This window comes from Pseudomonas sp. P4795, assembly GCF_048822895.1.
In the GTDB taxonomy this organism is placed as follows: domain Bacteria; phylum Pseudomonadota; class Gammaproteobacteria; order Pseudomonadales; family Pseudomonadaceae; genus Aquipseudomonas.
Genome location: NZ_JBMFBT010000005.1, coordinates 403,701 through 459,916 on the forward strand (window position 1 = coordinate 403,701; position 56,216 = coordinate 459,916).

Below are 56,216 nucleotides of genomic sequence, written 5' to 3' on the forward strand. Positions count from 1 at the left end.
GGAAAAGCCTCACCAAATTCCCCCCAGACAAACAAAAACGCCCCCGGTCTCTCGACCGGGGGCGTTTTCGTTCAGCCTGAACTGATTACTCAGATCTTGGCTTTCTTCGCAGCGCGGGTACGCTCGCTTTCGTCCAGGATCTTCTTGCGAAGACGGATGGACTTAGGAGTGACTTCGCACAGCTCGTCTTCCTGGATGTATTCCAGAGCCTGTTCCAGAGTGAACTTCACTGGTGGAACCAGAGCGATGGTTTCGTCTTTACCCGAAGCACGCATGTTGTCGAGCTTCTTGCCTTTGGTTGGGTTGATACCCAGGTCGTTGTCGCGGCTGTTCTGGCCGACGATTTGACCGGTGTAGATCTCTTGACCGTGCTCAACGAACAGCTTGCCACGCGCCTGCAGAGTTTCCAGCGAGTAGGTCAGAGCCTTGCCGGTTTCAACCGAAACCAGAACGCCGTTCTGACGGCCGGACATGTGGCCCGACTTGACGGTGTCGTAGCGATCGAAGATCGAGGTCAGGATGCCAGCACCGTTGGTCAGGGTCAGGAACTGGTTACGGAAACCGATCAGACCACGAGCAGGGATGTTGTATTCCAGACGCACACGGCCTTTGCCATCCGGGACCATGTTGCTCAGGTCGCCTTTACGCAGACCCATCTCTTCCATGACCTTGCCCTGCGCTTCTTCAGGGATGTCGATGGTCACGTTTTCGAACGGTTCTTGTTTAACGCCGTTCACTTCACGAATGATCACTTCCGGACGGCCCAGGGCCAGCTCGAAGCCTTCGCGACGCATGGTTTCGATCAGTACCGAGAGGTGCAACTCACCACGGCCGGAAACCTTGAACTTGTCAGCGGTGTCGCCTTCTTCAACTTTCAGGGCAACGTTGTACAGCAGCTCTTTGTCCAGACGGTCCTTGATGTTACGGGACGTCACGAACTTGCCTTCTTTACCGCAGAATGGCGAGTCGTTGACCTGGAAGGTCATGGAAACGGTTGGCTCGTCAACGGTCAGAGGCTTCATCGCCTCGACAGTGTCCGGGTGGCACAGGGTGTCGGAGATGAACAGCGAGTCCATACCGCTGACGCAAACGATGTCGCCTGCGAAAGCTTCTTCAACGTCGATACGGTGCAGACCGTGGTGACCCATCAGCTTCAGGATACGACCGTTACGCTTCTTGCCATCAGCACCGATTGCGACAACCGGGGTGTTCGGCTTGACGCTACCACGAGCGATACGGCCAACGCCGATAACACCCAGGAAGCTGTTGTAGTCCAGTGCCGAGATTTGCATCTGGAACGGACCTTCACGGTCAACTTTTGGCGCTGGAACGTGATCGACAACCGCTTGGTACAGCGGGGTCATGTCTTCAGCCATGTCGGTGTGATCCAGACCGGCAATGCCGTTCAGGGCCGAGGCGTAAACAACCTGGAAGTCCAGTTGTTCTTCGGTAGCACCGAGGTTGTCGAACAGGTCGAAGATCTGATCCAGAACCCAGTCCGGACGCGCGCCTGGACGGTCAACCTTGTTGATGACCACGATTGGACGCAGGCCGGCTTCGAAAGCCTTTTTGGTCACGAAACGGGTTTGCGGCATAGGGCCGTCTTGAGCGTCAACCAGCAGCAGCACGGAGTCAACCATCGACATTACGCGCTCAACTTCGCCGCCGAAGTCGGCGTGGCCCGGGGTGTCCACGATGTTGATGTGGTAGCCGTTCCAGTTGATGGCGGTGTTTTTCGCCAGAATGGTAATACCGCGCTCTTTTTCCTGGTCGTTGGAGTCCATCACGCGCTCGTCGTTGAGCTCGTTGCGCTCCAGAGTGCCGGATTGACGCAAGAGTTTGTCTACCAGGGTGGTCTTACCATGGTCAACGTGAGCAATGATGGCGATGTTGCGTAGATTTTCGATCACTTGTGTATCTCGATCAGAGGATTCGGTTTGCTGACAAGTCTTGGCAGCGATTAGCAGTAGTGTCCGGCGTGGCCGTTACAGCTTGACGGCGGTGTCGGGGGGCCGGTGACGCAGGCCACAGGCAAACAGCCCCGGGCACTTAGCTCGGTCGATAAACGCGCACATTGGCATGCCCCTCACTGAGCAAATGGTGGGCATGCAGGCGACTCATCACGCCTTTGTCGCAATACAGCAGGTACTGGCGAGTAGGGTCCAGTTCCTTGAAACGTGCGTTCACTGCATAGAACGGCATCGTCTGTACCTCAATGCCGGCAAGCTCCAGCGGCTCGTCCTCAGCGGCATCCGGATGACGGATGTCGATGACGATCTGACCGGCCAGTGCTTCGCCGACTTCTTCGATTTGCAAATCCTGGCCCAATTCGTCGATCACCCGATCGATCGGCACCAGTCTGGCGTTCTCGAGCGCACGCTCAAGGACTGCCATGTCGAATTCTTTCTCTTCGTGCTCGACCCGATTGCGCTTGGCTGCGGTCTTCGGATTGACCGAAATGACGCCGCAGTACTCAGGCATGTGCCGGGCGAAATCGGCGGTGCCGATCTCGTTGGCCGTGTCGATGATGTCCTGCTTGTGCGCGACGATCAGCGGTCGCAAAACAAGCTTGTCAGTCACACAGTCGATCACCGACAGGTTCGGCAGCGTCTGACTGGAAACCTGAGAGATCGCCTCGCCGGTCACCAGCGCATCGATCTGCAACCGGTCGGCGATACTGGAAGCCGCGCGCAACATCATACGCTTCAAAACGACGCCCATATGACCGTTATCGACTTTGCCGAGAATTTCTCCCAGCACTTCTTCGAACGGCACACTGACAAATAACACGCGTTGCGAGCTGCCGTACTTCTTCCAGATGAAATGCGCGACTTCCATAACCCCCAATTCGTGGGCGCGACCGCCCAGATTGAAGAAGCAGAAGTGGCTCATCAGGCCGCGGCGCATGATCTGATACGCGGCAACCGTCGAGTCAAAGCCGCCGGACATCAATACCAGTGTCTGTTCCAGCGCACCGAGAGGGTAGCCGCCGATGCCATTGTGTTGGCTGTGGATCACAAACAACCGTTTGTCGCGAATTTCCATCCGGACTTCGATTTGCGGCGCTTTCAGGTCGATTCCGGCGGCGCCGCACTCACGGCGCAGCTTGCTGCCGACGTATTTTTCGACGTCCATCGAGCTGAAAGTGTGCTTGCCGGCACGTTTGCAACGCACCGAAAAAATCTTCCCGGCCAGCGCATCACCGTAGTGCTGTTTGCACTTCTCGGTGATGTCGTCGAAGTCACCCAGCGGGTACTCGTCGATCTGCAAAAAGTGCGCGATGCCCGGCATGCACGTCAGGCGCTCGCCCATCTCTTTCAGGGCCTTGGGGTCGCTGATGCGCGTTTCCAGCTCGAGATTGTCCCACACACCGTTCACCACCACGGCCGGGTCCAGGTCACGGAGCACGGTGCGGATATTCTTGGCCAACTGGCGGATGAATTTCGTCCGGACAGGTCGGCTTTTGATGGTGATCTCGGGGAAGACTTTTACGATTAATTTCATGAAAACAGCGCGCGCAGGGCCAGCCGAAAAAGGGGGGCGCGGATTATAGCGGAAATTGCTCAAGGTTTAACCAGTTAATGTGCAGAAGGTTTTGCGCGCACCAAAACGGGTCATTTCCGGCTAATGACGCTACATTAGAGGGCGGGTTTTTCTATATTTCGAAGCTTTGCACCTTTATAAGCGTGAATACGGGGCAAAAAACCCATGCTGGGGCACTGGCATGCAATTTGCTCCCTTGTGAGGCAGGTTGCCTTGGCAGAGTATTCGCGCCGGCATCACCACTATTAAGGGCATCCACTACCCGCCCTAATTCACCCGGAGGACACTATGTCGAAGTCGGTTCAACTCATCAAAGATCATGACGTCAAGTGGATTGATCTGCGCTTCACGGACACCAAAGGCACTCAGCACCACGTGACCATGCCGGCTCGCGATGCGCTGGAAGACGACTTCTTCGAAGTCGGCAAGATGTTCGACGGTTCCTCCATCGCGGGCTGGAAAGGCATCGAAGCCTCCGACATGATCCTGCTGCCGGACGACGATTCTGCCGTTCTCGACCCGTTCACCGAAGAGCCGACTCTGATCCTGGTCTGCGACATCATCGAACCTTCGACCATGCAAGGTTACGATCGCGACCCGCGCGCCATCGCGCACCGCGCCGAGGAATACCTGAAGACCACCGGTATCGGTGACACCGTTTTCTGCGGTCCTGAGCCAGAGTTCTTCATCTTCGACGAAGTGAAGTTCAAGTCCGACATCTCCGGTTCGATGTTCAAAATCTTCTCCGAGCAAGGCTCGTGGATGTCCGACCAGGACGTGGAAGGCGGCAACCGTGGCCACCGTCCAGGCGTGAAAGGCGGCTACTTCCCGGTTCCGCCGTTCGACCACGACCACGAAATCCGTACCTCGATGTGCAACGCACTGGAAGAGATGGGTCAGGTCGTTGAAGTTCACCACCACGAGGTGGCAACTGCCGGTCAGAACGAAATCGGTGTCAAGTTCAACACCCTGGTGAAGAAAGCTGACGAAGTTCAGACGCTGAAATACGTTGTGCACAACGTTGCCGACGCTTACGGCCGCACCGCGACCTTCATGCCGAAGCCGCTGTACGGCGACAATGGTTCGGGTATGCACGTACACATGTCCATCTCCAAAGATGGCAAGAACACCTTCGCTGGCGAAGGCTATGCCGGCCTGTCGGAAACCGCTCTGTACTTCATCGGCGGCATCATCAAGCACGGTAAAGCGCTGAACGGCTTCACCAACCCGGCTACCAACTCGTACAAGCGTCTGGTGCCAGGCTTCGAAGCTCCGGTAATGCTGGCCTACTCGGCGCGCAACCGTTCCGCTTCGATCCGTATTCCTTACGTCAACAGCCCTAAAGGCCGTCGTATCGAAGCACGTTTCCCGGATCCGGCTGCCAACCCGTACCTGGCTTTCGCAGCACTGCTGATGGCTGGCCTGGACGGCATCCAGAACAAGATCCACCCAGGCGATGCTGCCGACAAAAACCTGTACGACCTGCCGCCTGAAGAGGCGAAAGAGATCCCACAAGTTTGCGGCAGCCTGAAAGAAGCTCTGGAAGAGCTGGACAAGGGCCGTGCGTTCCTGACCAAGGGCGGCGTGTTCTCCGACGACTTCATCGATGCTTACATCGCGCTGAAAAGCGAAGAAGAAATCAAAGTCCGCACCTTCGTACACCCACTGGAATATGAGCTGTACTACAGCTGCTGATCCGGTAGCGCCGCGCTACGCGGCGTGACAAAAAAGAGGCCTCCTTCGGGAGGCCTTTTTTGTGCCTGCGCATCCATGGATAATCCGCCGCTCTCGCGCCCTGCCCGGCGCCTTGACGAAAGGATTCGTATGAAGTGGTTGTGGTTGTTCGCCCTGACGCTCGGCATTGGCTGCTCAACTGTCAGCGCCACCGAGTTTTATGCAAACAAGTCGCTGGCGCATCCGTTGATTCAGGGATTGCAGGAGAGTGCGGCGACGCTCGCGTTCATCAGGGAAGACGACAGGGTCAAAGGCTACTACTGCGTCTGCGACTCGCCGGTTGCAGAGCCGCATCTGCTCGATGATTTCGGCGCAGCGTCCATCGAGTCGGTGTTCCTGATGTCGCTCGACAGTGAGGATCCGACTCGCTTCGTGCTGTTCCGACAGAACGGGCTCTACAAGATTTACGCCTACAAGTACAACGACAACGACCGCCTCTACAGCCGCGTCGCGAACTTGCAGAGCGCTCTGGACCGGATCACCGCCGGGCAGAAACACCTCGACGCACTGACAGTCAAGAAGGCCCTGGGCCGGATCACCCCGCTCAACTACCGCTTCTATTACGAAGAAACCGGCGTGCCGGAGTTCGATCAGATCGACTTCAGCCAAGGAACGCTGGTGGGCTATTACGGCCAATATTACGACCCGCTGAGCGACCCGACGCCGGATGCTCAACCGTACTTCTTCAAGAAGACCTACCAGGAAAAAGACGGCCGGTTTCTCACCGTTACCTTCTGGCGCTGGCTCGACACCACCCGCGTCGAGGGCGACCGCACACTCTACAACTACACGGTCAGCCGCATCGCCTGGGAGACCGCGCCGGCGCAGTTCACAGGCAGTGAGGACGGCAAGTCGGTGTCGTTCTACGACGGCGAGATCGCTTCCCGTGGCACTTACCAGCACGGTGCGCGCATCGGAGAATGGTACTTTGCCAAAGAGAACAACTATTCGGAATCAGGCAGCTATGTAAATGGCGTGCGCGAGGGAAAATGGACCGAATTCCACGATGCGCAATACGCACAAGGTGACTACCGCAACGGTTTGCGCGAGGGTCGCTGGACGCTCGCCAACTACGATGAGATGGACTGGGTTGCTACCGGGTTCGAAACCTACAGCCATGGCAAGCTCAATGGACCGAGCGAGCGGACTGTTGGCGGCGTCACCGAACGCGGCAACTACCGCGACGGAGAGCGCGAAGGCCACTGGGTTACCGAGAAGGCAGCCAGCAGCGCCCAGTGATCAAGCCTAAATGGCACAGTAGCAATGCCTCGCACCCTTAAGACCGGCGACGAACCAGTGGAGCTGATTGTGTTCTATGCTGGCGGCCAGGACATTCCACTGTTCGAGTAGTCTTCGCGGCCCACAGGGAGAATGAATGCGGCTATTTCCATGCTTGTTGCTCCTGGCCGTCACATGCCCTGTGAGCGCGCAGATTTACAAGTACACCGACGCCAGCGGCAACACGGTCTACAGCGATCATGCGCCCGACGGCGTGCAGGCGCAGGCGGTGGAGTTGCCGCCGCTCAATCGCGTCGAGCCGCAGGCGCCGAGCACTTCGGCGCCAACGCCGGTATCGGATACCCGCGAACAGCCGCACAAAACCTACGAGATTCTGGAACTGGGAGGCTTGCCCACCGAGGAAGCCCTGCGCGCCAACAACGGCACCTTTACCGTCAACGTGCTGATCAAGCCGCGCCTGCAACCGCCGCATAAATTGCGCCTGCTTCTGGATGATCAGCCGTACGGCCAACCGAGCAACGTGCCGATCCTGCAACTGGTGAATGTCGACCGTGGCGAGCATCGGCTGGCGGTGCAGGTGATCGACGGTGAAGCGATCATCCAGCAAAGCCCCGCAGCGGTGTTTACCGTGCACAGAGTGCACAAGCCATGAAGCGCTGGGGCATCGGGGTTCTGTTGGGGCTGATCGCGCTGTCAGCGTCGGCCGAGGTGTTTACCTACATTGATGCGCAGGGTAACCGGGTGTTTACCGACCAGCCGACCCACGGCAAAGCCAAGCGTGTGCCGCTGCCAACCAGCAACCGCATGTCGGCCAACCCCACCGCCGCCCTGCCGATCACCAGCGCAAAACAAACGCCCGAATTACCGCTGTTCCGTTACGACATGCTGCGTCTGCTGATCCCGGAACCTGATGCAACCATCCGCAGCAGTGCCGGCGAGTTGATCGTCAGCGTCACCAGCGAACCCGGCCTGCAAGCCGGGCACCGCTACCGTTTGCTGCTCGACGGTCAGGCAATCGGCGAACCCGGCCTCAGCCCGGTTTTCCCACTGAGCAACATCGACCGGGGCAGCCACAACCTGTCGGTGGAAATCCTCGACGCCCAAGAGCGGACGGTCGAAAAAACCGCCAATCAGCCGTTCCACATGCTGCGCATCTCGCTGACGCAGAAACGCCAGGTCAAACCTTGCGTCGCTGACGACTACGGCGTGCGCCCGGAATGCCCGCTGAAAGACAAACCCGCAGAACCGAAAAACCCCTTCCTGCGTTTCTTCTAACGTTGTTCAGCTTTGCGCACTATATTGGTGCACAAGGCTGCACCGTACTCACATTGCAGCCCATTTTGGTTCGAAACTACCCGTTGGAGCTGGCCACCTGCCACGCAAACGAGCGTCAAACGCCCGTTTCAGTGGTCGAGCGCTTCTTTTCGGAGCCTTGGTTTGGTTTTTGCATTTTCCGTTTACCGACGCTTGTTTCCTGCGCACCCTCCGCTCCAAAAGAGGTCCTGATGACCATAAGCGACGCACTACACCGTTTGCTGCTCGACAACCTGACCACCGCCACCATCCTGCTCGATGCCGAACTGCGCCTCGAGTACATGAACCCGGCGGCGGAGATGCTGCTGGCCATCAGCGGTCAGCGCAGCCATGGCCAGTTCATCAGCGAGCTGTTCACTGAATCCACCGAGGCGCTCAACTCGCTCCGCCAGGCCGTGGAACAGGCGCACCCGTTCACCAAACGCGAAGCGATGCTCACCGCCCTGACCGGCCAGACCCTGACCGTGGATTACGCGGTGACGCCAATCCTCAGCAACGGCGCGACGCTGCTGCTGCTCGAAGTGCATCCGCGTGACCGCCTGCTGCGGATCACCAAGGAAGAGGCGCAGTTGTCGAAGCAGGAAACCAGCAAGATGCTGGTGCGCGGCCTCGCCCACGAAATCAAGAATCCACTCGGCGGCATCCGTGGCGCCGCGCAATTACTGGCCCGGCAACTACCGGAGGACAGCCTGCGTGATTACACCAACGTGATCATCGAGGAGGCTGACCGCCTGCGCAATCTGGTCGACCGCATGCTCGGTTCGAACAAGCTGCCCTCGCTGGCGCTGTGCAACGTACATGAAGTATTGGAGCGCGTTTGCCATCTGGTCGAGGCCGAGAGTCAGGGCTGCATCACCTTGGTGCGCGATTACGATCCGAGCATTCCCGACGTGTTGATCGACCGCGAGCAGATGATTCAGGCGGTGTTGAACATCGTGCGTAACGCGATGCAGGCCATCAGCAGCCAGAACGAGCTGCGCCTGGGTCGCATCAGCCTGCGCTCACGCGCCATGCGCCAGTTCACCATTGGCCATATCCGCCATCGTCTGGTGACCAAAATCGAGATCATCGACAACGGGCCGGGCATTCCGCCGGAACTGCAGGAAACCATTTTCTTTCCCATGGTCAGCGGCCGTCCGGACGGTACCGGGCTAGGCCTGGCCATTACCCAGAACATCATCAGTCAGCACCAGGGCCTGATCGAGTGTGAAAGCCATCCAGGCCACACCACCTTCTCGATCTTTCTGCCACTGGAACAAGGAGCCACATCGACATGAGCCGTAGTGAAACCGTGTGGATCGTCGATGACGACCGATCAATCCGTTGGGTGCTGGAAAAAGCCCTGCAACAAGAAGGCATGACCACCCAGAGCTTCGACAGCGCCGATGGCGTGATGAGCCGTCTCGCGCGCCAGCAACCGGACGTGATCATCTCCGACATCCGCATGCCGGGCGCCAGTGGCCTCGATCTGCTGGCGCGGATTCGCGAGCAGCACCCACGGTTGCCGGTCATCATCATGACCGCTCACTCGGATCTGGACAGCGCGGTCGCCTCCTATCAGGGCGGTGCGTTCGAGTACCTGCCAAAACCGTTCGACGTTGATGAAGCGGTATCGCTGGTCAAGCGCGCCAATCAACACGCGCAAGAACAGCAAGGCCTGGAAGTGGTGCCAGCCCTGACCCGTACCCCGGAAATCATCGGCGAAGCGCCGGCAATGCAGGAAGTGTTTCGCGCCATCGGTCGCTTGAGTCACTCCAACATCACCGTGCTGATCAACGGCGAATCCGGCACCGGTAAAGAACTGGTGGCTCACGCCCTGCACCGCCACAGCCCGCGTGCGGCCTCGCCTTTTATCGCGCTGAACATGGCGGCGATTCCGAAAGATCTGATGGAATCCGAGCTGTTCGGCCATGAGAAAGGCGCGTTTACCGGCGCGGCAAACCTGCGTCGCGGTCGCTTTGAACAGGCGGATGGCGGCACGCTGTTTCTCGATGAAATCGGCGACATGCCGGCGGATACTCAGACGCGCTTGCTACGGGTTTTGGCCGATGGCGAGTTTTATCGGGTGGGCGGGCATGTGCCGGTCAAGGTCGATGTGCGCATCATCGCCGCGACGCACCAGAATCTGGAAACCCTGGTACACGCCGGGAAATTCCGTGAGGACTTGTTCCATCGCCTCAACGTGATCCGTATCCACATCCCGCGCCTGTCGGATCGTCGTGAAGACATCCCGACCCTGGCCAGGCACTTCCTCAGCCGCGCCGCACAAGAACTCGCGGTGGAACCGAAGCTGCTGAAAAGCGAGACCGAGGAATACCTGAAAAACCTGCCCTGGCCGGGCAACGTGCGTCAGTTGGAGAACACCTGCCGCTGGATCACCGTGATGGCCTCCGGTCGCGAGGTACACGTCAGCGACCTGCCGCCGGAACTGCTGAACCTGCCGCAGGATTCGGCACCGGTGACCAACTGGGAGCAAGCATTGCGTCAGTGGGCTGATCAGGCTTTGGCGCGCGGGCAATCGAGCCTGCTCGACAGCGCGGTGCCGGCGTTTGAGCGGATCATGATCGAGACGGCGCTGAAGCATACAGCCGGGCGTCGGCGGGATGCGGCGGTGTTGCTGGGTTGGGGACGCAATACTCTGACGCGCAAGATCAAGGAATTGGGGATGAAGGTTGATGGTGGGGATGATGATGAGGGGGAAGAGGGTTAATCAGCCTTCAACCGACTCGCTCGCGATGTAGTAAGGGCCAGCGTGCACCATCGCAATGCGTTCTGACCCGCAATTGCGCACGGCACCCCTTGTTATTTCTGCAATTGGCCCGCAAAAAAACCGACGTAAAACACACGAAAGCCCCGAATCCCGGGGCTTTCGCATTTCAATCGAGCCATTTTGTTTCGCCATATTAAAACCTGGCACGCCCCCTGCAATAACTCAATCAGGTGATTCGATTCACCAACCGTTTCGGGGGCCTTGGTACAGGCAGGCCGGGGATTCCCCTCTTTACACCGGACTCAACGAGTCCACCCTTTTGGGGCCCTTGATACAGGCAGGTCAGGGGTTCCTTCTTTACACCGGCTCAGCCCGCATTGCGATGAGCCCGCCCGTTTTGGGAACCTTGGTACAGGCAGGCCGGGGATTCCCTCTTTTATTTATCGCGCAGACGGATCTCCAGCCGCCAGCGGTCGTCGAGCTGTTTGCCGACCCACTCGCCTTGCAGCGGCCGCGCGGCCACCAGCGTCAGCAACAAGCCCTTGTCACTCAATCGCGTCCGCCAGTTCACGTCCTTGCCGTCGAGCTTGAGCTGGCCTTTCTGCGCCTTGCCCTCCGCTTCGAACAACAACGCCACGCTGCCGTCGACGATCTCGCCGTGCAGCTTCGGTTCGTTGTTGAACCACACCAGCAAGCCACCATCGACCACTTCGACCTGTTGCAATACGCTCGGGTCAGGCGTGGTCAACCGGCCGATCATCAGCCCGACCATCACACCAACGATTGCCAGCGAAGCGATCACGCGCGGGAATAGTTTCGAACGCCGATCGGTTGGCGGCGTAGAATGCGCGTCATCTTTACCTGCGGAGCCGTGCATGTTTCACGTCATCCTTTTTCAACCAGAAATTCCGCCGAATACCGGCAACGTTATCAGGCTGTGCGCCAACAGCGGCTGCCACCTGCATTTGATCGAACCGCTGGGCTTCGACATGGACGACAAACGTCTGCGTCGCGCCGGCCTCGATTACCACGAGTATGCCACTCTCAAACGTCATGCCGATCTTGCCAGTTGCCTGGAAAGCCTCGGCCATCCACGGCTGTTCGCGTTCACCACCAAGGGCTCGCGGCCGTTTCATGATGCGGCGTTCGTGCCGGGCGATGCGTTTATCTTCGGCCCGGAAAGCCGTGGCTTGCCGCCGGAAGTGCTCGACGCCCTGCCGTCCGAACAGCGCCTGCGCCTGCCGATGCGTGAAGGCTGCCGCAGCTTGAATCTGTCGAACACCGTCGCCGTGGCCGTGTACGAAGCGTGGCGGCAGAACGACTTCAAATAATTTTCGCCTGACACAAACAATCGCGGGCAAGCCCGCTCCCACAGGTTTTGCACAATCCTGTGGGAGCGGGCTTGCCCGCGATTTTCAGCAGCGCCGTTTATTGAACGGTTGGCGTCTCGCCGCTTTCCTGCATGCGCTGCAGTTCTTGCGCGTACAGAGCGTCGAAGTTCACCGGAGCCAGCATCAGCGCCGGGAACGAGCCACGGGTGACCAGGCTGTCCAGCGTCTCGCGAGCATACGGGAACAGGATGTTCGGGCAGAACGCGCCCAGGGTGTGGCTCATCGAAGCCGCATCGAGGTTCTTGATCAGGAAGATACCGGCCTGTTGCACTTCAGCAATGAAGGCCACTTCTTCACCGTTTTTAACGGTAACCGACAGGGTCAGCACGACTTCGTAGAAATCGCCTTCCAGTTGCTTCTGGCGGGTATTCAGATCCAGACCGACCTGCGGGTCCCACTGCTGGCGGAAGATCGCCGGGCTTTTCGGGGCTTCGAAGGACAAGTCACGTACGTAGATGCGCTGCAAGGAGAATTGCGGTGCGGTTTCTTCTTCGCTGGCTGCAGTGTTCTGTTGGTCAGTCATCTCAGATCCTTTCTGATCTTGGGTCTTTTAGGGTTCTTGGTGTGCGGTCGAGTGTGCAGGTCAAGCCTTGAGCAGCGCGTCGAGCTTGCCTGCGCGCTCAAGGGCGAACAAGTCATCACAGCCGCCAACGTGCTTGTCGCCGATCCAGATCTGCGGCACAGAGGTGCGCCCGGCCTTCTGGGCCATGGCGGCACGCACCTGCGGCTTGCCATCGACCTTGATCTCTTCGAAGGCCACGCCTTTGTTCACGAGCAGATGCTTGGCTCGCGAGCAGTAAGGGCAGTAATCGCTGGAGTAGACGATGACTTGAGTCATTTCACTTCACCAGCGGCAGGTTGTCGCCTTTCCAGCTGGAGATCCCGCCGGACAGCTTGCCGGCGGTGAAGCCGGATTTCATCAGCTCGCGGGCGTGGGTGCCAGCGGTCTGGCCCAGGGCGTCGACCAGAATAATGGTCTTGGCCTTGTGCTTTTCCAGCTCAGCGACACGCGCGGCCAGTTTGTCTTGAGGAATATTGATCGCGCCAACGATGTGGCCAGCGGCGAAATCCTTGTTCGAACGGATGTCCACCACAATGCCTGCGTCCTTGTTGACCAGTGCGGTCAGTTCGCCGGTGCTCAGGCTTTTACCGCCGCCCTGCATCGTGTGCGCCAGCAGCAGTGCCAGCAGTACGACGAAGATACCGACAAGAATGTAGTGGTTAGTGGCAAATTCAATCAGGTGAGCAACCATCGAAGGAGGTTCCAGGGCGTTAAAATGTCGGCCAGTATACACAGCCACTATGGTCGGCCAAACCCCGTCCGGCGGTGACGCGGTCGGAACTTCGCTTTAAACTCCAACTCCCTTTTCCATCGCCCTCTTTTTAACTCAGCCACGAGTGGATTCCATGACTACCACGCCTAAACCTTTGGTCCTGATCATCCTCGACGGCTTCGGTCACAGCGACAGCCCTGAATCCAACGCCGTATTTGCAGCGAAGAAGCCTGTGCTGGATCGCCTGACGGCCAATCAGCCGAACGGCTTGATCTCAGGCAGTGGCATGGACGTCGGCCTGCCGGACGGCCAGATGGGCAACTCGGAAGTTGGCCACATGAACCTTGGCGCCGGGCGCGTGGTGTATCAGGACTTCACCCGCGTGACCAAATCGATCCGCGACGGCGAGTTCTTCGAGAACCCGACCATTTGCGCCGCTGTGGATAAAGCCGTGGCCGCCGGCAAAGCCGTGCACTTCATGGGCCTGCTGTCGGACGGCGGCGTGCACAGCCACCAGGATCATCTGGTCGCCATGGCTGAGCTGGCGTTCAAGCGCGGTGCTGAAAAAATCTACCTGCACGCCTTCCTCGACGGTCGCGACACCCCGCCGAAAAGCGCGCAGTCGTCGATCGAACTGCTCGACGCGACCTTCCAGGCACTCGGCAAGGGCCGCATCGCCAGCATCGTCGGGCGTTATTTCGCCATGGATCGCGATAACCGCTGGGATCGCGTCTCCCAGGCCTACAACCTGATCGTCGATGGCAACGGCGAATTCAACGCCGCCACCGCTCAGGAAGGTCTGGAAGCGGCTTACGCCCGTGGCGAGAGCGACGAGTTCGTCAAAGCCACCAGCATCGGTGAGCCAGTCAAGGTCGAAGACGGCGACGCCGTGGTGTTCATGAACTTCCGCGCCGACCGTGCCCGCGAGCTGACTCGCGTATTCGTCGAAGACGATTTCAACGAGTTCCAACGCGCGCGCCAGCCAAAACTGGCCGGTTTCGTCATGCTTACCCAATACGCCGCCAGCATTCCTGCGCCTTCGGCCTTCGCCGCCGGCAGCCTGGAAAACGTGCTCGGCGACTATCTGGCGAAAAACGGCAAAACCCAGCTGCGCATCGCCGAAACCGAAAAATATGCTCACGTGACCTTCTTCTTCTCCGGTGGCCGTGAAGAACCGTTCCCGGGTGAAGAACGCATTCTGATCCCGTCGCCAAAAGTCGCTACTTATGACTTGCAGCCGGAAATGAGCGCGCCTGAAGTCACCGACCGTATCGTCGATGCCATCGAGCATCAGCGTTACGACGTGATCGTGGTCAACTACGCCAACGGCGACATGGTCGGCCACAGCGGCGTGTTTGACGCTGCGGTGAAGGCTGTTGAATGCCTGGACCTGTGCGTTGGCCGTATCGTCGAGGCGCTGGAAAAGGTCGGCGGCGAAGCGCTGATCACCGCCGACCACGGCAACGTCGAGCAAATGGCCGATGAATCCACCGGTCAAGCGCACACCGCACACACCACCGAGCCGGTGCCGTTCATCTATGTCGGCAAGCGTGACTTGAAAGTACGTGAAGGCGGCGTGCTGGCAGACGTGGCGCCGACCATGCTCAAGCTGCTGGGCATGGAAAAGCCGGCGGAAATGACTGGCACCTCGATTCTGGTGTAATTGAACAGCCGCAACACCGCGAAACCCTGTGGGAGCTGGCTTGCCAGCGATAGCAATCTGACAGCCAACATCTATGTTGAATGTGCAGACACCATCGCTGGCAAGCCAGCTCCCACAGTGGTTTATAGAGTTTTCAAAATGGAATTTGACCTGTCACCTGCCCCAGTTATCACACAACCCCAATTGGGCGTTTTTTTTGCCGCGTCGGGCGGGCATACTAGGCCGTCTCTTACCCTGGTGCCGCCCGCCTCTATGCTTCGCCTCCTGATCGCCCTTGCTCTGACATGCCTGCTCCAACCGGCCTTCGCTGACGAGCGCGCGCAAACCCAACAACAGTTGGACGCCACGCGTCAGGACATCGCCGAGCTGAAAAAACTGCTGGGCAAGCTCCAGGAAGAAAAATCCGGGGTGCAGAAAGACCTCAAGGGCACCGAAACCGAGATGGGCAAGCTCGAGAAACAGGTCGATGCCCTGCAAAAAGAGCTGAAGAAAAGCGAATCCGAGCTGCAGCGACTCGATGCGGAGAAAAAAAAACTCCAGAGCGCGCGCACTGAACAGCAACGACTGATCGCCATCCAGGCCCGTGCGGCCTATCAGAACGGCCGGCAGGAATACCTCAAGCTGCTGCTCAACCAGCAGAACCCCGAGAAATTCGCCCGCACCCTGACCTATTACGACTACCTGAGCCAGGCTCGCCTGGAGCAGTTGAAAAACTTCAATGAAACCCTGCGCCAACTGGCCAATGTCGAAAAAGACATCGGCTTGCAGCAAGCGCAGTTGCTGTCACAGAAAAGCGACCTCGACACCCAGCGCGACGCACTCGACAAGGTGCGCAAAGAGCGCCAGCAAGTGCTGGCCAAGCTCAACGACGACGTGAAGGCCCGCGATCAGAAACTCGCCGCCCGCGAGCAGGATCAGGCAGACCTGTCTAAAGTCCTTAAAACCATTGAGGAAACCCTGGCTCGCCAGGCTCGTGAGGCAGAAGAAGCGCGGCAGAAAGCGCTCATTGCCCAGCAGGAAGCCGAAAAAAAGCGTTTACGTGAGGCCCAGGCTGAGGCGGACGCCAAATCCGACACCAGCGACGCCCCACGCAAACCCGCCAGACCGACACCCGGCGCACTGGTTTCCAGCAGCGGCGAGACCTTCGGTGGCGCATTTTCGGCAACTCGGGGAAAACTTCCCTGGCCGGTTGATGGTCGACTGCTGGCACGCTTCGGCGAAACCCGTGGCGACGATGTGCGCACCAAATGGGACGGCGTGATGATCAGCGCCTCCGCCGGCAGTCAGGTGCATGCCGTACACGGCGGGCGCGTGGTGTTTGCCGATTGGCTGCGTGGCGCCGGCTTGCTGGTGATCCTCGACCACGGCAACGGGTTTCTAAGTCTTTATGGTCACAACCAGACGCTGCTCAAGTCGGCCGGTGACGTAGTAAAAGCCGGTGAGTCCATCTCCACTGTCGGCAACAGCGGCGGACAGGACACACCAGCACTGTATTTCGCAATTCGTCAGCAGGGTCACCCGAGTGATCCGGCGCAATGGTGTCGTGCGCAAGGATAAGCGCACCATCTAATTCAGGAGTTCGTTCGACATGCTGCATTTGTCCCGCCTTACCTCGCTGGCCCTGACGATCGCTCTGGTGATCGGCGCGCCTCTGGCGTTTGCCGCTCAACCGGCTCCGGCCGTCGCTCCGGCAGGCACGGCCGCGACCTCCAAGGCGCCATTGCCGCTGGAAGAGTTGCGCACCTTTGCCGAGGTCATGGACCGGATCAAGGCTGCGTATGTCGAGCCGGTAGACGACAAGACCCTGCTGGAAAACGCCATCAAGGGCATGCTCAGCAACCTCGATCCGCATTCGGCCTACCTCGGCCCGGAAGACTTCGCTGAATTGCAGGAAAGCACCAGCGGCGAATTCGGCGGTCTGGGCATCGAAGTCGGCGCTGAAGACGGCTTTATCAAAGTCGTGTCGCCAATCGACGACACGCCGGCGTCGAAGGCCGGGATTCAGGCCGGCGACTTCATCGTCAAGATCAACGGCGCGCCAACCCGCGGCCAGACCATGACCGAAGCCGTGGACAAGATGCGCGGCAAGATCGGCCAGAAGATCACCCTGACCCTGGTTCGCGACGGCGGCACGCCATTCGACGTGACCCTGGCGCGCGCAGTGATTCAAGTGAAGAGCGTCAAGGCGCAACTCCTGGAGTCGGGCTACGGCCTGATCCGCATCACTCAGTTCCAGGTCAAGACCGGCGAAGAAGTTTCCAAGGCCCTGGCCAAGCTGCGCAAGGACAACGGCAAAAAGCTCAAAGGCGTGATCCTCGATCTGCGCAATAACCCGGGCGGCGTGCTGCAAGCAGCGGTGGAAGTGGTCGACCACTTCATCACCAAAGGCCTGATCGTCTACACCAAGGGCCGGATCGCCAACTCCGAACTGCGCTTCTCCGCCACCGGCAAAGACGAAAGCGAAGCGGTGCCGATGGTTGTGCTGATCAACGGTGGCAGCGCCTCGGCCTCGGAAATCGTCGCCGGTGCCTTGCAGGATCAGAAACGCGCCGTAGTGATGGGTACCACCAGTTTCGGCAAAGGCTCGGTACAAACCGTGCTGCCGCTGAACAACGACCGCGCGCTGAAGATCACCACCGCGTTGTACTTCACGCCGAACGGCCGCTCGATTCAGGCCCAGGGCATCGTGCCGGACATCGAAGTGCGCAAGGCCAAGATCACCAGCGAGCAGGACGGCGAATACTTCAAGGAAGCCGATCTGCAAGGTCACCTCGGCAATGGCAACGGCGGCGCGGACAAACCGACCGGTTCCGGCGCCAAGCCGAAGGCCATGCCGCAGGATGACGATTACCAGTTGGCTCAGGCCCTGAGCCTGCTCAAAGGCTTGAGCATCACCTCCGGCCGTTGAGGATGGGTCTGCGCTTCACGCTCGCCCTGTTGTGCCTGCTGACAGGTTTTGCTCACGCAGAACCTGTCGGCTCCAAGCCTCACAAGGTCTACCTGAGCCTGATCATTGATGATCTGGGGCAAAGCCTGCCCCGCGATCGTCGCGTGCTCGCCCTGCCCGGCCCGGTGACGGCGGCGATCATGCCTGACACCCCGCACGCCACTGAGTTTGCCCGCGAGGCCCATCGCGCCGGCAAGATCGTGATTCTGCACATGCCCATGGATCCGGCCACCGGCCCGTTCGCCTGGCACCCTGAATTGCCTATCGAAGAACTGCAAAAACGCCTCGACGCCGCATTCAAAATGGTCCCGTACACCGCTGGCATCAACAACCATATGGGCAGTCGCATGACTGCGCAGCCGGTGGCCATGGCCTGGTTGATGGCTGAGTTGCAGCGTCGCCACAAGTTTTTTGTCGACAGCCGCACCAGCGCCCAGACCGTTGCAGCGCAGCAGGCGCAGAAGATCGATCTGGCGAGCGTTTCGCGCGACGTGTTTCTCGATGACGAGCGCACCGAAGCGGCAATTTTCAATCAGTTGCAGACCGCGATCAGCCTCGCTCGCAAGCAGGGATCGGCGGTGATGATAGGTCATCCGTATCCGCAGACTCTGGCGGTGCTGGAGCGCGAACTGCCAAAGTTGAAAGCGCAAGGCATCGAGTGGATCGACATCAAACAGATGATCAGCGTGCGCAGCAATCGCGCCACGGCTGCGCATGGCAAAGACGGAACCTATCGGTAACAAACCGACACACGCCTATAAATAGTTACCGCCCCACGCCTCAGGTAATTCCAGATATTGAGACCTGCAACAGGTCGCGACCGTGAGTCGCTTTCACTATCAGGAATGACCATGAACAATGAGAACACGCAAACAACGGCCGACAGGCCAATGCAGTCGATCACGGTTGATAACCTGCTGATCAACTTCACGACCGAGTTCCAGCGGGTCTGGACCTGCAACAGTTCCACTGCAAAACCTTGCGCCTTCTGGCGCCCGACCCCCGCCCCTGATTTGCTGCCGGGGTACTTCCCGCTTGGCGACGTCGCCATCTCCGGCGACGGCAATATCAATGGCGGCAGGATCGTGGCGGTTGTCTGCGAGGGACCGGCGGCGAGCGCCGATGCACAGCGGGGCAAAGCACTCAGTCCGCCCGAGGACTTTGAGCAGGTCTGGAGCGATACAGGCTCGAATCCCGCCGGTGGTACGTTGTGGCTACCACTGGCTCAGGAAGGTTATGTAGCACTGGGTCTGGTGTGCTCCATCAACGACGAAAAGCCTTCATTGAATGCAGTCCGCTGCGTGCGTGAAGACCTCGTAACCGCGGCCAGCGTTGGCGCTTTGATCTGGGATGACCAAGGCAGTCGCGCTAATCAGGGTTTCAGCGTCTGGAGCGTAGATCCTCCGCTTGCCGAGGCAGGCGAGATCAACTTCGCGCCAGGAACTTTCGTCAGCTCCAATAACCACGACCGACCAGTCACCGATGTCGAAGTGTATTCACTGCGAATGCAGATCCCGGTAGAGATCAATCCGGGGCCGGAACTTCCGATACTGTCTGGCTTTGCAGCGCCCGAAGCGCATGAACCGACGCAGCCGACTCAAGTAGCCAAACTGCCCTGGTTCGCGGTCGAAGACCACGGTCAGCCGCCCGCACAACGCCTGCGAGAATCGCCGTATTACTATCTGCAAAGGACGGATCGTTATGTGCTCATCGGCTCGAGCCATAACCAGGGGGACAAAAACAGCCTGGTCACATGGACCTTGCGCCGAGTGAAGAGTCGCCGGGACATGCGGTTGTTCACGCGCATCAGCGCTGTGCAGATCCCGAATGCATGGCCACTCCCGGGGTCGGACGTTGAACGACCGATAAAATTCTCGGCCAAATTGAGCGAAGAATTCACCCACACCCAAACTTCAATCAGTGGATGGACAACTCCGGACATCGGGGCAGTTGCCGCCAACGTCGCAAAAAACACGATGATGGCGCTGTATCAGCTGCAAAGTAACTACGACTTGTGGCGGGAAAACCGTACAGAAACAGCTATCAACTTCATGTACTCCGATAGCAAGAGCCTGTGCTGGCTGCAATATCCACCTGAAGACGCGACTGAGGGCCTGGCGACGCCGACGCCTGTGGCAGAGCTGCCTCAGTTGCCCGAACTGCCAGAAGTGCCAGAAGTGCCCGAGCTATCGGAGGTGCCGGATATTACAAATACCGCGCCATGATGTCGTCGACCACGCCTTCCTTGCGCAGTTGATCAAGCGCAGCCTGTAGCTTGGCGACCACCTCGTCCGGCACGTCTTTATTCAGCGCCAGATAGAGTTCGGCGCTGTTGAAGCGCAGCACGGTTTTCAGCCCGGTGACTCCGTCCTGGCGCGCCAGATAGCGCCCGGCCGGGTCGCCGGTAGCCCACAGGTCAATCTGGCCATTGATGAGTTTTTTCGCGTTGTCCTGATCGCGCAAAACGACGACGGGCTTGAGACCCTGCTTGCTCAGGGTCTCGGCAATCGCGTCGCCCTTGTACGCGCCGATCTTGTACTTGCGCGCATCATTGAGGGTTTCGAGGGTGATTTTGCTGTCGGGTTTGGCCAGCAGGATCCAGTCATCCGGGCCGATCGGGCCAACCCATTTGAAGAGCTTTTCGCGATCCGGCAGCCGTGCCATGACGAATGCGCCGTAGCCGGGATTTTCCAGGGCGAGTTTGTAGACACGCTCCCATGGGAATCGCAGGGTCAGGCTGTAAGTGAGTTCGGCGCGCTTGAACATCTCGCGGACGATGTCCGTGGCGATGCCATTGATGTTCTCGTCCTGAGCGAAATTCTTGCCGTTCTTCGCCATGTTGTATGGCGGGAAGTTTTCGGTGAGGAGCACCAGATCGGTGTCGGGACTGTCCCCGGCATGGGCCGTGTTGAGCAACAACACAGAAGCACTGACGAGGGCGAGAAGCAGGCGTTTGATCATGTCGGGCTACCGAAATCCATGGCGTGCCCAAGAGTGCCTTGGGTACGCCATGCTGTCCACTGGCCTGTACGGAATGTTTAGCGCATCACGATGCCGCGATGGGCCATGTACGCCTTGGCTTCCTGCACGGTGTATTCGCCGAAGTGGAAGATACTTGCCGCCAACACTGCGCTGGCGTGGCCTTCAATGATGCCGTCGGCCAGATGCTGCAAGTTGCCGACACCGCCGGAGGCGATCACCGGGATGCCCAGCGCATCACTGATCGCGCGGGTTACGCCGAGGTCGAAACCGTTTTTCATGCCGTCCTGATCCATGCTGGTCAGCAGGATCTCACCGGCACCGAGGCCTTCCATTTTCTTCGCCCACTCGACCGCATCGAGCCCGGTCGGCTTGCGCCCGCCGTGGGTGAAGATTTCCCAGCGCGGGGTTTCGCCCGGCAGTGAAACCTTCTTCGCGTCGATGGCGACGACAATGCATTGCGAGCCGAAATGCTGCGCCGCTTCGCCGACGAATTCCGGGTTGAATACGGCGGCGGTGTTGATCGAAACCTTGTCCGCGCCGGCATTCAGCAGGTTGCGGATATCCTGCACGGTGCGTACGCCGCCGCCGACAGTCAGCGGAATGAACACCTGACTGGCCATGCGTTCGACGGTATGCAGCGTGGTATCGCGGCCATCGACGCTGGCGGTGATGTCGAGAAAGGTAATCTCGTCAGCACCCTGCTCGTCATAACGACGGGCGATTTCCACCGGGTCACCGGCATCGCGGATGTTCTCGAACTTCACACCCTTGACGACCCGGCCGTTGTCCACGTCCAGGCAAGGGATGATGCGTTTGGCCAGCGCCATGGTCAGTCCTCAGCCTTGGTATGAATCGCAGAAAGCTTGCGCTTCAGCGACGTCGAGGGTGCCTTCGTAGATCGCCCGGCCGGTAATTGCGCCGATGATGCCTGGCGCACGGGCGTCGAGCAGCGACTTGATGTCACCGAGGTTGTGAATACCGCCGGAAGCGATCACCGGGATCTTTGTTGCGGCAGCCAGCGCGGCGGTGAACGGTACGTTGCAGCCCTGCATCATGCCGTCTTTGGCGATGTCGGTATAAACGATCGAGGACACGCCGTCGGCTTCGAACTGCTTGGCCAGATCGATAACCTGCACGGTGCTGATTTCAGCCCAGCCATCGGTGGCGACAAAACCGTCCTTGGCGTCGAGGCCGACGATGATCTTGCCCGGGAATGCGCGGCAGGCTTCAGCGACGAACGCCGGATCTTTCACGGCTTTGGTGCCGATGATCACGTAGCTCACGCCAGCCTTGACGTAGTGCTCGATGGTTTCCAGCGAGCGGATGCCGCCACCGATCTGGATCGGCAGGTTCGGGTAGCGCTTGGCGATGGCAGTAACCACTTCACCGTTGACCGGCTGACCTTCGAAGGCGCCGTTCAGATCGACCAGATGCAGACGACGGCAACCGCCCTCCACCCACTTGGCAGCCATGCTCACCGGGTCATCGGAGAACACTGTGGAATCTTCCATGCGGCCCTGGCGCAGACGTACGCAGGCACCGTCTTTGAGATCGATAGCGGGAATAATCAGCATCTGGCAAACCTTCAAATTTGAATGTTCAGCTTGGCTCGGAAATCAGTTTTTCTCGAGCGCCCACAGGTCGCTTTCGATGCTCTCAAACCGCTCCTTGAGGTGGGTCTGCACATCGAAAATCGCCCTGTTGTAATAGTGCGGCGCAATTTCGCGGGTAAACAGCTCAAGAATTTCGGCCGCTTCGAACGAACCCAGATTCAGTTCGAAGCGATCCTCCATGAAGCGTTTGATCTTGTGATTGGCCTCGTTCTCCTGTTCGGGAGTGAGGGTCAGGATCGGCGGCTTCTTCTTGGCAGCCATTTACCAGCGACCGTCCCACGCGGCGAAGTTCTGCAGCAATTGCAGGCCATGGGTATGGCTCTTCTCCGGGTGAAACTGCACGGCGAAACGCGAGCCTTCAGCCAGCGCCGCAGCGAAATCGACGCCGTAATGACCGCCACCCACCACCTGCCGCGCGTTGCCGGCGGCGATGTAGTAGCTGTGTACGAAGTAGAAGCGCGCCAGATCCGGAATGTTGTGCCACAGCGGGTGACTCACCGTCTGCCGCACTTCGTTCCAGCCCATGTGCGGGACTTTCAGGTGTTCGCCATCTTCGTGCAGGTCTTTGCCAAAGAACTTCACTGCGCCCGGAAACAGGCCGATGCAGTCGACGCCGTCGTTCTCTTCGCTGCTGTCGAGCAAGGCTTGCATGCCGACGCAGATGCCGAGGAACGGACGATCCTGGCTGACTTCACGCACCAGCGAATCGAAGCCCAGGCGACGGATTTCCGCCATGCAGTCGCGAATCGCGCCAACGCCGGGAAACACCACCCGGTCGGCTTCGCGAATCACATTGGCATCGCTGGTGATCAAGACCTTGCCGGCACCGACGTGCTCGAGGGCCTTGGCCACCGAGTGCAGGTTACCCATGCCGTAATCGATAACCGCGACCGTCTGCATTACAGAACGCCCTTGGTCGAGGGCATCTGGCCGGCCATGCGGTCGTCCAGTTCGACGGCCATGCGCAACGCGCGGCCGAACGCCTTGAACACGGTTTCGATCTGGTGATGAGTGTTGGTGCCACGCAGGTTGTCGATGTGCAGGCTGACCAGCGCGTGGTTGACGAAGCCCTGGAAGAATTCCTGGAACAGGTCAACGTCGAAGCCGCCCACAGTGGCGCGGGTGTAAGGCACGTGCATCTGCAGACCTGGACGACCGGAGAAGTCGATCACCACACGCGACAGCGCTTCATCGAGCGGCACGTAGGCGTGGCCGTAGCGACGAATGCCTTTCTTGTCGCCGATGGCTTTGGCGAAAGCCTGGCCGAGGGTGATACCGACGTCTTCCACAGTGTGGTGGTCGTCGATATGCAGGTCGCCCTTGCTGACAATATCCAGGTCGATCAGCCCGTGGCGGGCGATCTGGTCCAGCATGTGCTCGAGAAAAGGAACACCGATATCGAATCGGGCCTTTCCGGTGCCATCAAGGTTGATCGAGGCTTTGATCTGGGTTTCCAGAGTGTCGCGCTCGACAGACGCCATACGTTCGGCCATCACCAGCTCCGCAAATCATTGGGCGAAAAAGGCAGCCATTATAGGGGCGCGGGGCCGAAACAGAAACACGAGACGTGATATGGCAGACGGATAGAAGCCCGGCTGTCGCGGGTAGACATGTGCATACAAGCAAAAAGATCGCAGCCTTCGGCAGCTCCTACAGTCAGTGTTCACACGCCGACAGGGTAGGAGCTGCCGAAGGCTGCGATCTTTTCGGCTTGAATCAAAAGTGCCTGACACAACTCATGTCAGGCACAGCATCACTTAGTGAAACAGTACCGCGGTCTTCTGCAGGGTTACCCACACACCCCACGCCAACGGAATCCCCACCGCCAGCCACGCAGCAATCGCCAACGGCTTGCTGCCCGGCGCGGCTTTCCACTCCAGCACGGTGCTGCTGTCAGCACCCTTGTCGTGGCCCAGCGCCTGTTCGGCAGCCAGTTCGGCGTCAGTCATGAAGTACTTGTCGGCCACCGGACGTACCAGCAGGTTGCACAGGAAGCCCAACACCAGCAAGCCGGCGAGGATGTACAAAGTGATGTCGTAAGCGGCAGCGCGTTCAACGCCGATGCTCAACTGATACTCACGCAGATAGTTGACCAGCACTGGACCGAGCACACCGGCCGCAGCCCACGCGGTCAGCAGTCGACCATGAATCGCGCCGACCATTTGCGTACCGAACAGGTCCGCCAGATACGCCGGAACCGTCGCGAAACCACCGCCGTACATCGACAGGATGATGCAGAACGCCGCCACGAACAGCGCAACGTTGCCCAGATGGCCCAGATTCGGGATCAGCGCATACAGCGCAAAACCGAGGGCGAAGAACACGAAGTAAGTATTCTTGCGACCGAGGTAGTCCGAGAACGACGCCCAGAAGAACCGGCCACCGATGTTGAACAGGCTCAGCAGACCGGTGAAACCGGCAGCAATCGCAGCGATCGAAGCCAACTGCCCTGCATCCAGCTGACCAAACGGCAGATCAACCCCGATTAATTTGCCGCCAAACACTTCCTGCAACAGTGGCGAAGCCATGCCGAGGATGCCGATACCGGCCGACACGTTCAGGCACAGCACCAGCCACACCAGACGGAATTGCGGGGTTTTCCACGCCACATTCACGTGCACATGGCGATGCGTGATCATCGCGTTCGCGGCTTTCTTCGCCGGAGCGGTCCAGCCTTCAGGCTTCCAGCCAGTCGGCGGAACGCGGTAGGCCAAAGCACCACCGATCATGAACACGAAGTAGATCGCAGCCATCGCCACGAAGCTCTGCCACACGCCAACACCAGCCGGCGAAGCAAAATGGCTCATCAGTGCGGTCGCCAGTGGAGCGCCAACCATCGCGCCACCACCGAAGCCCATGATCGCCATGCCGGTGGCCATGCCGCGCTTGTCCGGGAACCACTTGATCAGGGTCGAAACCGGCGAGATATAACCCAGACCGAGACCGATACCGCCGATCACGCCCGAGCCGATCCACATCAGCCAGATCTGGTGGGTATAAATACCCAGTGCCGAAATCAGCAGACCGCCGCACCAGCACAGTGCTGATACAACACCGGCCTTGCGTGGCCCGGCGTGCTCAAGCCAGCCGCCCCAGATCGCTGCCGAGCAGCCGAGGAAGATGAAGAACAGGGTGTAGATCCAGCCGAGCATGGAGATCGGCCAGTCGCATTGCGACGAAAACACTTGTGCGATGAAGCTCATGTCCGGTGCGCAAGCCTGCGGAGCGGTCACGCCCAGCGCCTTGGACAGCGGCAACCAGAACACCGAGAAGCCGTAGGCCATGCCGATGCACAAGTGGATGGCCAGAGCGGCCGGTGGTACCAGCCAGCGGTTGAAACCGGGCTTGGCGATGATGCGTTCCTTGGACAGGAAGCCTGGCTGATCGGCTTTGAGGCCGTCCGCCGTGATGCTCGTGCTCATTGTGTATCCCCCAATTATTAGTATGGTTCGCCAGCCACTGCTCACCCCCGGTCTTTATGCACGCAGGCATGACCGTGTTAGTGGGTGAAGCTCCTTGAGGCGCGACCAAAAGTCGCAGAAGGGCGGACGAACCGGCGCAGGTTACCATCTGCAGGTGACAGAAAAACCAAACTGATATCACCTTTTTTGAGTCAACTGATCTCCTGCCTGCGGGGAACCACCAAGGCATGCGCTGTCGAAGCGCTGCGTGCCGCGGCTCGGCAGGTTGTGACAGGACGCCTCAGCAGCCCGGGCAGATGCAGCGCTATACTCCCCGGCTAAATTATGAATTCGACTAATTACAAGGACTCGCCCATGAAAGCGTTCGGCAAAATCCTGGGTCTGGTACTTCTCGGGCTGTTGCTGATCATTGTGGCGCTGGGCTTTGCCCTGACCCACCTCTTCGATCCCAACGACTACAAAGACGAGATCCGCCAGATAGCCCGCGACAAGGCCCACATCGAGCTGACGCTCAATGGCGATATCGGCTGGAGCCTGTTCCCGTGGCTCGGCCTGGAACTGCACGAAGCCAGCGTCGCGACCCTGGCCAAGCCCGCCGAACCGTTTGCCGATCTGCAGATGCTCGGCCTGTCAGTGCGCGTGCTGCCACTGCTGCGCCGCGAAGTACAGATGAGCGACGTGCGCGTTGAAGGCCTGAACCTGCGCCTCAACCGTGACAAAAATGGCCACGGCAACTGGGAAGACATCGGCAAGGTGCCGGTGAAACCCGGAGCAACGCCGCCGGCCACTCCCGGCGAACCCGCGAGCGAGCCCACTGTAGCGGTGGAAAAACCGGCGCAACCGATTCGTCTCGACATCGACAGCCTGACCGTCAACAACGCCCGCGTTGAGTACAACGACGAGCTGACCGGCAAGCAATTCAGTGCTGAAAGCATTCAACTGAGCACCGGCCCGGTCCACGATTCGACTAACATCCCGATCAAAGCCACGGCGTTCCTCGGCACCAATCAGCCAGTTCTACGGGTGCGCACCGAACTCACTGGCGAGTTGCGCTTCGAGCGCGCCCTGCAACGCTACAAGCTGGAAGACCTGAAACTCAGCGGCGAAGTTGCCGGTGATCCGCTGCAAGGCAAAACCGTGACCTTTGCCGCGCAGGGCCAGATGCTGCTGGATAAAGCCGCGAACGTCGCCGAATGGACCGGTATCAAGCTGTCCGTTAATCAGCTGCGCGCCTTGGGTGAACTGAAAGCCAACGACCTCGACAAAAATCCGCAGATCAGTGGCGGCCTCTCCATCGCCCAGTTCGATCTGGCAAAATTCATCGACAGCATCGGCCAGAAACTGCCAGCCATGGCCGAGGGCAGCCTGAGTAAAGTCGAGCTGGTCAGCCGCGTCGCAGCCACACCGACCAGCGTGGCGTTCGACAACATCAACCTGAAACTCGACGACAGCAGCTTCGGCGGGCGCATCGCCGTCGAAGACTTCGCCAAGCAATCGCTGCGCGCGATTCTCAAGGCTGACACTTTCAACGTCGACCGCTACCTGCCGCCGAAATCCGCTCAGGCCAACAGCGCCACGCAAGTGCGTCAGGCCGAAGTCGCCAGCACCGAAGCCGACGCGCTGGCCGGAGCCGGCAGCACGCCACTGCCGGACAAACCGAGCAAAAGCGCCTGGAGCACCGAACGCCTGTTGCCGGTCGAGCGTCTGAGCAAACTCGACGTGAATGCCGACCTGAGCTTCGGCCAGTTGACCCTCGACAAACTGCCGATTCAGAACGCCGTGCTCAAGGCTAACGGCCAGGGCGGCTTGCTGACCCTGGAGAACCTGCGCGGCGAGTTGTACAACGGCGAGTTTGAATCCAAAGGCACGCTGGACGTGCGCCAGGCGGCGCCGATCCTCAACCTGCAAACGCGGATCAACCGGGTGCCGGTAGAAAAAATCCTCGAAAGCCAGGGCAAGAATCCACCGGTCAAAGGCCTGGTCAATCTCACCAGCAGCTTCACCGGTAGCGGCAACAGCCAGCAGGCGCTGATCGAGACCCTCAACGGCAACGCCAGTTTCGTGATCAACAACGGCGTGCTGCTCAACGCCAACCTTGAACAGCAACTGTGCAAAGGCATCGCCACGCTGAATCGCAAAACCCTCAGCGGCGAGCCGCGCGGTAAGGACACGCCGTTCCAGGAGCTCAAGGGCAACCTGACGTTCCGCAACGGCGTAGCGAGCAATCCGGATCTGAAAGTGCGCATTCCGGGCATGACCGTCAACGGTGACGGCGACATCGACCTGCGCGTGCTGGGCATGGATTACCGGGTCGGCATCGTCGTCGAAGGCGACAAGAGCGACATGCCGGATCCGGCCTGCCAGGTCGGCGAGAAGTACGTTGGCATCGAGTGGCCGTTGCGCTGCCGTGGCCCACTGGAACTGGGTGCCAAGGCCTGCCGTCTGGACAACGAACGCATGGGCCAGGTCGCGGCCAGACTGGCTGGCGACAAGCTCAGCGAGAAGATCGACGAGAAACTCGGCGACAAGGTCAGCCCTGAGCTGAAAAACGCATTGAAAGGGCTGTTCAAGCGATGAGAGCGGAGCAGTTTTCAACGGCGGTGCTGGAATGGTTCGACCGCCACGGCCGCCACGATTTGCCGTGGCAGCAAGGCATCAACCCGTATCGGGTGTGGGTCTCGGAAATCATGTTGCAGCAGACTCAGGTCAGCACCGTGCTGAATTACTTCGACCGCTTCATGGCCTCGCTGCCGACGGTCGAAGCGCTGGCCGAAGCGCCGGAAGATGAAGTGCTGCACCTGTGGACGGGCCTCGGTTACTACACCCGTGCGCGCAATTTGCAGAAGACCGCGAAGATTGTCGTCAGCCAGTACGGCGGCGAGTTTCCGCGTGACGTCGAAAAGCTCACCGAGCTGCCGGGCATCGGCCTGTCCACCGCTGGCGCGATTGCCAGCATCAGCATGGGCCTGCGCGCGCCGATCCTCGACGGCAACGTCAAACGCGTGCTGGCGCGCTTTACCGCGCAAGAGGGCTACCCCGGCGAGCCGAAGGTCGCCAAACAGCTATGGGCCACCGCAGAGCGCTTTACGCCGCAGGATCGAGTCAACGCCTACACCCAGGCGATGATGGATCTCGGCGCGACACTGTGCACGCGCAGCAAGCCGAGCTGCCTGCTGTGTCCGCTGGAAAAGGGCTGCGAAGCGCACATGCTTGGCCTGGAGACGCGCTACCCGATTCCCAAACCGCGCAAAGCCATCCCGCAGAAACGCACGCTGATGCCGATGCTGGCCAACGCGGACGGCGCGATTCTGCTTTATCGCCGGCCATCTACCGGACTTTGGGGCGGATTGTGGAGCCTGCCGGAACTGGATGATCTCGACGACCTGCAGCATCTGGCGGTGCAGCACTCGTTGCAAGTGCGCGAACAGCAGGCGCTGCCGACGCTGGTGCACACCTTCAGCCATTTCCAGCTGTCGATCGAACCCTGGCTGGTTCAGGTACAGGAGGCCGGCGATCACGTGGCCGAGGCCGACTGGCTCTGGTATAACCTCGCCACCCCGCCGCGCCTGGGCCTTGCTGCCCCGGTCAAAACCTTGCTCGAACGCGCGGCCACCGTTTTGAATGCAGGAGTATCGTCATGACCCGCACCGTAATGTGCCGCAAGTACAAAGAAGAGCTGCCAGGCCTAGAGCGCCCTCCATACCCGGGCGCCAAGGGTCAGGATGTTTTCGAACACGTCTCGGCCAAGGCCTGGGCCGACTGGCAGAAACACCAGACCCTGCTGATCAACGAAAAGCGTTTGAACATGATGAACGCCGAAGACCGCAAATTTCTCCAGGGTGAAATGGACAAGTACTTCTCCGGTGAGGAATACGCCCAAGCCGAAGGCTACGTGCCGCCAGCAGAATAACCCCCGGAAATCCGGGGGCGGATCGTAAGCGACGGAATTAATTTAAGAAATTTTAAAAAAGTGTTTGACGTAAATCCGAAAAACCCTTTTAATGCGCCCCGTTGCCCAGATAGCTCAGTCGGTAGAGCAGGGGATTGAAAATCCCCGTGTCGGCGGTTCGATTCCGTCTCTGGGCACCAAATACCGAAAACCCTGAATCGCAAGATTCAGGGTTTTTTTATGTCTGCGATTTAATCCCCCCTGCGCAACACCCTCCTCGTCATCCCCGCCGACCGTCTGCAATGCACTTCCCCGTCAGGTGTACTGGAAAATAGCGGAAATCTGTATCTCTCGCCGTGTAGGAAAAATCGCCAGTATTTGATCAGCCTTGGCGAGCCCGGGATGGGCTCTACTTTGTGCCGCAAAAATACTCTGCACGCTTCAACCAGGCAGAGCGCGATACCTGATTTTTTGAATAGATCGGCGTCCACCGAAAGGTCACTTCCCGTCCAGCTAAAAAATCTGAAAACAATCTGAACAGCGAACCGTGAACACTGTTTTTCAACACTCCAGGACTGATGCTGGCGAGCCATTGCGCCCGGCATAAAAGCGACGAAAGGGACGACGTATGATCAAACAGCTCATCAATGAAGATAGCTATGTGCAGATAGGGGATCTTTGCAGTGCCAAGATCCAGTTGAAAATCGAAGGATTGAATCCTGCCGGCTCCATCAAGCTCAAAACCGCACACGCGATCATCACAGACCTGGAAAGCCAGGGTTTGATTACCCAGAGAACCCGCTTGATCGAATCTTCGTCAGGCAATCTGGGGGTCGCACTGGCCATGGTCTGTGCGGCCAAGGGCTACAAGTTTGTCTGCGTGATCGATCCGAACATCTCTGCTCCGAACAAAAAGTTGATGCACGCCCTGGGCGCCGAGATGCTCATGGTCGAGCAGCGCGACGAAAACGGGGGCTATCTCAATTCGCGGATTCGTTTGATCGAGCAACTGGTCGCCGACAACTCCGACTACATCTGGCTCAATCAATACAAGAACCCGGTCAACCCCCTGGCGCACTATCAAGCCACGGCCAGATCGATTGCCCACAAGTTTGCGCATGTGGATTACCTGTTCGTCGGCGCCGGTACGACCGGCACGCTGATGGGCTGCAAGAACTACTTCGCCGAACATCATCCACACACCAAAGTCATTGCCGTCGATACCGTTGGCTCGGTCACGTTCGGCTTGCCGGGCGGGCCGCGCCATATCCCGGGACTGGGCACCAGCCGCCGCCCGGAAATATTCGAGCCTTCCGGCATTCACGACTTCTTGTCCATACCCGAAGAACAGACGATCAAAGTCTGCCGCTGGCTGGCGCAACGCTATGGGCTGCTCTTCGGCGGCTCCACCGGCACGGTCCTCGCGGGCATCCAGCAATGGGCGCCGCACATCCGTCCTGACGATGTGGTTGTGGCGATTTCACCCGACATGGGTGAGCGCTACCTCGAAACCATCTACTCCGACGAATGGGTCACCCAGCGCATCGGCGCAACGGCGTTGCAACCACTCTTCCCTGAAATCGCTCTGTTACTTTCGGCGTAATCCGCAATGACCAATCAGACTTTGATTCAACCGTTCCATGTGATTCCAGGCGCAGCCATCAAACACATTCTCGGCGGACTTCATCAAGAAGCCATCGAGATCGTTGCCCAGACTTACTTGACCCATGAACGCGGCGAAACCGTTAACCCGGACAGTTACTTCCTGCGTTTCCCGGAAGAGCCGGCGAACAGGATCATTGCGCTGCCGGCGGCAATCGTCGACAGCGAGGGCGATCAATCGGTGTCCGGGATCAAGTGGATAGCCAGTTACCCCGACAATATCAAGGCGGGTATTCCGCGTGCTTCCGCAGTCCTGATCCTCAACGATCCGCACACCGGTTATCCCTATGCGCTGCTCGAAGGCGCATTGATAAGTGCTGTCAGAACGGCGGCGTCTGCAGTGCTCGGTGCCTGGTGGATGAATGGCCAAAAGAAAAGCGCACAGACGTTGTCGATCATCGGCGGCGGGGTGATTTCCCGGAACATCCTGCAGACATTCATCGCCGACGATTGGTCGTTCGACAGTGTCGGCATTCATGACCTCAACGCCGAGTCAGCTCAGGCGCTGGCGGCATTCGGTGAACAGCTCGGGCTGCCGGATGTGCAGACAGTGTCCCTCGATGATGCGCTGTGCGCCGACATCGTGGTGTTTGCGACCAGTGCAGGCACGCCCTACGTCAACCAGCGCGGGACCTTCCACGCCGGGCAAATCGTTCTGAACATCTCACTGCGCGACATCGGCGCGGACATCATCGAACAAAGTTACAACTACTTCGATGACGTGACTCACTGTCTGAAAGCCAATACCTCGCCGCATCTGGCCGAGCAGAAGTTCGGTCATCGCGATTTCGTCACCGGCACCGTGGCTCAATTGATTCGCGGTGATGTGCGTATCGCCACGGACAAACCGTTGATCTACTCGCCATTCGGCATGGGCATCCTCGATCTGGCGCTTGGCCGGATGATTCACGACATCGCGGTCAAGGAAGGCTCGGCAGTGGAAATCCCATCGTTCTTCGGGGAGGAGCGCAGATGGTGAAGGCTGCCCTGCACATCGGCCTGGTGGGCTGCGGATCTCGCGGGCTGTCGATCTTCGAACGCCTGCTGAGCCTCAGCGAGCAACGGCCCGAGCAACCGGTCGTCATCGACATTTTTGATCCCAATGTGCTCGGCAGCGGCGCGCATTGGCCGGATCAACCCGACTACCTGTTGCTCAATACAGTCGCCGGGCAACTCGGGGTTTTTCCAGATGCCCCGGCGCTGGGAAATCTGCCGGATGCACGCGAAAGACCCGGTCCGGATTTTCTCGCGTGGTGCCACGACCAGCGCATCAAGGTCGATCCGGACAGCGGGCTGCTTGCGCTCGACGGGCGTGATGTCGAGCCGCAGGACTTCCTGCCTAGGCACTTGCTCGGTGCTTACCTGACCGATGCATTTTCACAAATCCTGGCAACGGCACCGGCCTGGGTCAGCGTGCGCCTGCACCATCAGGCCGTCACGGCTATCGAAGCCGGTGAAGGGCAGCAATATCTGCTGAAAGTGGCATCAGGTGCTGCGGTGAGCGTGGATCGGCTGATCCTGACTGTCGGCCATACCGGCCGCGTGCGTCCGTCCGATGAGACTCGCATCGACGACGTCTATCCGCTGCCCGGCAGCCTCGTCGCCATCGAGCCAGGCGAAACCATTCTGATCGAAGGACTTGGGCTGGGCGCCATGGATACCCTGGCCGCGCTGACCTCTGGCAGAGGCGGTCACTACAAGCGTATGGCCGACGCCAGCCACGTTTATCATCCTTCGGGCCATGAGCCGGTGATCCTCATTCAGTCGCGTGACGGCCTGCCATTTCGCACCCGCCCCAACGGGCTGACTGACTGTCCACGGCATCAAGCCGTGCTCCTGACAAGTTCGCGCATCCAGGCGTTGCGCGAGAATGCGCAGAATCGCCAGCTGGATTTCGAGAGCGACATTCTGCCGATCATGCTCCTTGAGATGCGCGCGGCGGCGGTTGCCGTGATGCTCGCTAAATCAGAGCCGCAGCAATACCAGAAAGTGTTGAACCGGCTCAGAAGTGTCGCCGCTGCAGGCCATGCCGGCGTCGTCGCTTGCGAGGACTTGCTGCGCGAATACGAACAGACATGCGGCGCGATAAATCCGCTGGCGCTGATCTGCCATGCGCTGCCCGAGACTGTCACCGCCCACAATTACCATTCGTGGATCTACGAAACCATCGAAGTCGATCTGCACGAGGCGCGGCTTGGGCGAGCGCAATCGGCAATCAAAGCGGCCATCGAAGTCTGGCGCGATCTGCGCGACCGCCTGCGTGAAGCGGTCGACTTTGACGGACTGACGGACGCCTCGCACCGTCAGTTCTATGGCCGCTGGCACAAGGCAATCAACCGGCTCGTCGCCGGGCCTCAAAAAGAGCGCCACGCTGATCTGCTGGCGCTGTGTGACGCCGGCCTGCTGACCTTCCTCAAGCCCGGCACCCAGCCCGCGACCGAGCATTACCGACGTGTCGCCGGATATGTCCAGGGCAGCGGCGTGACGAACAGCGACTGCGCGCCAGTGCGCGATCTCGCCCGCCTGGGCTTGATCCGCCCGAGAACCAACGACGCAGGCATCGACGGCATCGATGTGGACGCCGCGTGTCATCCCAAGTCGAGTCAGGGCGAGCCGGTAGAAAACATCTGGGTACTCGGGCCGCTCGCCGAGGGCTCTTGCTATTACAACCACTACGTCACCTCGGCGGGCGCACCCTCGCGTCTATTCATGGACGCGCACCGGGCGGCCACTGCAATCCTTCAGGCAGGGACATCGGCATGAAACTTTACTACCAGACGCATTCGCCATACGCCCGCAAAGTGCTGGTGCTGGCGCACGAACTCGGGATCGCCTCGAGCCTGGAAGTCATCCATCACGAGACCAGCCCGACGTCGCCCAACGCAACCATCTACAAGGCCAACCCGTTGGGCAAGGTGCCGGTGCTGATACTCGACGACGGCAGCGCGCTGTTTGATTCGATCGTGATTTGCGAATACCTCGACAACCTGAATGACGCGCCGAAGTTCATCCCGCCAAAAGGGCCGGCACGCTATGCAGCGCTGCAGCTTCAGGCCCTCGCGCAAGGCATGTGCGACGTTGGCATCAAATTGCGCTGGGAAGTCGAGCGCCGCCCGCAAGCCCTGCGCTATCCGGCTTACGCCGACGGCCAGGCCTACAAGCTTAAGGAGGCTTATCGCTTCATCGAGCAACACGTCGACCTCAATGGCCCGATTACCCTCGGGCACATCGCGCTGGCGACTGCACTCGACTGGATCGCCTTTCGCAAGCTTTCGGACTTTTCTGCTCAGCCACGCCTGAGCGAGTGGCATCAGACTTTTTGTGAGCGCGCTTCGATGCGGGCGACCGAATACTGCGGGCAGACTCACGATTAAGTTAAGGAAAACAGTGTATGAGTTCTCTCTTGTTGCAAATGTCACCGATCGGTCTGGTGATCGCGCTGATTCTGATCGTGCGCAGACCTCCGGTACAAGCGGCCCTGGCAGGCGTTGCGCTGGTGTTCCTGCTATGGGTGCTAGGAGCGGCGGGGCCGGTGTCCGAGGCGATCACCACGGCGATCTTTCAGGACACGACGATTCTGTTCCTCAGTACCGCTTGTGTGATCGTACCGGGGCTGGCGTTTGTCATTCTGGTCGAGCGCGGTGGTGCGCCACAGGCCATCGGCGCCTGGGTCAAGGAGCTCGGCTGGACGCCACCGGCGCAAGTCATTTTCATCGTGCTGGGCCTGGCGCCGCTGCTCGAAGCGATGACCGGATTCGGCGTCTCGCTGATCGCCACCGTGCCTTTGCTGATGGGGCTGTTCACGCGTCAGTCCGGGATGAAAATCGCCCTGGCCGGCATGGTCATCATGCCGTGGGGCACACTGGGTCTGGCCACCGTGATTGGCTCACTGCTGGCGCACATGCCGGCAGAAACACTCGGCAGCCATTCGGCAATCGTCAGCGCACCGGTATTTCTCTGCCTGGCCGCCATTGCCATGTGGCAGGCCGGCATCCGCACCATCACTCCGTGGCTCGGACTGATTGTCGTGACGGCGTTGTTCGTCGCGGTGCTGTTCTCCATCAACCTGTGGATCGGGCCTGAAGTTTCAGGTGTGCTCGCAGGCCTTGCGGTTGCATGCGTAGGCCTGGGTATCTCGTTCGCGCAGCGCAAAAAACTGGTGCGCTGGCCGAGCGCAGCATGGCCTTACCTGGCGTTGCTGGGGGTGATCGTTGCGTCGCGCGGGCTGTTCGTGCTGTCGGGTTGGGATGCGCTGTGGATCATCAAGGGTGAGCATGTTTCGTGGAAGCCACTGGCCTCCCCCGGACTCGCGCTGCTGATCGTCACGCTGCTGATGTCGATCCGACAAGCCGCGACTGCAGGCTTCCCATGGAAGTCGCTGTTCAACCGGGCCAAATTTCCGGTGACCACGATTTTCCTGTTCTTGCTGCTATCGCAGGTCATGGTCAACGCCGGATTTCTGGTCGAAGCACAGCGCACCCTGCAATCCCTGTCGGGTATTTCCCTGGCGCCGACGATCGCGTTGCTGGCGGGGATTGCCGGCTATGTCACCGGCTCCAACGTGGGCGGCAACACCCTGGTCATGCCGTCTATTGCAGCGCTGACAAGCGGGCACGGGCCTTGGCTGGCCGCAATGGTCAACAGCGCCGCCGGGCATGGAGCACTCGGATCGTTGTCAATTCTTTCGCTGATTACCGGCCTGGCAGCCGCCAACCGCAAGGAAGAGAATAATCTGATCCGGTTCGCCTTCGGACTGGTTGCCCTCAACATCGCCATAGTTGCTGCAATGGGGGTGGTTTTACTTTATTTTCTCTAAAGTATTTCCAGAAATAACAAGAGAACTTATGGACAGGTTTGATTTACCGGACAAACGTTGGCGGATAGTCAAGGACTGGGTTATCCGTCAAATCGACAGCGGTGAGTGGGCGGCGGAGTCGAAGCTGCCGTCGATCCGAACTCTGGCCCGACTGTTTGAAACCAGCATCACCACTGTTCAGCGCGCGCTGGCTGACCTGGAAGCTGATGCCTATGTTTCGACTATCCCGCGTGTCGGCTATTTCGTCTCGGCATCAGGCCAGGCCAAACCCGCCAGCGCTTTTGATTTCTCCGGTGTCACCGTCAACATCAATCACGCGGTGGTTGCGATGCTCTCTCAGGCGGCGTCACGCACCACGGCGTCATTGAGTTCCGCCGTTCTGCACAGTGACCTCACACCGCACGTGCTCTTGAACAAATGCCTTTCGGTGCTGGCTGCCAAGGCTGACAACTCGCTGACCGGGCTGGTGGCGCCTCCCGGCTTGCCGGCATTGCGACGACGAATTGCCGGGCTGATGCTGACGCGCGGCGTGGTGTGCGGGCCCGATGAAATACTGGTGACGTCAGGCGACACGATCGCACTGGAACTGGCGCTTGAAGCCGTCGCGCCGCGAGGTTCTACCGTCGCCATCGAAACACCGACCTACTACGGCATATTGCAGACCATCGAACGCCTGGGCATGCGCGCATTGCCGATTCGCACCCACGGCGAACTGGGCATGGACGTCGACCATCTCGAAGAAGCACTGAAGCTGAAAAAGGTCGCGGTGATCTTTCTCAATCCGACCCTGCAAAACCCGCGCGGCTTCATCATGCCGGAGGCAACCCGTGCACGACTTTCACGGGTTGCCCGGGAAGCTGATGTGCCGATCATCGAGGACGATATTTTCTTCGACCTGGTGCCTGAAGGAGAGCGTCCACGCGCCATCAAAAGCTACGACACCAGCGGTCAGACGATCTACTGCTCGTCATTCTCGAAAACGGTCGCACCGGGTTACCGCGTGGGCTGGTGTGTCGCCGGAAAATACCGGGATGCGATTCTTGCGCAGATGTTTTCACGCAACCTGGCGGTCTCAAGCCTTGCACAAAATGTGCTCAACGAATTCATCGGGCGCGGCTACATGGAAGAGCACTGCGCCAGACTTCGTGCGCAATTGGCCTCGCTCTCAAGTTTCGTGGAAACACTGGTGCGCACGGAATTTCCCGTCGGAACCGTTTACGTCCCTCCACGCGGTGGATTCATCCACTGGATCGAGTTGCCCATGCACACCGACATGGCCGCACTGACGCGTCTGGCGCACGAGCGCGGCTGTCATATCGCAGGAAGCGGCATCTTCTTCGCCGACGGGCACCCGACCACAGGCCTGCGCATCTGCCTGGGAACGACGTTGTCACCGGGCGTCATGCAGATCCTCGGCGTGATTGCCGAGTGCGCGCACCTCGCCGGGGGATATTCGCCCGTGCCGCGAAAACTTACTGAGCAAGCGCCAGAGTCTGCGGTCTCCTGACTGCAGCTGAGTGTTCGCGAAGGCACCTGATGAATCAGAAAAGAACCCGCATCCCCCTGCCCCACCCACCGCCGTATCGGCAGAGCCGGGCGTCATTCTGGCTGCTCGTCCTGGTCGGCGTGCTGATCGCCTTCGCCTTCAGCGCGTCGGTTTACCAGAACATCGACAGCCTGCTCAGCGGCTCGATCACCACCACCAACCGCGGGCCGCGCTCGACCTACACACTGGCCCTGCAACCGCGGATGTACTGGTTCGAGTTCTGGCGTCAGTGCGTGGGCAGCGTGATGCTGCTGGTAGTCGGAGTGGTCGGGTTGTGGGTCTGGCGCAAGGCGAGCGAACCGGCGGTCAAGCCCAAGGGTAAGGGCGCTCGCCGGTGAGCGTATCCTCTGTACGAAACGGACTACAGGCAAAACCCTGAAATACAGGTTTGCCCGGTAACTTCCTGCAAACCTCATCCCCCCTTCCCTCTGCTTTACCAGCGCCGCCCGACATCGCCACCGATTGGCTTTTGGCATCCTGTGTTTTCCGTTTCTCCTGACGTGGAAGACCTGATGAGCCAGCTAAAACCTGCTGACCCGCAAGACCCAAAAATCGATTCGCTGCTGGGCGAGCTTGGGCAACTGATACGCGAAGCGCGGCAGAAAGTGCTGCGTACGGTCGATGTGATTCAAGTTCAGACCAGTTGGCAGATCGGGCGACATATTGTCGAGTTCGAGCAACAAGGCGCCCAGCGGGCGGGATATGGCAAACAGTTGCTGGCCAGGCTGGCGAGGGAGCTGACAGCGGATTTTGGAAAGGGGTTCGATGAGACCAATTTGCGGAAAATGCGCCTGTTTTATCAGTTATTTCCAATTCGAGACGCACTGCGTCTCGAATTGAGCTGGACTCATTACCGCAGGCTACTGCGGGTCGATAGCGAAAAGGCCCGAAAGTGGTACATGGATGAATCCGCCACACTCAACTGGTCAAGCCGAGCCCTCGACCGGCAGATCAACACGTTCTACTACGAACGCTTGCTGATGAGCCGTGACAAGGCAGGTGTGACTGAGGAAGCCACCACCAACATCGAGGCGATGAATTGCAATCCGCGCGAGTTCATTCGCGATCCCGTCATTCTCGAGTTTCTTGGCCTGCCATCCCCGGGCAAGGTCAAGGAGAGCGAACTCGAACAAGCACTTATTGATCATCTGCAAAGCTTTCTGCTTGAACTGGGCAAAGGCTTCTCGTTTGTCGCGCGCCAGCAACGCATCAGCACCGACGGCTCGGATCTGTTCATTGATCTGGTGTTCTACAACTACCTGCTCAAATGCTTCGTGATCATTGATCTCAAACGCGGCCAGCTCAGCGCCCGGGATGTCGGGCAGATGGACATGTACGTGCGCATGTACGACGAACTCAAGCGCAGTGAAGGCGACAAGCCGACAGTCGGGATCATTCTGTGTACGGAGAACAACGAGTCGGTCGCACGCTATTCGATTTTGAAGGGCAACGAGCAACTGTTCGCCAGTAGCTACAAAACGGTGCTACCGAGTGAGGAAGAACTACGGGCAGAGCTGAATCGGGAACAGGCGCTGCTGGAAGAACGCTTGCTCAATCAATCCACAGAATAATCCTGCGAATTGTTCACCCGGCCGAGTGAGCCTATCGTTGACAGCTAACGTGCAAAGGTCGAGAGCCATGAGCGTTCAGGACGCCCAAGAGAACGGATGGCGGCCGGACTGGGCGCTTCCGGGCATTTGAGCCGACGACTGGTGACGGTCGGTGCGCACTTCGCTTACTGGCGCGACTACGCGCCGAGCATCGACCGAGCGGTCGCAAGATGATCGCGGAAAACGGCCGACTGCCGTTCGCCAACGTCCACGCACAGACGTTGGCGATCAGCATCAGCGACGATCCCTACGGCACGATTCCAGCCATCGAGCGCCTGCTCGACTACTTCAGCAATGCGCAAAAGACACACCTGCGAATCCACCCCGAGGACATCGGCGAACAACAAGTCGGACATTTCGCCTTTTTTCGCAGCGCATACCAAGCCACACTATGGCCCATCGCTCTGACCTGGCTGCAGACCGGTCAGCTGGCCCCCGACACACCCGGGCGGCAAGTTCCGCGCAGCCAAACCCTTTAACGCACCACGGAACAGCACTCATGGCCTCCGCCAACAAGCAGCAAAAACGCGCCGCCCGGGCCAAGACCAAGGCCAAGCAGAACCGCACCAAACGCACCGAGGCGCCGGTCGAGCTGGACCCGAACGATGATCGCATCGACTTCGAATCGGTGGATCTGACCGAGCTGTTCAAGAAGATGATCGACGCCGAGAAGATCAGCCAGCAGGCGCTGTGCAGCGCGTTCCTTGAAGACCCGCTGCTTGAACTGGTGTATGAGCAGGAAGGCGAAGAAGGCGCGATGGACTTCATCCTCGCCGCGCTGATCGAATATCGCCAGTGGTCCACCGAAACCGACGAGGCCGGCGCGCTGGCGTGGATCGAATCTCCGGCCTTCCAGGCTGACTATGTGGCGGCGTCCGACGCGATCGCCGCACAAACCCAACAGAAAGATTGAGCTCCCATGGCATCCCTGAACAAGCAACAGAAGCGCGCCAAACGCGCCAAGGCCAAAGCCAAACAAATCCGCATGGTCGGGCGTAAACCGCTGGATCAGGACGAAGATCTGGGCCACCTCGCCGAACCGATCCCGGAATACACCCTGGCGATGTTCAGCAAAATGCGCGACGCCGAAGCGGTCAGCCGCAACGAAATGCTGCTGACGCTGCTGCGCGAATTGGCGTTCATCATCATCGATCATCCTGATCTGCTGGACATGGAAAACGCCGACAACGAAGGCATGGCCGCCACCCACCTGGCCGCCGACATGCTGATCGACTACCGCATGTGGGCCGACGGCATGACTATCGAAGCCGCCCAAGCCTGGCTGAGTGAACCGCAGTTCATCACCGATTTCGGAATTGCGCTGGATGCTTATGGCAAGTCGGTCGAAACGCAGGAAGACAAGAGCGAGTAAACAGCGCTCGCAAACAAAAACGGCCGCTTGTCATCACTGACAGCGGCCGTTTTGCATTACGCGTTACCGATCAATTCAGCACCACAGCGCCACGCTTCTCGATCTTGCGCCGACGCGCCACCAGCAAACCGGTAGCCACCACCAGCAGGCTCAGCAAGCCGGTCGCGAGAATTTCCACGCGGTGCGCGTCCTGGAACAGCATGATGGTCAGGGCCGCGACGATGAACACGATCACCGCGTAGGTCAGGCCCGGGAACAGCCACATGCTGAAGACGATCTTCTCGCCGCGTGCCATGCGTTGTTTACGCATGCGCAGTTGCGAAATCGCGATCACCAGGTACACCAGCAGCGCGATGGCGCCGGAGCTGGCCAGCAGAAATTCGAACACCGCCGCCGGAGCCACGTAGTTGGCGAAAGTTGCCAGGAACGCCGCGCCGGTGGAGAGCATGACTGCCCAGTACGGCGTGCCGCTCTTGTTGGTGCGGGTGGCCACGGCCGGAGCATCACCGCGTTTACCCAGCGAGAACAGCATGCGCGAGGAGGTGTAGAGCGCCGAGTTCAGGCAACTGGTGACCGCGACCAGAACCACGATGTCGACGATCATCTTCGCGTTGGGAATGCCCATACGTTCAAGCACAGTCTGGTAGGAACCAAGGCTGGCCAATGCAGGATCATTCCATGGCACCAGAGCCACAACAATGAAGATCGACACGAGATAGAACAAGCCGATCCGCCAGATCACCGAGTTGGTGGCCTTGGAAATCTGCTTGCCCGGGTTCTTCGATTCGGCAGCCGCGATGGTCACGATCTCGGTACCCATGAACGAGAACATGGTGGTCAGAATTGCGCCCAACACCGCGCCCATGCCGTTCGGCAGGAAGCCCTGAGTGTCGAACAAATGCGAAACGCCGCTGACCTGGCTGTTCGGCAGATAACCGAAGATCGCCGCGAGACCCAGCCCGATGAAACCGATGATCGCCAACACTTTGATCAGGGCAAACCAGAATTCGAACTCACCGTAATTCTTCACGCTGAACAGGTTCGTCACCGTCAGCAGCATGGTAATCACCAGAGCAAAGGCCCAGATGCCCACATCCGGAAACCACGCGTGCAGGATGGTTGCGGCCGCGTTGGCCTCCAACGGGATGACCAGAACCCAGAACCACCAGTACAACCAGCCAATAGTGAAACCGGCCCAATGGCCGATGGCGCGGTCGGCGTAAGTCGAAAACGAGCCGGTGTCCGGCGAGGCGACGGCCATTTCACCGAGCATGCGCATCACAAGGACCACCAACATGCCGGCAGCGGCGTAGGCCAGCAACACGGCCGGGCCTGCAGCGGCGATGGCGTGGCCGGAGCCTACGAACAGACCTGCACCGATCACCCCGGCGATCGACAGCATGGTCACATGACGCGGTTTGAGCCCCTGTTCGAGGCCGTTGGAGCTTTGAGTACTGCTCATCGAAACTACCTTTGCGAGGAAAGCGATTCAGTCCGGCCCGCCCGGTTTTCCTTCTCGTAAAAAGAAACCAACGGGGCGTTCCTTATTCTGCACGCAATATTTGCGCCAAAATGTTTCATCCTCCCGCGTAACGGGGTGTTGCGCGCGACCGGACAGTCATCGCAAGTCATTGAGATTAATGGCTATTCGCCAGAGCGTTACCCTGCGACTCACTTTTTAAACGAATCACCGCACCAGAAACACACGCAAAAAGTGTGGGATGCACAATAAAAGGGCGAATCCGGAACGATCGGCCGGTTAGCGCTTCCAACACCCCGCCAAAGGTGGCAACATCGCGCCTTTTTTTACCCGGCACCCTAGGCTTTGCACGTTCAAACACCCGTTCGGTTGTTGATGGGGCGACAGTCTTCTGCGCCGATGCGACAACCTGCCACACGCCATCCGTTTACCGCGCCCAGCGCTGTTGGCTGCCACTGAAACGCTATGCTAGCTTGGCCGCCTCGCCAGGAAGGCCAACCAACAGCAGGAGCGCAACATATATGAGGAACGCACATGGCTGAGGCCACGCCCGCGCTTGAAATCCGCAACTTGCACAAACGCTACGGCAAGCTTGAGGTGCTCAAAGGCATCTCGCTGACCGCCCGCGACGGCGACGTGATCTCGATCCTGGGTTCCTCCGGTTCCGGCAAGTCCACGTTCCTGCGTTGCATCAATCTGTTGGAAAACCCGCATCAGGGCCAGATTCTGGTTGCCGGGGAAGAACTCAAGCTCAAGCCCGCCAAAAATGGAGAACTGGTTGCCGCCGACGGCAAACAGATCAATCGCCTGCGCTCCGAGATTGGTTTTGTGTTTCAAAACTTTAATCTGTGGCCGCACATGAGCGTGCTCGACAACATCATCGAAGCGCCGCGCCGCGTGCTCGGCCAGAGCAAGGCCGAGGCCATCGAAGTGGCTGAAGCGCTGCTGGCCAAGGTCGGCATCGCCGACAAGCGCCATGCTTACCCGGCGCAATTGTCCGGCGGCCAGCAACAGCGCGCGGCAATTGCCCGCACGTTGGCGATGCAACCGAAGGTGATTCTGTTCGACGAACCGACATCCGCCCTTGACCCGGAAATGGTCCAGGAAGTACTTAATGTCATCCGCGCATTGGCCGAAGAAGGCCGCACCATGCTGCTCGTGACCCATGAAATGGGCTTTGCCCGTCAGGTCTCCAGCGAAGTGGTGTTCCTTCACCAAGGCCTGGTAGAAGAGCAAGGATCGCCACAGCAGGTGTTCGATAACCCGCTTTCGGCGCGCTGCAAACAATTCATGTCCAGCAACCGCTAACGGAGCTACCCGCATGCAGAACTATAAAAAGGTCTTCCTGGCCGCCGCCGTCACCCTCGCGTTCAGCGCCGGTGCCATGGCCGAGACCCTGAAGATGGGCATCGAAGCGGCTTACCCGCCGTTCAACAACAAAGACGCCAGCGGCAACGTCGTCGGCTTCGACAAAGACATCGGCGACGCCCTCTGCGCGAAGATGAAAGTCGACTGCACCGTGGTCACTTCCGATTGGGACGGCATCATTCCGGCCCTGAACGCCAAGAAGTTCGACTTCCTGATCTCCTCGATGTCGATCACCGACGAGCGCAAAGGCGCAGTGGACTTCACCGACCCGTACTACTCGAACAAGCTGCAATTCATCGCACCGAAAGACAAAGACTTCAAAACCGACAAGGCTTCCCTGCAAGGCAAAGTGATCGGCGCACAACGTGCGACCCTCGCCGGCACCTGGATGGAAGACAACATGGAAGGCGTCGAAGTCAAACTCTACGACACTCAGGAAAACGCCTACCTTGACCTGACCTCCGGTCGTCTGGACGGCATCCTCGCTGACAAATACGTCAACTACGAGTGGCTGAAAAGCGAAGCGGGCAAGCCTTACGAATTCAAGGGCGACCCGGTTGAAGAAAGCGACAAGATCGGTATCGCTGTACGAAAAGGCGACACTCTTCGCGCGCGTCTGAACCTTGCGCTGAAAGAAATCGTTGAAGACGGCACCTACAAAAAGATCAACGACAAGTACTTCCCGTTCAGCATCTACTGATCCTGACCTGCCGGATCGACGCCGCACTTTCGCGGCGTCGATCCCCGGCCTTGCCTGCCGCGATTTGAAAAGAAATCCATGATTATCGACCTCTACGGATTCGGCCCGGCGCTTGCCGCTGGCGCGCTGATGACCGTCAAACTGGCACTCACGGCCCTGTGCCTGGGTCTGGTGCTCGGTCTGCTCGGCGCCTTGGCCAAAACTTCCCCGTACAAGCCACTGCAATGGCTTGGCGGAACCTATTCGACCCTGGTGCGCGGCATCCCGGAATTGCTCTGGGTGCTGTTGATCTACTTCGGTACGGTCAACCTGATGCGCGCCCTCGGTGAGTTCTTCGGCAACCCCGATCTGGAACTCAATGCCTTCGCCGCCGGCGTGATCGCGCTGGGCCTGTGCTTCGGCGCCTACGCCACAGAGGTGTTTCGTGGCGCGATTCTCGCGATTCCCAAGGGCCACCGTGAGGCTGGCGTCGCGTTGGGCATGTCGAAAGTGCGGATCTTCACGCGCCTGATCATGCCGCAGATGTGGCGCATCGCCCTGCCCGGCCTCGGCAACCTGTTCATGATCCTGATGAAAGACACCGCACTGGTATCGGTGATCGGCCTGGAAGAAATCATGCGTCACGCGCAAATCGGCGTGACCGTGTCCAAGCAGCCGTTCACCTTCTATATGGTCGCCGCATTCATGTACCTCGGCCTTACAGTACTGGCGATGACTGGCATGCACTTCCTGGAAAAACGCGCCGCCCGTGGCTTCGCGAGGAGCGCTTAATGAATTGGGCTGACTTTAAATGGGAAGTAATCATCAAATGGCTGCCGAAGCTGGCGCAGGGCGCGACCCTGACCCTGGAGCTGGTGGCCATCGCCGTGATCGCCGGGCTGCTGCTGGCGATTCCACTGGGCATCGCCCGCTCTTCGAAACTTTGGTACGTGCGCGCTTTTCCCTACGCCTACATCTTCTTTTTCCGTGGCACACCGCTGCTGGTGCAATTGTTCCTGGTCTACTACGGACTGGCGCAGTTCGACGCGGTGCGTAACAGCTCGATGTGGCCGTACCTGCGCGATCCGTTCTGGTGCGCCACCGCGACCATGACTCTGCACACGGCCGCGTACATCGCCGAGATCCTGCGCGGCGCGATTCAGGCGATTCCGCCGGGCGAGATCGAAGCGGCACGGGCGCTGGGCATGTCCCGGCCCAAGGCGCTGTTCTACATCATCCTGCCGCGCGCGGCGCGCATCGGCCTGCCGGCCTACAGCAATGAAGTGATCCTGATGCTCAAGGCCAGCGCCCTGGCCAGCACCGTAACGTTGCTGGAACTGACCGGCATGGCCCGCACGATCATTGCCCGCACTTACCTGCCGGTGGAGATTTTCTTCGCTGCCGGCGTGTTCTATCTGCTGATGTCCTACGTGCTGGTTCGCGGATTCAAACTGCTGGAACGCTGGCTGCGCGTTGATGCCTGCCAAGGGCGTTGATTCTTCCCACGTGCTGACGGGCGAGGAACTACTCGCCCGCTTCACCGCGCTGGATGCGTTTCTCGCAATGCATCAAGCATTGTGGAAACCTCGACCGTTCACTCATCTTGCGCTTCCGTGGGAAACCTCCTACCCCGAACTGTCTGCGTGGCTACGTGGGCGATCGCTGGAGGACGCGGAAAGTGCGCATAACCAGCCTGCCGATCTTGTTGATGCGCCGGAGCCATTCGCAACGTTAGCCGCGCTGTCACTTGAGCTGAGCGCAGTTGGGGAATTGCCGACCCATGCGCTCGAGGCGGCAGGTCATCGCTTGAACGTCGATGTGCCGGGGCGCAAGTTGCAGCAGATCGAAGCGTTCGCAGGTTGCCTGTCGTTTAGCTCAACGCCACAGCACTGGCTGGATTGGTGCTCGGGCAAAGGTCACTTGGGCCGACGCCTGTTGAGCCGCGGACAACAACTCACCTGTGTGGAATACGACCCGGCGCTGATCGCCAGCGGTCAGGCATTGAGCCAACGTCATCATCTGCACGCATTGCACGTCGAGCAGGATGTTCTGGCTGCTGACGCCGCTGTGCTGCTAAGCGCCAATCACACGCCCGTCGCCCTGCACGCCTGTGGCGATCTGCATGTGCGGCTGATGCAACTGGCCAGCGCCGCCGGTTGCCGACAACTGGCGCTTGCACCGTGCTGTTACAACCGGATCAGTCTCACTCAATATCAGGCGCTTTCCTCGGCCGGTGCAGAATCCGCCCTACAGCTGTCGCGGGAAGATCTGGCGCTGCCGATGAGCGAAACGGTCACCGCAGGTGCCCGCATCCGACGTCAGCGCGACACCTCCATGGCCCGGCGCCTTGCCTTCGATTCGTTGCAACGCAAAGTACGTGGCGTCGATGAATACTTGCCAACGCCTTCCCTGCCCAGCGCCTGGCTGGAAAAACCTTTTGCCGATTACTGTCGCGACTTGGGCGCGCTGAAAGAGTTATCCACAATCGGCGAGCAAAATTGGCTGGCTCTCGAAACCGCCGGTTGGCAGCGATTAGCCGAAGTTCGCAACCTGGAACTGCTGCGCGGATTATTCCGACGGCCGTTAGAGCTTTGGCTGAACCTGGATCGGGCGCTTTTCCTCGCCGAACAGGGATATGACGTACGGCTTGGGACCTTCTGCGACGCACATCTCACTCCGCGCAATTTTTTGCTAGTGGCCGAACGCATTTAAATCTTTACAGCCTGTGGATAACTCTGTTGATGAAATTATCCTGGATCCAATATCCACGCCTGTTTCACGCCATTAACAGTACTGGTCATTTTTTGTTCACATGAATAAAAAACCAGTAAAACAGGGATTTGCGAGACAAATGAGAATGCGTTCACAAAATTCGCCTTGAGTGCGCTTATAGGCCAGCCCGTTGTGCATAAGCCTCCAAGCAAAAGGACATAACCGCCGAATTGCGGACCTGTGCAATGCACAATTGCGCCCCCTATCTACCCTTGCTATACAGGTTTACGCCGTGCAGGTAGCGCACACTCGAAAAAGAAAAATCTGACCGACAGGAAGCCACCGTGACGTTCATTTCTTACGCACAGAATTTCGAAGACATCCGCTTGTGGCGGGCACTCAAATTCTTCGAAAACGGCTTCTATATCGATGTCGGCGCCAACGATCCGCTTCACGATTCCGTTACCAAAGCCTTTTACGATCGCGGCTGGAGCGGCATCAACGTCGAGCCGATGCAAAACTTTCACGACGCCCTCCGCCAACAGCGCCCCCGCGACACCACGCTGCAATGCATCGCCAGCGATCAGCCCGGCGAAGTCACGTTCTACGGCATTCCCGGCACCGGCCTGTCCACTGCCGACCCGGTCGTGGCTCAGGAGCGCCGCGATCTCGGCTTCGACGTCCGCAGCCTGACCGTCAAGGCCCGTACCCTGACCTCGATCTGCGAAGAACACGCCAGCGAGCGCCCAATCCACTTTCTGAAAATCGACGTCGAAGGCCACGAAGAAACCGTGCTGCGCGGCATGGATTTCAGCCGCTTCCGCCCGTGGATCATCCTCATCGAAACCCCGTTCGAGCGCGACCACACCTGGGAACACCTGGTCACCGACGCCGGCTACCAAAACGTCTGCTTCGACGGCCTCAACAGCTACTTCCTGGCCAATGAACACATCAACCTGAAACCGGCATTCGAGATGCCACCCTGCCAGCTCGACAACTTCCAGCTCTGCCTCGGCCACCCCTTCGCCCACCCCGTCGGCCCCAACGAAGCCGCCGCCCTGGAGCAGATCAGCGCCGCCACACAACGCGCCGAACACGCCGAAGCCCAACTGCGCGCCATCCAGAACAACCGCGCCTGGCGCGCCATCCAGAAACTGCGCAAAGTCCTGCGCCGGGCCTGAATTTGAGCCTGTGCAAAAATAGTCTGAATTCAGGGGTTTACAGAATTTTCCCAATGGCTATAATCGTCGCCCACACGCCGGTATAGCTCAGTTGGTAGAGCAACTGACTTGTAATCAGTAGGTCCCGGGTTCGACTCCTGGTGCCGGCACCATACAAAACAAAGCCCCTGCAGAAATGCAGGGGCTTTGTTGTTTCTGGGTCAATGCAACCCCGTCGCTCGCCTGTAAATCCTTCCCCTTCCCCTTCTCCAAACCGACAAATTGCTATTGACCGACCACCAGCCGAAGCATAACGTTTGCATACCGTGTACACAGCGTATACAGAAAATGTATGGAGCAACGTTATGGCAGCCTCTCCCGTTCTGTCTTTCCGAGTAAAGCCCGAACTTGCCAGCGAGTTGGATCAACTGGCGCAGGCGACCGAGCGAGATCGTCAATACCACCTGCAGCGGGCTTTGAGCCGCTACGTGGCCGATGAATCCTGGCATTTCAAAGCCGTGCAGGAAGGCATTGCAGATGCTGATGCAGGCAACGTCACTGATTTGGATGCCGTAAAGGCTAAATGGGTAAAACGTGCCGAAGATCGCATTAAGCAGCAAAGCGGAAAGTGACCTAGATGGAATATACGAACATTACGAAAGTTTAGTCGGCGTGGAGTTGGGGGAGGCAGCCGTCTTCCACATTCTCAACTGCCTGGAAATGCTGGAGCGTTTTCCGAATGCAGGAAAAGCATCTCCAGTGCCCGACTGCCGAGAGCTGATTATCACCACGTATCCGTATCGAGCTACCTATCGCTTGCAAGGTGACCGCGTGATGGTATTCCGTATTCTTCACCAGCATTCGGAGCGTCGTGAGGAATGGTGATCGTTGATACGCAGAGGCGCCCAGGTAATTGACCAACTGATTACAAGTCAGTAAGTCCAGACTCATCATCACAGCACAAAGCCCCGTAACTCGGGGCTTTATGGTATCTGGCGTTTGAATGAATATGGCCAATTGGAAGAAAATAAATCCGTCCCCTTTTTCCACGCGAAAGATCACTTCGCGCTACACGATCTGAAACGGCGCGGCATCACTGACACGACCGGCACCAGGGCAGACAAACAGGAAGCGAGTGGCCACCGTGACGCGAAGATGATGGACGTGTACGACCACAGTGTCCCTATCGTTTCACCCTCTGCTGACTGACTCCACGATCCGAGAGGGACGGCTGCCTTCAAAAAATAACGAAGGCAGCCGCGTAAAAGCTAAGCTGACAAGCCACGGCCCGCCAACGTAGGGAAGCAAGGCATGAGAACTGACGAACCAAGCAAAGGACGCAGCGCTAAATCTGAGCGAGATGAGTTCAGCCCTTCTACAAAAAGCATTCTTGCACTGCGCGTTGCCTACCGTTGTTCATATACAAACTGCGACAAGACAACCATTGGCCCCAGCGATTCAGCTATCAACAAAACCATAAGCATTGGCGAGGCTGCCCATATCACCGCTGCTGCGCCTGGAGGCGCGCGGTACGACCCCACTCTGACCCCAGAGCAGCGGAGTAGCATCAACAACGGGATATGGATGTGCAAAATTCACGCTCGTCTCATCGATGTTAATCCCTCTGTCTATCCCCCTCACGTTCTCCACGCGATGAAAGCAGAACACGAGGCGCGTATTAACCTCGAAATTTCCGGTTTGAACCCTGGCCGAAACGCTTTCGACTTCATAGCAATCGGCCCGTCGATAGTCTTCGTTGGTGATTTGGTAGCTGCAGAACGGAGCAAGTGGAGCTATCGCGTAGAACATTTCGTTATAGGAGATCTTTCTGAACTGTTGAGATACATCGACCAGTTCGAAAGCGCGGATCCTTATGACAAATACGTGCTCGTCAATGAACTTGGAGACGGCCGCGAACTGTTGGCCGCGCCATCATGGTCGAAAACCGGCAACGACTGCGTCATCACAACCCTGGTTAAGCCCGGTTTTCCGAAGGTCGATGTTCATCAGCTTCCAATGACGATGGCGCTGGGTGAGGACCATGATTTTCAAATCCTCAACGGAAGTCTTGCTCGAATAAGAGGCTTGGAAGCACTACCTCAACAAGTCAAAACGTGCCTTTCGATGAGTCGTGGAGAGTCTTATTTCGCTCCCAGCTACGGCACGCGAATCCGTGAATACTCCGTCGGCTTCTTTGGCTCGCCCTGGCTTCCACGTCTAATTAAGCTGGAGGCTATAAGGATGGCCGCCATTCCATACGTAGACAGCCACGGAATAACGCCGCCGACGACACCGCTCCGCTGCGTTCGAAAGGTTATTTCGATTGAGCAACTCGACGCTGTCGGGGATGGTGGCTGGTATCGATTCCGTGTCGATCTGGATATTGAAGGGTTAGGCGAATGGTCACGCGAAATGCCAATCCTAATATCCGAGAACCTTTGAGTGCTAATCGCCACGTAACAGATGAACTACAACCCCCGAAACATGCGGTTTTTGGCGTATCTGCACGCAACAATGAATCTCTTAAGTCATTGTTTTTATTGCTTAAAGAACCTTCCTTGTAATCAGTAGGTCCCGGGGTCGATTCCTGGTGCCGGCACCATACAAAACGAAGCCCCTGCAGAAATGCAGGGGCTTTGTTGCTTCTGGAATCTGACATTCCCGCCGATATGAAAAAAACCCTCAAATAGCTATTGCTCAAGGGGGCCGTTATTCAATGTGAGGTTGCTGCTAAGCAGCTTCCACCAAGATCGAAATCCGCCGTCCAAGCTGCTGCAATGCACGCTCAACATTCTCGATCTTTGAGTGATGCAGAAAATCGACCAAGCGATCAACCTGCGGTCGTTGTACACCCAAACGGCGCGCAAGCTCGGCTTTGCTCACGCCAGACTCAAGTAGCGTATTCCACAACGCAACCTTCGCAGCGGTCAGCGCAGGCAGACGCAAAACAGCGTCACTTTCCTGCTCTCTCGCATCACCTGTCGGAATCAACCGGCGATCATCAACGTAAATCGACAAGGCTGTTTCCATCGCATCAATAGCGCCGTCGAGTGCTTCCCCGAGAGTATCGCCAGCGGCGTACATCTCTGGAATTTCTGCGCAGGACAACCAGACACTGCTCGGCTCCTCGTGTACTTCCAACGCATATTCGAACATTACGCTTCCTCTCATGGGTACAGCTGGGTCTCAATCCTTGAGGCCCAGCTGCTTGATTATCGATTTTCTCAACCCTTCACCCATCTCCTTGGCTCCGTGGTCGGGAAACACAGTTGATTTGCCGTTCAAGGAAACCTTGAAGTGACTGCCCTTGCCGGTTTGGAACTCCGCACCTTGGGCTTTCAACCATCGCCGAAACTCGCTGTACTTCATGTGCGTCACTCGCCGTTTCGGTAGAGCGACTCTGCAACATATTTGTTGCCTATGCAACATAACTGTTGCACGCAAATAACTTGTTACACCCGCCACCACCGGGCCACGATTGCGCCCCACCCTGCCGGAAGCTACCTTCAGAGCCGTCGCTGCCAATTCAGCGACCGGGCCTGATAACCCGAGTAATATGTAGGCGCTTCAGCGTCCTAATCACGTTTGCCGGCGTTTTTTATGCCTGCGCATTCGTGCAATGGCGGCTGTGCGTGGGAGACCTTCGGGTCTGCCGGGTTCCTACATTTCCGGTTTATCAGCCTGCGTACAGCTGCCACCCATTCGCCTGATAACGAATGCGGCAGCTTCAATGCAATGTAGGAGTCTGAACATGAAAGCTTTCGAACGAACCACAATTTCTTCTTCCGCTACACAGGGCATCCCCTTCCACCTCCCAGCAAACGGAAGGTGAAGCCATGACTAATCCCCACGATCTGAAAACCCTCGGCCTCACCCATTTCTCTTACCAATCCAACCACGCACTGTTTCGCACCAGCGCCGGCGTTCCGGTGACGACCGCCCTCTCCCACGCCTCGCATTTGCTGCACATTTCCAGACTGCTGACCTCAGATACCGACGTCGCACGCGATCCAGATCTCTACGCCTGTGCTTCGCAATACTTGCAGGAGTTGAGCAAGGCGTTGATTGATGACGCGGTCAAAGTGCTCGGAGCATCAGGTTCGAAACCATAATCCGTCGCGCAAAAAAAACCCCTCGCATCTCTGCGAGGGCTTTGCAAAACAGCATCAATCAGTGCCCAGCGCTCTGCCCGCCATCCACGTGCAGAATCTCACCAGTCACAAACGCCGCGTTACCCAGATACACCACGGCCTGCGCGATATCGTCGATCTCGCCCATATTCATTGGTGATGCGGTGTAATAAATGGAATGCTGTAGTCGTATGTCACGCCGCCAGCCCCCACAGAAAAGAGTCTGGCTCAGAGGGTCATTTCCCGGCTGGTTGGGTGGGGTGATATCGGCCGATCACACTACTATCTATCGGGCCTTCCTCTCTCATGGCGTTCGCTACCGCCTCGATAATCGAGGTCCAGATCTCCGGTTTTGTGAGTACCGGCATTTCCTTCGCCAGAACGTTGCTCAACTGACCTTTATTCTGCTCTATCGAACGTAGCAGTCGGTCTGCCTGATGATCAGGCATTTCTACGATCTCTTTAATGGCCAGCCGCGCCTGAGAATGGCTTCGCAAGTATTTGGATTCCTCGCGCATTTGCTCAGTGATCGTGCGTCGGACAATGTTGGATATAAAGACGACGTGAGGACCTAAATCAGGATAGCGCCATAGCGGTCGCGCCTTATCGTAATCAGAGAACTCTATATTCGAGACCACACCATCAGGATATTGCGTGCGAGTGCTGGCAAACCTCACTTGATCACGAATGTTCTGCATCAGTGGTTTTGAGACCTGGTCCAGAACACTGTCATAAGCCCGCCGCTCGCCAGAGTCATCTGTGATAACTGCGGAAATCGGAAGAATGACCGGATCGGGTATCGCGCCATCGCGGCGAAGGATGTCGTTAATCAGGAAGCGGTGAACTCGACCATTTCCGTCAGCCAAAGGATGGATATAGACAAAGGCGAACGCAGCTACCGCACTACGCATGACCGGGGATTGTCCCTGAGTGCGACTCAGGAACACACGAATGCCCTCCAGCATCTGCTCAAGGTCCGCTTCAGGAGGAGCAACGTAATGGACAAGTTCTTGATAACGGACAGTCTCACCGACAAACACTGGTGACTGGCGAATTCCCAGCCGTGTAAGGGTCGTTACTGTGCCCAGTATTTCTTCTTGCATCTCTGCCAATGCAGTATCGGTCAAAGGCAGTTCGCCCTGCCCCGTGCGTCTTGCCAGGACATCTGCGAAGCGCTGGATTCGTGTGGAGCGATCAGCCTCGCCCTCGATGGCAAAACTGGCCTTGCTCTCTCTGAGCGTCATCCAGGCGGCAGCTCGCAAAAGAAGGGCCTCGCCAAACTCTTGGGTCAATTGTCCGAAGAGCAGAGGAACATCGAGATCTGATGCCGATTTCACTGCTTCTGTTTTCACGACCGTTGGGCAAAAGTGACGAGTTCCTGCGAGATTGTCGTTCACCCGCCAGCGAGGCACTTTCACTATTTGGTCTGAAGAGGCCGCGACCATCAACGCAGCGTTGATAGCATCGACATAATTGCCACCGATGCGTTCCGGTACCCTCAATGTCTCGCCAGTCAGCCATTCATATAAAAATGCTGCTCTGCGCGCATATTGTCCGGTCGGTTCTGCTGATACCCATAGCTGGATCATTTCGCAGCCAACCTTTGCAAATAGCCGACTCAAAAATTCAAGATTGATGACTTCGTGACGCAAATGAAAATGAAGATTCGATAAAAAATCGGGATCTGGACGCATATTTTCCGGGTAGGTTTCGAGCCGATATCCGTCCTCGAGCTGCGTTGATCGTCTTCCCCCTACCTGACTCACAACCGCAAACCGCGCCATAGGCATTACCCCAGAGTCTCTCGCCAACCATGCAGCACCGACTGGCTTTTCAGGTAATTCAGTCATGAGAGACGCCTTGAATAATAATTTGATCAAAAACTGTTGCAGATCATCATCCATGAGTAAAAACAGTTCGTCTTGCACAAAAACGATTATTTCTATAAACAAATGAATAATTTCGATTATGTAGCAGGCCTATCACAGGCGACGATCGTGTTTATCCAATTCCTACCAAAGGATCAGAATGTCTCAAAATGATTTTGAGTGGTCAAAAATGATTACAAAATAGATATCTTGCTCAAAATCAGTTTCAGCCATAGCTCGAAATATTGAGTCTTCAAACCTCGCTCACCTCAAAAACAAACGAAATCTTGCGCTGACTCGCACTCCAAACATAACGCAGATGTTTGCCCTGCTTCGGAATCGAAACGGCCGGCGGGCGGAACGCGGCGACGCATTCATGGCCGGGCAAACGTACGCTGTCGTAGAGCAAGCCCCATGACAGTGTTTCTCGAAGCTGTCGGGCAAACGCCTGAGACGGGCCATAAGCATCGGGATCAGGCTGATGCAAATGCGGAAAATCGTGGCGGATGTCGTGCAGCGGCTTGATCACGCGATTGATGTAGGTGCGCATGGTCAATTCCAGATCGGCCTCGTTGGTTGCGGCGAGGAAGCGTTCTTGGTGGAAACAGGTTTCGGCGATGGCCGCGGCTTGGCTGCTGGCGGCGTAATACACGCCGAACGTGCCGTCGGTGAAGCGACTGCTTTTGCCGATGTGGGTGAACGCCGCCATTACCGGAGTTGAACCGGGGCCAGAGAGCCGGTCTTCAGGCCGCACGCGGTCGAGGACGCCGGCCTGTGCGATCAAACGATCATTGGTCAGCGCTTCGAGTGCATAGGCGATTTCCAGATCCTCCGGGTCGAGCACATCTTCGAACAACGCAATCGGCGGGAAGCTGCTGTTGACGATTCGATACGCTCGCGGCCATTGCGGATCGACCAGCGCCGGCGCCTTCAACCGCGCACTCCGTCGAGATAACGACGTACGTCGGCGATGTCCACCACCCGCCCGACGAGCATGTAATCCAGTGCGGTTTGACCGTTGAACGGCGCGGCAGTATTCGGGCTGCTGACCCACGTATAAGCGCGCTCGCGACTATTGCTGAAGATGATGCTCAGCGCCTTGTGAATGCCCATCAGGTAGGAAATTCGCTCAAGCGTGTCGTGCGGCAAGCGCACGTTCGGCGGCAGGTGTTTGTATTTGTAAAACGTCGTATTGCCGACCCCGCCCAGCAGCGTCCTTTGTTGCTCGGCGTTACAGCCCCAGCGCTCCATGAGGTTGAAAAAAAACTTCAGCGCGACGCGACCGGCTTCGGGGACGTCGAGTTGTTCGCGTGGGGTCAGGGCTGGGGATGAGGTGGGCATAGGGTCGTCCAAAATTACTGCGCATACGTCAATGCTAGTACACATACGAATAAATATTGAAAACCTATCCACAAATGTATCAAAGCCATTCTTCTCTTCACATATCAGGACACTTGAACATTTCCTCTATCAAATCGAAACGCTGGCAAATATTTCTGGCTTCTCTCATTGCACTTGCCGTCTTCTTTGAAGGTACTCGTACGTCAAAAGGCATTCGCTGGTTCGAAACAACCTGTTGGAGGAACAGTCGCATGGCATCTTCGATAGTGAGTCCGCAGGCATTAAAAACCTGAGTGGCACGCACTATTAACTTCTCGTCAATGCGGCAACACACGTCTGTAGTTTTCGATAGCGCAGCCATTTCTCACCTCTGCCAATTGATGTGCGATTTCCTGAGTTCCTGGTTCGCACGTCTTGGCCTTATTCCAGCCGCTTTGTCGTCGCCTCGCTATCAGCCCAATCCCAACTTCCCATACGACCCGTCCACAGTTCTCGCAGGTAAGACCCGCCAACCGTGTCAGCCGTTTCCCTCAGCAAAACAGCCGAACGCCCCAAAACCAGGCACTTTTTTTGACCCCCATCACCCCCATGTCGCCTAAAACCCCGATCCTGTGTCAGCCTCCAGCCATCGGCGGAGACATCAATTGGCTACTAATTACGCGACAACTATGCTCAGGTACAGGAATATAGCCAGCATATGGCGCCATACCGGCACTGACGTACTCAACAATACCCAGCCCACTTCAGAGGG

At 58.4% G+C, this 56,216-nt stretch carries 55 protein-coding genes, 2 tRNA genes and 3 pseudogenes; 39 read left to right on the plus strand and 21 right to left on the minus strand.

The annotated features are described in order from the left end of the window. Window positions 1–89: 89 nt before the first annotated feature. Window positions 90–1,910: a translational GTPase TypA gene (typA, locus tag ACOI8A_RS16880; RefSeq protein WP_420646847.1), complete on the minus strand. Its 1,821-nt coding sequence runs from the start codon at window positions 1,908–1,910 to the stop codon at window positions 90–92. A gap of 139 nt (window positions 1,911–2,049) precedes the next feature. Further along, entirely contained in the window at window positions 2,050–3,504 is a 1,455-nt protein-coding gene (gene thiI, locus ACOI8A_RS16885; RefSeq protein ID WP_420646846.1) for a tRNA uracil 4-sulfurtransferase ThiI, read from the minus strand. Window positions 3,505–3,831: 327 nt separating this feature from the next. Between thiI and glnA the strand changes: the two genes are divergently transcribed. The 6 genes from glnA to ntrC all read left to right on the plus strand — a co-directional run bounded on the left by glnA (window position 3,832) and on the right by ntrC (window position 10,540). Next, window positions 3,832–5,238: a glutamate--ammonia ligase gene (gene glnA / locus ACOI8A_RS16890; protein WP_420646845.1), complete on the plus strand. Its 1,407-nt coding sequence runs from the start codon at window positions 3,832–3,834 to the stop codon at window positions 5,236–5,238. 129 nt (window positions 5,239–5,367) lie between these two features. Next, on the plus strand, window positions 5,368–6,516 hold the full coding sequence (locus tag ACOI8A_RS16895) for a toxin-antitoxin system YwqK family antitoxin (RefSeq protein WP_420646844.1): 1,149 nt from the start codon (window positions 5,368–5,370) through the stop codon (window positions 6,514–6,516). Between the two features lie 136 nt (window positions 6,517–6,652). Next, window positions 6,653–7,168, plus strand: coding sequence for a DUF4124 domain-containing protein (locus ACOI8A_RS16900; protein ID WP_420651275.1), 516 nt, complete (start codon window positions 6,653–6,655; stop codon window positions 7,166–7,168). Next, complete coding sequence (locus ACOI8A_RS16905) at window positions 7,165–7,791, plus strand: DUF4124 domain-containing protein (RefSeq protein ID WP_420657781.1); 627 nt, start codon at window positions 7,165–7,167, stop codon at window positions 7,789–7,791. The genes ACOI8A_RS16900 and ACOI8A_RS16905 overlap by 4 nt, the downstream gene beginning before the upstream one ends. Before the next feature lie 230 nt (window positions 7,792–8,021). Next, window positions 8,022–9,107 carry a nitrogen regulation protein NR(II) gene (glnL, locus tag ACOI8A_RS16910; RefSeq protein WP_420646841.1) on the plus strand — a complete coding sequence of 362 codons (1,086 nt, stop codon included), beginning with the start codon at window positions 8,022–8,024 and terminating at the stop codon, window positions 9,105–9,107. Next, on the plus strand, window positions 9,104–10,540 hold the full coding sequence (gene ntrC, locus ACOI8A_RS16915; protein ID WP_420651274.1) for a nitrogen regulation protein NR(I): 1,437 nt from the start codon (window positions 9,104–9,106) through the stop codon (window positions 10,538–10,540). The genes glnL and ntrC overlap by 4 nt, the downstream gene beginning before the upstream one ends. 436 nt (window positions 10,541–10,976) lie before the next feature. On the opposite strand, the gene ACOI8A_RS16920 is transcribed toward ntrC, so the two are convergent. Beyond that, the gene (locus ACOI8A_RS16920; RefSeq protein ID WP_420646839.1) at window positions 10,977–11,417 is read right to left on the minus strand and encodes a hypothetical protein; all 441 of its coding nucleotides are present in this window, start codon (window positions 11,415–11,417) and stop codon (window positions 10,977–10,979) included. Here ACOI8A_RS16920 and ACOI8A_RS16925 point away from each other — a divergent pair. Next, a complete protein-coding gene (locus ACOI8A_RS16925) occupies window positions 11,416–11,871 on the plus strand; it encodes a tRNA (cytidine(34)-2'-O)-methyltransferase (protein WP_420646838.1) in 456 nt (151 codons plus the stop codon). The genes ACOI8A_RS16920 and ACOI8A_RS16925 overlap by 2 nt on opposite strands. Window positions 11,872–11,968: 97 nt before the next feature. Here the strand turns inward: ACOI8A_RS16925 and secB are convergent, their stop codons facing one another. Genes secB through ACOI8A_RS16940 form a run of 3 tightly spaced genes read right to left on the minus strand, consistent with a single transcriptional unit; the run spans window position 11,969 to window position 13,184 of the window. Next, complete coding sequence (gene secB, locus ACOI8A_RS16930) at window positions 11,969–12,454, minus strand: protein-export chaperone SecB (protein WP_420646837.1); 486 nt, start codon at window positions 12,452–12,454, stop codon at window positions 11,969–11,971. A 60-nt stretch (window positions 12,455–12,514) separates the two neighbouring features. After that, complete coding sequence (gene grxC / locus ACOI8A_RS16935; RefSeq protein WP_420646836.1) at window positions 12,515–12,769, minus strand: glutaredoxin 3; 255 nt, start codon at window positions 12,767–12,769, stop codon at window positions 12,515–12,517. 1 nt (window position 12,770) lies between these two features. Beyond that, entirely contained in the window at window positions 12,771–13,184 is a 414-nt protein-coding gene (locus ACOI8A_RS16940) for a rhodanese-like domain-containing protein (protein WP_420646835.1), read from the minus strand. A gap of 154 nt (window positions 13,185–13,338) precedes the next feature. Here ACOI8A_RS16940 and gpmI point away from each other — a divergent pair, with 154 nt between their 5' ends. From gpmI to ACOI8A_RS16965, 5 genes are all read left to right on the plus strand, one after another. Further along, window positions 13,339–14,868 (plus strand): 2,3-bisphosphoglycerate-independent phosphoglycerate mutase, encoded by a 1,530-nt coding sequence (gene gpmI, locus ACOI8A_RS16945; RefSeq protein WP_420646834.1) that lies wholly within the window; start codon window positions 13,339–13,341, stop codon window positions 14,866–14,868. A 252-nt stretch (window positions 14,869–15,120) separates the two neighbouring features. Next, window positions 15,121–16,425 (plus strand): murein hydrolase activator EnvC family protein, encoded by a 1,305-nt coding sequence (locus ACOI8A_RS16950; protein WP_420646833.1) that lies wholly within the window; start codon window positions 15,121–15,123, stop codon window positions 16,423–16,425. Between the two features lie 31 nt (window positions 16,426–16,456). After that, on the plus strand, window positions 16,457–17,776 hold the full coding sequence (locus ACOI8A_RS16955) for a S41 family peptidase (RefSeq protein ID WP_420646832.1): 1,320 nt from the start codon (window positions 16,457–16,459) through the stop codon (window positions 17,774–17,776). A gap of 2 nt (window positions 17,777–17,778) precedes the next feature. After that, entirely contained in the window at window positions 17,779–18,555 is a 777-nt protein-coding gene (locus ACOI8A_RS16960) for a divergent polysaccharide deacetylase family protein (protein WP_420651273.1), read from the plus strand. A gap of 111 nt (window positions 18,556–18,666) precedes the next feature. Then, complete coding sequence (locus ACOI8A_RS16965) at window positions 18,667–20,040, plus strand: Vps62-related protein (protein WP_420651272.1); 1,374 nt, start codon at window positions 18,667–18,669, stop codon at window positions 20,038–20,040. Here the strand turns inward: ACOI8A_RS16965 and ACOI8A_RS16970 are convergent. The 7 genes from ACOI8A_RS16970 to ACOI8A_RS17000 all read right to left on the minus strand — a co-directional run bounded on the left by ACOI8A_RS16970 (window position 20,021) and on the right by ACOI8A_RS17000 (window position 25,832). Next, window positions 20,021–20,776, minus strand: coding sequence for a substrate-binding periplasmic protein (locus tag ACOI8A_RS16970; protein WP_420646829.1), 756 nt, complete (start codon window positions 20,774–20,776; stop codon window positions 20,021–20,023). The genes ACOI8A_RS16965 and ACOI8A_RS16970 overlap by 20 nt on opposite strands. Window positions 20,777–20,853: 77 nt before the next feature. Further along, window positions 20,854–21,624, minus strand: coding sequence for an imidazole glycerol phosphate synthase subunit HisF (hisF, locus tag ACOI8A_RS16975; protein WP_121731627.1), 771 nt, complete (start codon window positions 21,622–21,624; stop codon window positions 20,854–20,856). Window positions 21,625–21,633: 9 nt separating this feature from the next. After that, window positions 21,634–22,371, minus strand: coding sequence for a 1-(5-phosphoribosyl)-5-[(5-phosphoribosylamino)methylideneamino]imidazole-4-carboxamide isomerase (hisA, locus tag ACOI8A_RS16980; RefSeq protein ID WP_115985282.1), 738 nt, complete (start codon window positions 22,369–22,371; stop codon window positions 21,634–21,636). A gap of 42 nt (window positions 22,372–22,413) precedes the next feature. Next, complete coding sequence (locus tag ACOI8A_RS16985) at window positions 22,414–22,671, minus strand: DUF2164 domain-containing protein (RefSeq protein WP_030129286.1); 258 nt, start codon at window positions 22,669–22,671, stop codon at window positions 22,414–22,416. Further along, window positions 22,672–23,310, minus strand: coding sequence for an imidazole glycerol phosphate synthase subunit HisH (gene hisH / locus ACOI8A_RS16990; RefSeq protein WP_420646828.1), 639 nt, complete (start codon window positions 23,308–23,310; stop codon window positions 22,672–22,674). After that, entirely contained in the window at window positions 23,310–23,903 is a 594-nt protein-coding gene (gene hisB / locus ACOI8A_RS16995; RefSeq protein ID WP_007897437.1) for an imidazoleglycerol-phosphate dehydratase HisB, read from the minus strand. Before hisB ends, hisH begins: the two co-directional genes overlap by 1 nt. 264 nt (window positions 23,904–24,167) lie before the next feature. Continuing rightward, window positions 24,168–25,832, minus strand: coding sequence for an OFA family MFS transporter (locus ACOI8A_RS17000; protein ID WP_420646827.1), 1,665 nt, complete (start codon window positions 25,830–25,832; stop codon window positions 24,168–24,170). A gap of 354 nt (window positions 25,833–26,186) precedes the next feature. Here ACOI8A_RS17000 and ACOI8A_RS17005 point away from each other — a divergent pair, with 354 nt between their 5' ends. From ACOI8A_RS17005 to ACOI8A_RS17075, 15 genes and pseudogenes are all read left to right on the plus strand, one after another. Further along, entirely contained in the window at window positions 26,187–28,409 is a 2,223-nt protein-coding gene (locus ACOI8A_RS17005) for an AsmA family protein (RefSeq protein WP_420646826.1), read from the plus strand. Further along, window positions 28,406–29,473, plus strand: a complete 1,068-nt coding sequence (gene mutY, locus ACOI8A_RS17010; RefSeq protein ID WP_420646825.1) for an A/G-specific adenine glycosylase — start codon at window positions 28,406–28,408, stop codon at window positions 29,471–29,473. The genes ACOI8A_RS17005 and mutY overlap by 4 nt, the downstream gene beginning before the upstream one ends. Continuing rightward, window positions 29,470–29,742 (plus strand): oxidative damage protection protein, encoded by a 273-nt coding sequence (locus tag ACOI8A_RS17015; RefSeq protein ID WP_420646824.1) that lies wholly within the window; start codon window positions 29,470–29,472, stop codon window positions 29,740–29,742. Before mutY ends, ACOI8A_RS17015 begins: the two co-directional genes overlap by 4 nt. Window positions 29,743–29,845: 103 nt before the next feature. Beyond that, a tRNA-Phe gene (locus tag ACOI8A_RS17020) sits at window positions 29,846–29,921 on the plus strand. Window positions 29,922–30,349: 428 nt separating this feature from the next. Next, window positions 30,350–31,324: a 2,3-diaminopropionate biosynthesis protein SbnA gene (gene sbnA, locus ACOI8A_RS17025; protein ID WP_420646823.1), complete on the plus strand. Its 975-nt coding sequence runs from the start codon at window positions 30,350–30,352 to the stop codon at window positions 31,322–31,324. A 6-nt stretch (window positions 31,325–31,330) separates the two neighbouring features. Then, window positions 31,331–32,362: a 2,3-diaminopropionate biosynthesis protein SbnB gene (sbnB, locus tag ACOI8A_RS17030; protein WP_420646822.1), complete on the plus strand. Its 1,032-nt coding sequence runs from the start codon at window positions 31,331–31,333 to the stop codon at window positions 32,360–32,362. Next, window positions 32,356–34,146 (plus strand): FAD/NAD(P)-binding protein, encoded by a 1,791-nt coding sequence (locus tag ACOI8A_RS17035; protein ID WP_420646821.1) that lies wholly within the window; start codon window positions 32,356–32,358, stop codon window positions 34,144–34,146. The genes sbnB and ACOI8A_RS17035 overlap by 7 nt, the downstream gene beginning before the upstream one ends. Further along, window positions 34,143–34,757: a glutathione S-transferase gene (locus ACOI8A_RS17040; RefSeq protein ID WP_420646820.1), complete on the plus strand. Its 615-nt coding sequence runs from the start codon at window positions 34,143–34,145 to the stop codon at window positions 34,755–34,757. Before ACOI8A_RS17035 ends, ACOI8A_RS17040 begins: the two co-directional genes overlap by 4 nt. A gap of 17 nt (window positions 34,758–34,774) precedes the next feature. Then, window positions 34,775–36,199, plus strand: a complete 1,425-nt coding sequence (locus ACOI8A_RS17045; RefSeq protein ID WP_420646819.1) for a transporter — start codon at window positions 34,775–34,777, stop codon at window positions 36,197–36,199. A gap of 28 nt (window positions 36,200–36,227) precedes the next feature. Beyond that, window positions 36,228–37,706 carry a PLP-dependent aminotransferase family protein gene (locus tag ACOI8A_RS17050; RefSeq protein ID WP_420646818.1) on the plus strand — a complete coding sequence of 493 codons (1,479 nt, stop codon included), beginning with the start codon at window positions 36,228–36,230 and terminating at the stop codon, window positions 37,704–37,706. A 29-nt stretch (window positions 37,707–37,735) separates the two neighbouring features. Beyond that, window positions 37,736–38,083, plus strand: a complete 348-nt coding sequence (locus ACOI8A_RS17055; RefSeq protein ID WP_420646817.1) for a hypothetical protein — start codon at window positions 37,736–37,738, stop codon at window positions 38,081–38,083. A 174-nt stretch (window positions 38,084–38,257) separates the two neighbouring features. Next, on the plus strand, window positions 38,258–39,316 hold the full coding sequence (locus tag ACOI8A_RS17060; RefSeq protein WP_420646816.1) for a PDDEXK nuclease domain-containing protein: 1,059 nt from the start codon (window positions 38,258–38,260) through the stop codon (window positions 39,314–39,316). 99 nt (window positions 39,317–39,415) lie between these two features. Further along, window positions 39,416–39,834 (plus strand): annotated as a pseudogene (locus ACOI8A_RS17065) (alpha/beta hydrolase); the annotation flags it as partial. Between the two features lie 20 nt (window positions 39,835–39,854). Beyond that, entirely contained in the window at window positions 39,855–40,268 is a 414-nt protein-coding gene (locus ACOI8A_RS17070) for a hypothetical protein (protein WP_420646815.1), read from the plus strand. 6 nt (window positions 40,269–40,274) lie between these two features. Continuing rightward, a complete protein-coding gene (locus tag ACOI8A_RS17075) occupies window positions 40,275–40,727 on the plus strand; it encodes a hypothetical protein (RefSeq protein ID WP_420651271.1) in 453 nt (150 codons plus the stop codon). Window positions 40,728–40,797: 70 nt separating this feature from the next. On the opposite strand, the gene gabP is transcribed toward ACOI8A_RS17075, so the two are convergent. Further along, window positions 40,798–42,189: a GABA permease gene (gene gabP / locus ACOI8A_RS17080; protein WP_420646813.1), complete on the minus strand. Its 1,392-nt coding sequence runs from the start codon at window positions 42,187–42,189 to the stop codon at window positions 40,798–40,800. Window positions 42,190–42,741: 552 nt separating this feature from the next. On the opposite strand from gabP, the gene ACOI8A_RS17085 reads away from it, so the two are divergent. The 11 genes and pseudogenes from ACOI8A_RS17085 (at window position 42,742) to ACOI8A_RS17135 (ending at window position 50,568) form a co-directional block, all read left to right on the plus strand. Beyond that, window positions 42,742–43,515, plus strand: a complete 774-nt coding sequence (locus ACOI8A_RS17085) for an ABC transporter ATP-binding protein (RefSeq protein WP_420646812.1) — start codon at window positions 42,742–42,744, stop codon at window positions 43,513–43,515. 13 nt (window positions 43,516–43,528) lie between these two features. Continuing rightward, window positions 43,529–44,275 carry an ABC transporter substrate-binding protein gene (locus ACOI8A_RS17090; protein ID WP_420646811.1) on the plus strand — a complete coding sequence of 249 codons (747 nt, stop codon included), beginning with the start codon at window positions 43,529–43,531 and terminating at the stop codon, window positions 44,273–44,275. 78 nt (window positions 44,276–44,353) lie between these two features. Beyond that, window positions 44,354–45,046: an ABC transporter permease gene (locus tag ACOI8A_RS17095; protein WP_420646810.1), complete on the plus strand. Its 693-nt coding sequence runs from the start codon at window positions 44,354–44,356 to the stop codon at window positions 45,044–45,046. Next, window positions 45,046–45,750 carry an ABC transporter permease gene (locus tag ACOI8A_RS17100; RefSeq protein WP_420646809.1) on the plus strand — a complete coding sequence of 235 codons (705 nt, stop codon included), beginning with the start codon at window positions 45,046–45,048 and terminating at the stop codon, window positions 45,748–45,750. Before ACOI8A_RS17095 ends, ACOI8A_RS17100 begins: the two co-directional genes overlap by 1 nt. Continuing rightward, entirely contained in the window at window positions 45,731–46,966 is a 1,236-nt protein-coding gene (locus tag ACOI8A_RS17105) for a methyltransferase (RefSeq protein WP_420646808.1), read from the plus strand. The genes ACOI8A_RS17100 and ACOI8A_RS17105 overlap by 20 nt, the downstream gene beginning before the upstream one ends. Window positions 46,967–47,310: 344 nt before the next feature. After that, entirely contained in the window at window positions 47,311–48,147 is an 837-nt protein-coding gene (locus ACOI8A_RS17110) for an FkbM family methyltransferase (RefSeq protein ID WP_420651270.1), read from the plus strand. A gap of 76 nt (window positions 48,148–48,223) precedes the next feature. Beyond that, window positions 48,224–48,299 (plus strand) — tRNA-Thr (locus ACOI8A_RS17115). 192 nt (window positions 48,300–48,491) lie between these two features. Further along, entirely contained in the window at window positions 48,492–48,758 is a 267-nt protein-coding gene (locus tag ACOI8A_RS17120; protein ID WP_420646806.1) for a CopG family ribbon-helix-helix protein, read from the plus strand. Continuing rightward, window positions 48,721–49,011 (plus strand): type II toxin-antitoxin system RelE/ParE family toxin, encoded by a 291-nt coding sequence (locus ACOI8A_RS17125; protein WP_420646805.1) that lies wholly within the window; start codon window positions 48,721–48,723, stop codon window positions 49,009–49,011. The genes ACOI8A_RS17120 and ACOI8A_RS17125 overlap by 38 nt, the downstream gene beginning before the upstream one ends. Before the next feature lie 171 nt (window positions 49,012–49,182). Beyond that, a pseudogene (locus ACOI8A_RS17130) lies at window positions 49,183–49,335 on the plus strand (integrase); the annotation flags it as partial. 102 nt (window positions 49,336–49,437) lie between these two features. Continuing rightward, a complete protein-coding gene (locus ACOI8A_RS17135; RefSeq protein ID WP_420646804.1) occupies window positions 49,438–50,568 on the plus strand; it encodes a hypothetical protein in 1,131 nt (376 codons plus the stop codon). 288 nt (window positions 50,569–50,856) lie between these two features. Here ACOI8A_RS17135 and ACOI8A_RS17140 read toward each other — a convergent pair whose 3' ends face one another. Both ACOI8A_RS17140 and ACOI8A_RS17145 read right to left on the minus strand, forming a co-directional pair. Next, window positions 50,857–51,282 carry a type II toxin-antitoxin system HicB family antitoxin gene (locus tag ACOI8A_RS17140; protein WP_420646803.1) on the minus strand — a complete coding sequence of 142 codons (426 nt, stop codon included), beginning with the start codon at window positions 51,280–51,282 and terminating at the stop codon, window positions 50,857–50,859. Between the two features lie 30 nt (window positions 51,283–51,312). Further along, entirely contained in the window at window positions 51,313–51,495 is a 183-nt protein-coding gene (locus tag ACOI8A_RS17145; protein WP_420646802.1) for a type II toxin-antitoxin system HicA family toxin, read from the minus strand. Window positions 51,496–51,962: 467 nt separating this feature from the next. Here ACOI8A_RS17145 and ACOI8A_RS17150 point away from each other — a divergent pair, with 467 nt between their 5' ends. Further along, window positions 51,963–52,238, plus strand: coding sequence for a DUF3077 domain-containing protein (locus tag ACOI8A_RS17150; RefSeq protein WP_420646801.1), 276 nt, complete (start codon window positions 51,963–51,965; stop codon window positions 52,236–52,238). A 58-nt stretch (window positions 52,239–52,296) separates the two neighbouring features. Here ACOI8A_RS17150 and ACOI8A_RS17155 read toward each other — a convergent pair. The 5 genes and pseudogenes from ACOI8A_RS17155 to ACOI8A_RS17175 form a co-directional block, all read right to left on the minus strand. Next, a pseudogene (locus tag ACOI8A_RS17155) lies at window positions 52,297–52,407 on the minus strand (3-oxoacyl-ACP reductase); the annotation flags it as partial. An 85-nt stretch (window positions 52,408–52,492) separates the two neighbouring features. Beyond that, a complete protein-coding gene (locus ACOI8A_RS17160) occupies window positions 52,493–54,160 on the minus strand; it encodes a Fic family protein (protein ID WP_420646800.1) in 1,668 nt (555 codons plus the stop codon). Between the two features lie 217 nt (window positions 54,161–54,377). Next, complete coding sequence (locus ACOI8A_RS17165) at window positions 54,378–55,058, minus strand: RES family NAD+ phosphorylase (protein ID WP_420646799.1); 681 nt, start codon at window positions 55,056–55,058, stop codon at window positions 54,378–54,380. Beyond that, complete coding sequence (locus tag ACOI8A_RS17170) at window positions 55,055–55,465, minus strand: MbcA/ParS/Xre antitoxin family protein (protein WP_420646798.1); 411 nt, start codon at window positions 55,463–55,465, stop codon at window positions 55,055–55,057. The genes ACOI8A_RS17165 and ACOI8A_RS17170 overlap by 4 nt, the downstream gene beginning before the upstream one ends. A gap of 97 nt (window positions 55,466–55,562) precedes the next feature. Then, on the minus strand, window positions 55,563–55,826 hold the full coding sequence (locus tag ACOI8A_RS17175; protein ID WP_420646797.1) for a type II toxin-antitoxin system RelB/DinJ family antitoxin: 264 nt from the start codon (window positions 55,824–55,826) through the stop codon (window positions 55,563–55,565). Window positions 55,827–56,216 lie beyond the last annotated feature (390 nt).

Coding starts and splice junctions, on each gene's coding strand:
- thiI (WP_420646846.1), bottom strand. CDS start 3,504: ATGAAATTAATCGTAAAAGTCTTCCCCGAGATCACCATCAAAAGCCGA.
- glnA (WP_420646845.1), top strand. CDS start 3,832: ATGTCGAAGTCGGTTCAACTCATCAAAGATCATGACGTCAAGTGGATT.
- ACOI8A_RS16895 (WP_420646844.1), top strand. CDS start 5,368: ATGAAGTGGTTGTGGTTGTTCGCCCTGACGCTCGGCATTGGCTGCTCA.
- ACOI8A_RS16900 (WP_420651275.1), top strand. CDS start 6,653: ATGCGGCTATTTCCATGCTTGTTGCTCCTGGCCGTCACATGCCCTGTG.
- ACOI8A_RS16905 (WP_420657781.1), top strand. CDS start 7,165: ATGAAGCGCTGGGGCATCGGGGTTCTGTTGGGGCTGATCGCGCTGTCA.
- glnL (WP_420646841.1), top strand. CDS start 8,022: ATGACCATAAGCGACGCACTACACCGTTTGCTGCTCGACAACCTGACC.
- ntrC (WP_420651274.1), top strand. CDS start 9,104: ATGAGCCGTAGTGAAACCGTGTGGATCGTCGATGACGACCGATCAATC.
- ACOI8A_RS16925 (WP_420646838.1), top strand. CDS start 11,416: ATGTTTCACGTCATCCTTTTTCAACCAGAAATTCCGCCGAATACCGGC.
- ACOI8A_RS16920 (WP_420646839.1), bottom strand. CDS start 11,417: ATGCACGGCTCCGCAGGTAAAGATGACGCGCATTCTACGCCGCCAACC.
- secB (WP_420646837.1), bottom strand. CDS start 12,454: ATGACTGACCAACAGAACACTGCAGCCAGCGAAGAAGAAACCGCACCG.
- grxC (WP_420646836.1), bottom strand. CDS start 12,769: ATGACTCAAGTCATCGTCTACTCCAGCGATTACTGCCCTTACTGCTCG.
- ACOI8A_RS16940 (WP_420646835.1), bottom strand. CDS start 13,184: ATGGTTGCTCACCTGATTGAATTTGCCACTAACCACTACATTCTTGTC.
- gpmI (WP_420646834.1), top strand. CDS start 13,339: ATGACTACCACGCCTAAACCTTTGGTCCTGATCATCCTCGACGGCTTC.
- ACOI8A_RS16950 (WP_420646833.1), top strand. CDS start 15,121: ATGCTTCGCCTCCTGATCGCCCTTGCTCTGACATGCCTGCTCCAACCG.
- ACOI8A_RS16955 (WP_420646832.1), top strand. CDS start 16,457: ATGCTGCATTTGTCCCGCCTTACCTCGCTGGCCCTGACGATCGCTCTG.
- ACOI8A_RS16960 (WP_420651273.1), top strand. CDS start 17,779: ATGGGTCTGCGCTTCACGCTCGCCCTGTTGTGCCTGCTGACAGGTTTT.
- ACOI8A_RS16965 (WP_420651272.1), top strand. CDS start 18,667: ATGAACAATGAGAACACGCAAACAACGGCCGACAGGCCAATGCAGTCG.
- ACOI8A_RS16970 (WP_420646829.1), bottom strand. CDS start 20,776: ATGATCAAACGCCTGCTTCTCGCCCTCGTCAGTGCTTCTGTGTTGTTG.
- hisF (WP_121731627.1), bottom strand. CDS start 21,624: ATGGCGCTGGCCAAACGCATCATCCCTTGCCTGGACGTGGACAACGGC.
- hisA (WP_115985282.1), bottom strand. CDS start 22,371: ATGCTGATTATTCCCGCTATCGATCTCAAAGACGGTGCCTGCGTACGT.
- ACOI8A_RS16985 (WP_030129286.1), bottom strand. CDS start 22,671: ATGGCTGCCAAGAAGAAGCCGCCGATCCTGACCCTCACTCCCGAACAG.
- hisH (WP_420646828.1), bottom strand. CDS start 23,310: ATGCAGACGGTCGCGGTTATCGATTACGGCATGGGTAACCTGCACTCG.
- hisB (WP_007897437.1), bottom strand. CDS start 23,903: ATGGCCGAACGTATGGCGTCTGTCGAGCGCGACACTCTGGAAACCCAG.
- ACOI8A_RS17000 (WP_420646827.1), bottom strand. CDS start 25,832: ATGAGCACGAGCATCACGGCGGACGGCCTCAAAGCCGATCAGCCAGGC.
- ACOI8A_RS17005 (WP_420646826.1), top strand. CDS start 26,187: ATGAAAGCGTTCGGCAAAATCCTGGGTCTGGTACTTCTCGGGCTGTTG.
- mutY (WP_420646825.1), top strand. CDS start 28,406: ATGAGAGCGGAGCAGTTTTCAACGGCGGTGCTGGAATGGTTCGACCGC.
- ACOI8A_RS17015 (WP_420646824.1), top strand. CDS start 29,470: ATGACCCGCACCGTAATGTGCCGCAAGTACAAAGAAGAGCTGCCAGGC.
- sbnA (WP_420646823.1), top strand. CDS start 30,350: ATGATCAAACAGCTCATCAATGAAGATAGCTATGTGCAGATAGGGGAT.
- sbnB (WP_420646822.1), top strand. CDS start 31,331: ATGACCAATCAGACTTTGATTCAACCGTTCCATGTGATTCCAGGCGCA.
- ACOI8A_RS17035 (WP_420646821.1), top strand. CDS start 32,356: ATGGTGAAGGCTGCCCTGCACATCGGCCTGGTGGGCTGCGGATCTCGC.
- ACOI8A_RS17040 (WP_420646820.1), top strand. CDS start 34,143: ATGAAACTTTACTACCAGACGCATTCGCCATACGCCCGCAAAGTGCTG.
- ACOI8A_RS17045 (WP_420646819.1), top strand. CDS start 34,775: ATGAGTTCTCTCTTGTTGCAAATGTCACCGATCGGTCTGGTGATCGCG.
- ACOI8A_RS17050 (WP_420646818.1), top strand. CDS start 36,228: ATGGACAGGTTTGATTTACCGGACAAACGTTGGCGGATAGTCAAGGAC.
- ACOI8A_RS17055 (WP_420646817.1), top strand. CDS start 37,736: ATGAATCAGAAAAGAACCCGCATCCCCCTGCCCCACCCACCGCCGTAT.
- ACOI8A_RS17060 (WP_420646816.1), top strand. CDS start 38,258: ATGAGCCAGCTAAAACCTGCTGACCCGCAAGACCCAAAAATCGATTCG.
- ACOI8A_RS17070 (WP_420646815.1), top strand. CDS start 39,855: ATGGCCTCCGCCAACAAGCAGCAAAAACGCGCCGCCCGGGCCAAGACC.
- ACOI8A_RS17075 (WP_420651271.1), top strand. CDS start 40,275: ATGGCATCCCTGAACAAGCAACAGAAGCGCGCCAAACGCGCCAAGGCC.
- gabP (WP_420646813.1), bottom strand. CDS start 42,189: ATGAGCAGTACTCAAAGCTCCAACGGCCTCGAACAGGGGCTCAAACCG.
- ACOI8A_RS17085 (WP_420646812.1), top strand. CDS start 42,742: ATGGCTGAGGCCACGCCCGCGCTTGAAATCCGCAACTTGCACAAACGC.
- ACOI8A_RS17090 (WP_420646811.1), top strand. CDS start 43,529: ATGCAGAACTATAAAAAGGTCTTCCTGGCCGCCGCCGTCACCCTCGCG.
- ACOI8A_RS17095 (WP_420646810.1), top strand. CDS start 44,354: ATGATTATCGACCTCTACGGATTCGGCCCGGCGCTTGCCGCTGGCGCG.
- ACOI8A_RS17100 (WP_420646809.1), top strand. CDS start 45,046: ATGAATTGGGCTGACTTTAAATGGGAAGTAATCATCAAATGGCTGCCG.
- ACOI8A_RS17105 (WP_420646808.1), top strand. CDS start 45,731: ATGCCTGCCAAGGGCGTTGATTCTTCCCACGTGCTGACGGGCGAGGAA.
- ACOI8A_RS17120 (WP_420646806.1), top strand. CDS start 48,492: ATGGCAGCCTCTCCCGTTCTGTCTTTCCGAGTAAAGCCCGAACTTGCC.
- ACOI8A_RS17135 (WP_420646804.1), top strand. CDS start 49,438: ATGAGAACTGACGAACCAAGCAAAGGACGCAGCGCTAAATCTGAGCGA.
- ACOI8A_RS17140 (WP_420646803.1), bottom strand. CDS start 51,282: ATGTTCGAATATGCGTTGGAAGTACACGAGGAGCCGAGCAGTGTCTGG.
- ACOI8A_RS17145 (WP_420646802.1), bottom strand. CDS start 51,495: ATGAAGTACAGCGAGTTTCGGCGATGGTTGAAAGCCCAAGGTGCGGAG.
- ACOI8A_RS17150 (WP_420646801.1), top strand. CDS start 51,963: ATGACTAATCCCCACGATCTGAAAACCCTCGGCCTCACCCATTTCTCT.
- ACOI8A_RS17160 (WP_420646800.1), bottom strand. CDS start 54,160: ATGGATGATGATCTGCAACAGTTTTTGATCAAATTATTATTCAAGGCG.
- ACOI8A_RS17170 (WP_420646798.1), bottom strand. CDS start 55,465: ATGCCCACCTCATCCCCAGCCCTGACCCCACGCGAACAACTCGACGTC.
- ACOI8A_RS17175 (WP_420646797.1), bottom strand. CDS start 55,826: ATGGCTGCGCTATCGAAAACTACAGACGTGTGTTGCCGCATTGACGAG.